43 protein-coding genes are annotated in these 52055 nt (G+C 39.8%); 22 read left to right on the top strand and 21 right to left on the bottom strand.

The features are described from left to right. The 6 genes from Q8S11_RS06120 to Q8S11_RS06095 all read right to left on the bottom strand — a co-directional run. Nucleotides 1-887: SusD/RagB family nutrient-binding outer membrane lipoprotein (locus Q8S11_RS06120; RefSeq protein WP_305661197.1), on the bottom strand; the 887-nt coding region annotated here is incomplete at its 3' end. A gap of 24 nt (nucleotides 888-911) precedes the next feature. After that, entirely contained in the window at nucleotides 912-4397 is a 3486-nt protein-coding gene (locus tag Q8S11_RS06115) for a SusC/RagA family TonB-linked outer membrane protein (protein WP_305661196.1), read from the bottom strand. A 197-nt stretch (nucleotides 4398-4594) separates the two neighbouring features. Beyond that, nucleotides 4595-5611, bottom strand: coding sequence for a FecR family protein (locus Q8S11_RS06110; protein WP_305661195.1), 1017 nt, complete (start codon nucleotides 5609-5611; stop codon nucleotides 4595-4597). Nucleotides 5612-5709: 98 nt separating this feature from the next. Further along, complete coding sequence (locus Q8S11_RS06105) at nucleotides 5710-6291, bottom strand: RNA polymerase sigma-70 factor (RefSeq protein WP_305661194.1); 582 nt, start codon at nucleotides 6289-6291, stop codon at nucleotides 5710-5712. A 138-nt stretch (nucleotides 6292-6429) separates the two neighbouring features. Beyond that, entirely contained in the window at nucleotides 6430-6897 is a 468-nt protein-coding gene (locus Q8S11_RS06100) for a RidA family protein (RefSeq protein ID WP_305661193.1), read from the bottom strand. Nucleotides 6898-6938: 41 nt separating this feature from the next. Continuing rightward, a complete protein-coding gene (locus Q8S11_RS06095) occupies nucleotides 6939-8600 on the bottom strand; it encodes an aminotransferase class V-fold PLP-dependent enzyme (RefSeq protein ID WP_305661192.1) in 1662 nt (553 codons plus the stop codon). A gap of 807 nt (nucleotides 8601-9407) precedes the next feature. Between Q8S11_RS06095 and Q8S11_RS06090 the strand changes: the two genes are divergently transcribed. After that, entirely contained in the window at nucleotides 9408-11273 is a 1866-nt protein-coding gene (locus tag Q8S11_RS06090) for a DEAD/DEAH box helicase (protein WP_305661191.1), read from the top strand. A gap of 281 nt (nucleotides 11274-11554) precedes the next feature. On the opposite strand, the gene Q8S11_RS06085 is transcribed toward Q8S11_RS06090, so the two are convergent. From Q8S11_RS06085 to Q8S11_RS06075, 3 genes are all read right to left on the bottom strand, one after another. After that, nucleotides 11555-12553, bottom strand: a complete 999-nt coding sequence (locus Q8S11_RS06085) for an NAD(P)H-dependent glycerol-3-phosphate dehydrogenase (RefSeq protein WP_305661190.1) — start codon at nucleotides 12551-12553, stop codon at nucleotides 11555-11557. 78 nt (nucleotides 12554-12631) lie between these two features. Further along, entirely contained in the window at nucleotides 12632-13999 is a 1368-nt protein-coding gene (locus Q8S11_RS06080; protein WP_305661189.1) for an efflux RND transporter periplasmic adaptor subunit, read from the bottom strand. A gap of 28 nt (nucleotides 14000-14027) precedes the next feature. After that, entirely contained in the window at nucleotides 14028-15377 is a 1350-nt protein-coding gene (locus Q8S11_RS06075; protein ID WP_305661188.1) for a TolC family protein, read from the bottom strand. A gap of 138 nt (nucleotides 15378-15515) precedes the next feature. On the opposite strand from Q8S11_RS06075, the gene Q8S11_RS06070 reads away from it, so the two are divergent. From Q8S11_RS06070 to queD, 6 genes are all read left to right on the top strand, one after another. Then, nucleotides 15516-16097, top strand: a complete 582-nt coding sequence (locus Q8S11_RS06070; RefSeq protein ID WP_371135129.1) for a polysaccharide deacetylase family protein — start codon at nucleotides 15516-15518, stop codon at nucleotides 16095-16097. A 342-nt stretch (nucleotides 16098-16439) separates the two neighbouring features. Beyond that, complete coding sequence (locus Q8S11_RS06065; RefSeq protein ID WP_305661186.1) at nucleotides 16440-16808, top strand: hypothetical protein; 369 nt, start codon at nucleotides 16440-16442, stop codon at nucleotides 16806-16808. A gap of 176 nt (nucleotides 16809-16984) precedes the next feature. Continuing rightward, on the top strand, nucleotides 16985-17806 hold the full coding sequence (locus tag Q8S11_RS06060) for a FixH family protein (protein WP_305661185.1): 822 nt from the start codon (nucleotides 16985-16987) through the stop codon (nucleotides 17804-17806). Nucleotides 17807-17810: 4 nt separating this feature from the next. Then, on the top strand, nucleotides 17811-19835 hold the full coding sequence (locus Q8S11_RS06055) for a TonB-dependent receptor (RefSeq protein ID WP_305661184.1): 2025 nt from the start codon (nucleotides 17811-17813) through the stop codon (nucleotides 19833-19835). Between the two features lie 205 nt (nucleotides 19836-20040). Continuing rightward, on the top strand, nucleotides 20041-21210 hold the full coding sequence (locus tag Q8S11_RS06050) for a beta-ketoacyl synthase N-terminal-like domain-containing protein (RefSeq protein WP_305661183.1): 1170 nt from the start codon (nucleotides 20041-20043) through the stop codon (nucleotides 21208-21210). Between the two features lie 43 nt (nucleotides 21211-21253). Continuing rightward, nucleotides 21254-21610 carry a 6-carboxytetrahydropterin synthase QueD gene (gene queD / locus Q8S11_RS06045; protein WP_305661182.1) on the top strand — a complete coding sequence of 119 codons (357 nt, stop codon included), beginning with the start codon at nucleotides 21254-21256 and terminating at the stop codon, nucleotides 21608-21610. On the opposite strand, the gene Q8S11_RS06040 is transcribed toward queD, so the two are convergent. Further along, nucleotides 21584-21979: a putative zinc-binding protein gene (locus Q8S11_RS06040; RefSeq protein ID WP_305661181.1), complete on the bottom strand. Its 396-nt coding sequence runs from the start codon at nucleotides 21977-21979 to the stop codon at nucleotides 21584-21586. The two genes, queD and Q8S11_RS06040, sit on opposite strands and share 27 nt — an antisense overlap. A gap of 208 nt (nucleotides 21980-22187) precedes the next feature. Here Q8S11_RS06040 and Q8S11_RS06035 point away from each other — a divergent pair, with 208 nt between their 5' ends. The 6 genes from Q8S11_RS06035 (at nucleotide 22188) to rlmH (ending at nucleotide 30340) form a co-directional block, all read left to right on the top strand. Beyond that, on the top strand, nucleotides 22188-22574 hold the full coding sequence (locus tag Q8S11_RS06035; protein ID WP_305661180.1) for a DUF302 domain-containing protein: 387 nt from the start codon (nucleotides 22188-22190) through the stop codon (nucleotides 22572-22574). 12 nt (nucleotides 22575-22586) lie between these two features. Beyond that, nucleotides 22587-23048, top strand: coding sequence for an OsmC family protein (locus Q8S11_RS06030; protein WP_305661179.1), 462 nt, complete (start codon nucleotides 22587-22589; stop codon nucleotides 23046-23048). A 735-nt stretch (nucleotides 23049-23783) separates the two neighbouring features. Then, a complete protein-coding gene (locus Q8S11_RS06025) occupies nucleotides 23784-26051 on the top strand; it encodes an aconitate hydratase (RefSeq protein WP_305661178.1) in 2268 nt (755 codons plus the stop codon). A gap of 90 nt (nucleotides 26052-26141) precedes the next feature. Further along, the gene (locus tag Q8S11_RS06020; RefSeq protein ID WP_305661177.1) at nucleotides 26142-27008 is read left to right on the top strand and encodes an SDR family oxidoreductase; all 867 of its coding nucleotides are present in this window, start codon (nucleotides 26142-26144) and stop codon (nucleotides 27006-27008) included. A gap of 75 nt (nucleotides 27009-27083) precedes the next feature. Continuing rightward, complete coding sequence (locus Q8S11_RS06015) at nucleotides 27084-29828, top strand: gliding motility-associated C-terminal domain-containing protein (RefSeq protein WP_305661176.1); 2745 nt, start codon at nucleotides 27084-27086, stop codon at nucleotides 29826-29828. A gap of 38 nt (nucleotides 29829-29866) precedes the next feature. Then, nucleotides 29867-30340: a 23S rRNA (pseudouridine(1915)-N(3))-methyltransferase RlmH gene (gene rlmH / locus Q8S11_RS06010; RefSeq protein ID WP_305661175.1), complete on the top strand. Its 474-nt coding sequence runs from the start codon at nucleotides 29867-29869 to the stop codon at nucleotides 30338-30340. Between the two features lie 299 nt (nucleotides 30341-30639). Here the strand turns inward: rlmH and Q8S11_RS06005 are convergent, their stop codons facing one another. Then, nucleotides 30640-31170: a DUF5606 domain-containing protein gene (locus tag Q8S11_RS06005; protein WP_305661174.1), complete on the bottom strand. Its 531-nt coding sequence runs from the start codon at nucleotides 31168-31170 to the stop codon at nucleotides 30640-30642. A 92-nt stretch (nucleotides 31171-31262) separates the two neighbouring features. After that, the gene (locus tag Q8S11_RS06000) at nucleotides 31263-31700 is read right to left on the bottom strand and encodes a peptidylprolyl isomerase (RefSeq protein WP_305661173.1); all 438 of its coding nucleotides are present in this window, start codon (nucleotides 31698-31700) and stop codon (nucleotides 31263-31265) included. Between the two features lie 114 nt (nucleotides 31701-31814). Here Q8S11_RS06000 and Q8S11_RS05995 point away from each other — a divergent pair, with 114 nt between their 5' ends. After that, on the top strand, nucleotides 31815-33077 hold the full coding sequence (locus Q8S11_RS05995; protein ID WP_305661172.1) for an asparagine synthetase B: 1263 nt from the start codon (nucleotides 31815-31817) through the stop codon (nucleotides 33075-33077). 166 nt (nucleotides 33078-33243) lie between these two features. On the opposite strand, the gene Q8S11_RS05990 is transcribed toward Q8S11_RS05995, so the two are convergent. From Q8S11_RS05990 to lpxK, 3 genes are read right to left on the bottom strand one after another with little or no spacing between them, the layout of a single operon-like run. Next, a complete protein-coding gene (locus tag Q8S11_RS05990; RefSeq protein ID WP_305661171.1) occupies nucleotides 33244-35250 on the bottom strand; it encodes a putative porin in 2007 nt (668 codons plus the stop codon). Then, nucleotides 35250-36065: a purine-nucleoside phosphorylase gene (locus tag Q8S11_RS05985; RefSeq protein ID WP_305661170.1), complete on the bottom strand. Its 816-nt coding sequence runs from the start codon at nucleotides 36063-36065 to the stop codon at nucleotides 35250-35252. Before Q8S11_RS05985 ends, Q8S11_RS05990 begins: the two co-directional genes overlap by 1 nt. After that, nucleotides 36037-37092, bottom strand: a complete 1056-nt coding sequence (lpxK, locus tag Q8S11_RS05980; RefSeq protein ID WP_305661169.1) for a tetraacyldisaccharide 4'-kinase — start codon at nucleotides 37090-37092, stop codon at nucleotides 36037-36039. The genes Q8S11_RS05985 and lpxK overlap by 29 nt, the downstream gene beginning before the upstream one ends. Before the next feature lie 389 nt (nucleotides 37093-37481). Here lpxK and Q8S11_RS05975 point away from each other — a divergent pair, with 389 nt between their 5' ends. The 3 genes from Q8S11_RS05975 to Q8S11_RS05965 all read left to right on the top strand — a co-directional run bounded on the left by Q8S11_RS05975 (nucleotide 37482) and on the right by Q8S11_RS05965 (nucleotide 39359). Beyond that, complete coding sequence (locus Q8S11_RS05975) at nucleotides 37482-37724, top strand: ribbon-helix-helix protein, CopG family (protein ID WP_305661168.1); 243 nt, start codon at nucleotides 37482-37484, stop codon at nucleotides 37722-37724. After that, nucleotides 37711-38043, top strand: coding sequence for a type II toxin-antitoxin system PemK/MazF family toxin (locus tag Q8S11_RS05970; RefSeq protein WP_305661167.1), 333 nt, complete (start codon nucleotides 37711-37713; stop codon nucleotides 38041-38043). Before Q8S11_RS05975 ends, Q8S11_RS05970 begins: the two co-directional genes overlap by 14 nt. A 146-nt stretch (nucleotides 38044-38189) precedes the next feature. After that, nucleotides 38190-39359 (top strand): ATP-binding protein, encoded by a 1170-nt coding sequence (locus tag Q8S11_RS05965; protein ID WP_305661166.1) that lies wholly within the window; start codon nucleotides 38190-38192, stop codon nucleotides 39357-39359. A 128-nt stretch (nucleotides 39360-39487) separates the two neighbouring features. On the opposite strand, the gene Q8S11_RS05960 is transcribed toward Q8S11_RS05965, so the two are convergent. Then, nucleotides 39488-40573: a zinc-dependent alcohol dehydrogenase family protein gene (locus Q8S11_RS05960; protein ID WP_305661165.1), complete on the bottom strand. Its 1086-nt coding sequence runs from the start codon at nucleotides 40571-40573 to the stop codon at nucleotides 39488-39490. A 140-nt stretch (nucleotides 40574-40713) separates the two neighbouring features. Between Q8S11_RS05960 and pruA the strand changes: the two genes are divergently transcribed. After that, complete coding sequence (gene pruA, locus Q8S11_RS05955; protein WP_305661164.1) at nucleotides 40714-42348, top strand: L-glutamate gamma-semialdehyde dehydrogenase; 1635 nt, start codon at nucleotides 40714-40716, stop codon at nucleotides 42346-42348. A 597-nt stretch (nucleotides 42349-42945) separates the two neighbouring features. Here pruA and Q8S11_RS05950 read toward each other — a convergent pair. The 5 genes from Q8S11_RS05950 to Q8S11_RS05930 all read right to left on the bottom strand — a co-directional run bounded on the left by Q8S11_RS05950 (nucleotide 42946) and on the right by Q8S11_RS05930 (nucleotide 47877). Then, nucleotides 42946-43608, bottom strand: coding sequence for a carbonic anhydrase (locus Q8S11_RS05950; RefSeq protein WP_371135130.1), 663 nt, complete (start codon nucleotides 43606-43608; stop codon nucleotides 42946-42948). A 40-nt stretch (nucleotides 43609-43648) separates the two neighbouring features. Next, nucleotides 43649-45247 carry a SulP family inorganic anion transporter gene (locus Q8S11_RS05945; protein WP_305661162.1) on the bottom strand — a complete coding sequence of 533 codons (1599 nt, stop codon included), beginning with the start codon at nucleotides 45245-45247 and terminating at the stop codon, nucleotides 43649-43651. 113 nt (nucleotides 45248-45360) lie between these two features. After that, nucleotides 45361-46035 carry a carbonic anhydrase gene (locus Q8S11_RS05940; RefSeq protein WP_305661161.1) on the bottom strand — a complete coding sequence of 225 codons (675 nt, stop codon included), beginning with the start codon at nucleotides 46033-46035 and terminating at the stop codon, nucleotides 45361-45363. 197 nt (nucleotides 46036-46232) lie between these two features. Further along, on the bottom strand, nucleotides 46233-46568 hold the full coding sequence (locus Q8S11_RS05935; RefSeq protein WP_305661160.1) for a hypothetical protein: 336 nt from the start codon (nucleotides 46566-46568) through the stop codon (nucleotides 46233-46235). A 112-nt stretch (nucleotides 46569-46680) separates the two neighbouring features. Continuing rightward, nucleotides 46681-47877 carry a porin gene (locus Q8S11_RS05930; RefSeq protein WP_305661159.1) on the bottom strand — a complete coding sequence of 399 codons (1197 nt, stop codon included), beginning with the start codon at nucleotides 47875-47877 and terminating at the stop codon, nucleotides 46681-46683. Between the two features lie 196 nt (nucleotides 47878-48073). Here Q8S11_RS05930 and Q8S11_RS05925 point away from each other — a divergent pair, with 196 nt between their 5' ends. Genes Q8S11_RS05925 through Q8S11_RS05910 form a run of 4 tightly spaced genes read left to right on the top strand, consistent with a single transcriptional unit; the run spans nucleotide 48074 to nucleotide 51669 of the window. Then, the gene (locus Q8S11_RS05925) at nucleotides 48074-49615 is read left to right on the top strand and encodes an acyl-CoA carboxylase subunit beta (RefSeq protein WP_305661158.1); all 1542 of its coding nucleotides are present in this window, start codon (nucleotides 48074-48076) and stop codon (nucleotides 49613-49615) included. A 12-nt stretch (nucleotides 49616-49627) separates the two neighbouring features. Continuing rightward, nucleotides 49628-50038 carry a GNAT family N-acetyltransferase gene (locus tag Q8S11_RS05920; RefSeq protein WP_305661157.1) on the top strand — a complete coding sequence of 137 codons (411 nt, stop codon included), beginning with the start codon at nucleotides 49628-49630 and terminating at the stop codon, nucleotides 50036-50038. Between the two features lie 12 nt (nucleotides 50039-50050). After that, nucleotides 50051-50563, top strand: a complete 513-nt coding sequence (locus Q8S11_RS05915) for an ORF6N domain-containing protein (protein ID WP_305661156.1) — start codon at nucleotides 50051-50053, stop codon at nucleotides 50561-50563. After that, nucleotides 50563-51669: a M42 family metallopeptidase gene (locus tag Q8S11_RS05910; protein ID WP_305661155.1), complete on the top strand. Its 1107-nt coding sequence runs from the start codon at nucleotides 50563-50565 to the stop codon at nucleotides 51667-51669. The genes Q8S11_RS05915 and Q8S11_RS05910 overlap by 1 nt, the downstream gene beginning before the upstream one ends. Nucleotides 51670-52055 lie beyond the last annotated feature (386 nt).

Here is a 52055-nt window from a genome sequence, read left to right as displayed (position 1 = left end):
GCAGGTATGGCATACTTTACAGCCATTACCCTTAATCTTGGATCCTGAGTTGTTTTCAGATAATCCACGAATGGTTTTTCCAGATAAAAATTGGCCCGCTCAGAACCATGGAAGGTATTCGTATTAGAGTTGGTAATTACTGCATTATAGGCTACAAGAGCGTTATCTGCATTACTTTGCATTACACCGCCACGTCCAGGATCTACTGCCAATATTGCAAACTGTCTCGCTTTATTAGCATCAACTCTCGTATATCGCATAGCAATTCTTAACAAAAGTGAGTTACCGAAACGCTTCCATTTTACAATATCTCCTTTATATAAGATATCATTTGTTACCAAAGGCTTTGAAGCATCCAAAGCAACTGTAGCTTCAGAAACCTCTTTTAGCAAATCATTATAAATATCTGCGGCACTATCATATTTTGGCAGATAAGTTTGAGTTAAAAATGCCTGACCTGCTTCTGTATAAGGTACATCACCATACGAATCTACAAGGCGCTGGAAGATAAATGCCTTCATGATTCGGGCCATATTGTACAGATTACTCTTCTCAGGAGAGCCTTTTGAATTTTCTATCGCATCGACTATATGCTTAACCGATCTGGGATAAAGCATATCAAAAGGAGCAGAAGTATTATTTGCTTCGAACCATACATTATGATTTCCTCCTTGCAATACACCAGTAAATGGGGTAATAATTTGCTGTGGAATTTGACTTTCATAACGAATAATATAATAATCTGAACCTACCTGTGCATCTGCAAAAAGATAGGCTGCATCTAATTTAGATGGCAATACTGGGTTTATATTAATCTGCTCGAAATCTTTATCGCAACTAGTCATAAAGACCGAGATCAGAACAATGTATGTTGATAATCTTTTCATAATTCTCTTATTTTAGTATTGAATTTAAAATTTGAAGTTCAGGTTCAATCCGATATTTCTGGTTGTTGGCAAGGAGTGTGTATCTATACCCTGAAAATTATCAGAAACTGCGATTTGAGACTCAGGATCCAGATTATCCAAGTACTTTTTGATCATGAATGGATTATTCACAAAAAGGGAAACTGTAGAGCTCTTTAGAAAATCCTTTTTGATTATTTTACCTAAATCGTATCCCAGTGAAATGGTACGCATCCGAATGAAACTGGCATCATAAACAAAGGGTTCGCCCAAATTTCGCAAGGTTGCATAAAACTCTTCCGCTTCCACTCTGGTTGTATTTGCAGATCCATCTGCATTAAATCCGGCGAATAATACGCCTCCTTCCCTTCCCTCAAGAGATTTTTTGGACAAACCGTGTCTCAAGAAGTTGAAGTTAGAATTAGATAACACGACCGCCCCAAACTTAAAATCTGCCTGAGTGAATAGGCGTATTCCTTTATAAGTGAAAGTATTTATAAATCCGCCTGTCCATGTTGGAATAGCACTGCCGAAAGTCTTCATATTGCCAAGCAATGGCTTACCTGCAGCAGTAAGTATACGTCCTTGTGCATCCCTTCTGTAATCAAAACTTCTGACAGAAGCAAGTGGCATGCCTACCTCATGTGAAATTGTTCCAAAATACTGTCCAAGACCTACATCAAACCTAGCCTGCCCATCTGCCAGTTCAAGTACTGTACTCTTGTTGTAAGCCCCATTGATTGCTGATTCCCATCGAAACACACTACCTTCAATTGGTACAAGGCTAAGTAACATTTCAACACCTTCATTTTTAAGACGACCTACATTCACTCTGGTCTGTCCAAAACCCGATGCGTCAGAGATATTGACATTTAAGATTTCATCGATCGTATTCTTTCTGTATAAGGAAAAATCAAAATTAACTCTTCCACCCAATGTCCTGATCTCCATACCAACTTCAGCTTCTTTAACCTTTAAAGGTCTCAAGAATGCATTCGGACTTGTTCCTCCTGATATTGTTCCCAGAGCCACTCCGTTAAAGGTGTTAGCATTCAAATTATAATAAAGACTATTTGCATAAGGATTTGTATCTCCACCAACTTCAGCATAAGCAGCACGGATTTTACCATAATTTAACCAGGAAGGTTTACTTGACATGGCTTCGGTAAACACAAAGCTTGAACTCACTGAAGGGTATAGATAATTGTTTGAGTTTGGATTCAATGTTGAAAACCAGTCATTTCTGGCAGTAATATTCAGGAATAGCAAATCATTATATGAAAATTCGGCAGAACCATAGAATGAATTAACCTTCTTCTGGGAATAAAACTGATCAGGGGTTTTAATCTGTCCGTTGCCTATTGTGTAAAGATCCCGAACAAAGAAATTATTAACAAAAGTACTCATGCCATTGTTGATCTGGTTCATTTGGTTACCACCAACAATTACATCCACGCCAAATTTTCCGAATGTCCGATTTGCATTAATTAAAAAATCATAATTCAATTCTCTGAAAGTATTAGAGCTTTGATAGTAGTTACCATTAAATCCGGTTACGGCAGCAGGCAAGTTTCTTGAACCAGTAGGACGATTAAATTCAACCGGCCGACTAAAATAATCCTGGCCAACACGTACCATTGCATTTAGCCAATCATTAAACTTATAATTTACAGAAGCATTCCCAAAAAGTCGGTCTCTCTTGATATATTCAAACTTCTTATTCACCAGCCAATAAGGATTATTTCTTCCGGTGAAACGAGCAAGTGGCATTTCATTACCATCGGCATCCATATAATTCTTTAACCAATCAACATTTATGGAATTGGCCATGGTAAAAAGTGCAGTATTGGGCGAAAAACTTTCTATTCCAATTTGTGGAGGATTCTCATTATTCTCATTGGAATAATTCGTGTTCACCTGAACACTTAGTTTTTTAGTCAGATTATAATTCAAACCCACATTTAAGGTTCTTTTAACAAAACGTGAATTCGGAACTATTCCACCTGCATCAGTATCTGAATAGGATAACCTGAAATTTCCCCTATCATCTCCTCCGGAAAAAGCAATAGAGTTGGTAAGATTTAGTGCATTTTCATAAAAATCTTTAACCCGGTCACGATTTGGAGAATAGGGCTGCATAGAACCGTCAAATTGTGGTGTCAGTACTCCGTCAAATTTCACCCCAAAACTCCATACCCCTGAACTTCGAGCATCTGCAACTGTGGCAGGTCTTACCCCAAATTCACCTTGTCCATATTCATATTGAAAATCAGTATAATCCAGGGCACTAACCATTTGGGTATTGGAATTGAACTCAACCGAAACGCCTCTTTGTTTACTTCCGCTTTTTGTTGTAATAATAACTGCACCATCCTTGGCTCTGAAACCGTAAAGAGCCGATGCAGCTGCACCTTTCAGAATATTTATGGACTCAATATCGTCCGGATTGATACTTTGCAAACCATCACCACCATCAGAAGAACCTCCTGGATTTCCACTAAGATAACCCGCACCATTCGCAGCGTTATTAATTGGCACCCCATTTACAATAATTAATGGTGAATTATCGCCACCAAATGATGACTGCCCCCTGATCCGAATCTTGGATGAACCACCAGGTCCACTAGATGGCGCCGAAACATTTACTCCAGAGACCTTACCCTGAAGACTATTACCGACGTTCACCGTACTATTTGTGGTAATTTGTTCAGCATCTACCGTTCCAGTTGCATAACCAAGACTTTTTGCCTGCCTCTTTACACCAAGGGCAGTGACAACTACCTCTGTTAAGGCGGTATTCGCCTCAGTCAATTGTACATTCACAACCGTTTGGTTTGTAACAACTACCTCTTTGGCATCAAATCCGATATAGCTAAAAACGAGTGTAGCACCAGCATCAGGCACGTTGATTGTAAACCTACCTTCAAGATCTGTAGAGGCTCCAGTAGTAGTTCCCTTAAGAAGAACGCTGACACCTGGTAATGAAACCCCTTTAGAATCAGTCACCTGCCCTCTCACTACTATGTCTGCATTATTAGATAATTCTTCGGATAGATTTAGCTTTACTGACTTTTTCAAATCATTATTCTGAAGAATTAAAACATTATTATCTACTTGTCTGAATGAAAATTCTGTGTTTACAAACAGGAGATTTAGGGCTTCCTCAACAGTATAATTTGAAGCAGTGATTGTCCGAGAGGGGATTGCAGTTAACTCTCCTTTACGATATACAAAACGAAAAGGAGTTTGTTCTTCAATTTTCTTTAATGCATTTAGTAAAGACTCATTTTTCAACTCTAAATTGATTCTTACTGACCCAATCTTTTGACTTTTAACAGGCAGAGCTGATAAAACTTGCATAGTAATTAATAACAAGGCCGTATATATAAATCCGATCCGCATAATTTTTACTATAAGTTGTTTTAGATTAGAATGCTCTGCAATAGAAACCTCTTGGGTGATCCCAAGTGCAGATTTTGTAAAATATTTCATATATTTACACAGTTTAAATTAATAAATATCCTATCCAGGGATTTGTTAATAAACAGAAGTAAAGATGTTAATCCTTACTTTATAGCCGGTAAATGCTTCATTGCCGTGAAGTGTTTACCGGTTTTTTCATGGTGGTAATGCCTTTTTCATAATCTTAAGATTTTAAATTCCCAAATATTCCAAGACCCCTAGGTCTGTTATCTACAGCCAGATCCATCCAGTACAACAATTTTGTTATTTTCCTTAATTTGATACTTAATTTGATTGAACTCTCCGATTACTTTTAAAATTTGAGCTAAACTTTGATCTTTCATAAAAGTGGCGCTAAAACGACAGGATTTAATCTGTTCATTCGAGAAAATTATTGAAACCTTAAATCGTTCCTGTAATTGCTTAGCTACATCTTTAATACTCACATCATCAAAATAAATATCCTGATTTGTCCATTCAATAACTGATCCTGCTTTAACCACTTTTTTAGTATGTTTTGTTAAAAATTCATCAATAACTACCTGTTCATCAGGAACTATTACATTAAACGTTTTTTGACTATCTCCAACTTTTACTTTTCCTCTGGTAACTGTGACTGTTACAGTTTTAGCCAGGGAACTCTCCTTAATATTGAACGCCGTTCCAAGGACTGTAGTTTTTACCTTCCCGGCATAAACGATGAATGGTTTATTAGGATCATGAGTAACATCAAAATATGCTTCACCATACAGATGTACTTCACGCAAACCATTTTTACTAAAATTCTTACTCAATTCAACCCGACTATTCTCATTTAATATTACAGAACTGCCGTCTGGTAGATTAATGAAGCGTCTGGTTGGGAAATTCACACTTTTGGGTTCAGTTTTTTCCATTTGAACCATTTTGAGCTCAGCCCGCTTTGATTGATTCCAATAAAAAAGAGATGAAAGTCCAATTATCAAAATGGCTGCAATTGATTTATACCATAAACTACGATTACTAAACAGGCTTAAAACCCTGGATCGCTTAGATGTCATAATCTTTTGGAAAATCTGATCAGCCCTATTATCGTCTATAACAGAATCAGTTGATACCTCATTCCAAAATTCACTAAGAAGCTGCCTGACTTCATCATCATAATCCTCCTTACTCATCATTGCAAGAAACTCCTGAATCTCCTCATCTGAGCCTGTCTTATTTATGAATTGTTTAAAAAGATATCTAAACCTATGAAATGACATATCAAATAAATTAAAAGCTACTATTTAGCAGACCAAATTAATCTAAAGACTATTGAGAAGATAAAAAGGGTGAGTTAATTTTTAAAATTTTTTAAAAATTATTCAAAAGGGAAAGAGTGCCAAAAAAGAATTACCAAATAATTGGACATAACAAGCCGAATCGTATATAAAGCCTTCTTTAAATGAGATTTTACAGTGTTTTTAGATAAGCTTAACTGGTCTGCAATTTCATCATATTTCAGACCTTCGTCCCTGCTCATTCCATACACTATCCTTTGTTGCGGGGGTAATTGATTTATTGCATTATTCAGAATCTGCTGATATTCATTTGATATTATTGTTTCTTCGGTACTATCATGATATTCAGTACGGCTTTTACTTAGATTCTTAATAATAAAAGCTTCATGTGCTCTTCTTTTAAGTTCGCTAAAGGCCTGATTTTTAACCAGGGTAAATAAATATGCATCCAGGCTATGAATATCACAAAGTTTATGACGATTACACCAGACCTTTACGAATGCATCCATGACAATTTCTTCAGCTAAATCATCATCGTCTGTAATCTTTATTGTGTAGTTATATAGCTTTTTATTAAAATGATCGAACACTTCACGAAAGGCAGTTTCATCCCCTTGGGAAATCAACTGTATTAGTACCGATTCATTATATAAACCCTTCATTTTATATGAAATACGTAAAAAAGGAATTCTAATTTAACTTATTTCACTTTAAATCAAAAATATTAAACAACAATTTCTTGAAGGTTAATAAAAAACAGTCCTTATTTATTATTAATATTAAACAAAAAGAGCACTCATTTAAACATACCCTATACAATCAATTTCAATAATCGAATTACCGGGGATTCCACCTTTAGCAACAGCAACGGTTGAACGAACAGGTGCTTTTTCACCAAACCTTCCTCTGTAAACTTCATTCATCCCTTCAAAATCTGCCATATCACTCAAAAAGACAGTGACTTTCAAGACCTTCTCCATCGAAGAACCTGCTGCAAGTAATCTCTTCTCCATCTTTTTCAGTACAAAGTCAGTATCGGCCTTGATTTCAAAAACGGATTCCGCATCCGCACCGGTTCCCGAGACAAAAACCAGATTCCCATATCGTATCGAGCCGGGGTACAAAGTAACATCAGGGGATGCCCCTGTACTTAAAAACAGGGCATCACTGTTTTGTGGAGTCTGTGCGCGGGCAACCAGATTGAATCCGGCAAGTCCGGCAATGGTAGAAAAAAGGCTGGTTATAACTGATCTTCGTGTTGATTTCATGCCATATCAATTTATAAAAACTATAATGTTCTGCATTCTTATCAGGTGGCCAATGGCGGACCTGCGGGAATATTCACTTTTCTTCGGGGTGCTTTCTGCACATTCCGTTTAGCAGTAAATTTGGCAGTACGGTATTCCCCGAGATGAATCTCCCCCGACATTGTATCTCCATTCACAATCCCTGAAAATTGATAGGTAAGATGATCACCCACAATTCTCATAGCACTTTGCATCCTGATTTGATTCCCCTCAATTGTACCGCTCATATTTCCTGATTGAAAGTCAGTCTGATGACTTCCACTCAACCAATTGCCATCCTGCACAATTGTTAATGAATGCTGACTGATACTACTGAAAAACTGTACACTTAAGTCCCATCGACCGCTTAGGTTCCCAACCGGAGTAATCATATGTTCAGGTTTAGGATTACGTTTCTTCGAAAAAATTGCAAATACCCTCTCTGCAACAATCTTCTCTTCTCCTTCCTGCATTTGTCCCGTAGTGATATTGAAAAAGCTCTCCCCACTACTATCATCCTCTGCCCAAACAGCAATTCTTGGCTTATTTCTTCCTAATTCCTCAGCCATTTCAAATCCGCTGATATGCAGCTTTTGGGGATCCCAGCTAACTTTTAAGACCGGTGTTTTATTATCAAGCAAAGTGCGCTCTATTACTTCTAATTTCAACCCGGGAATCGTTTTTAGTTTTTTTGAAATTGTATCCAGCCAGCCCAACCATTTCTTCCAGTCGGCGGCATGATCACGTTTCACCCAATCCTCTACTGCCGCCATCATCCCAATCATCTCTTCCCTGCCAACTTTATTATCCCGGCCCGGGCCATGATGCGGGGAACTCGCCTGCCAGGCAGACATTAAAATAGATTTATCACCCAGCATTAATCCGGCACATTGAGGTCCGCAAATTGCCTTTCCTCCACTGTATGCAACAATAGTTGCACCTCGCTTCAGGTGAACCGGTGGCAAGGTCAGATTCTCAGCAGCAGCATCAACCAATACCGGCACCTGATGCGGTTTGGCTATCCGGGAAATCACTTCAAGTGAAAATGGCTGACCTGTAAAAGTAGCCGTGTCGGTTGAGCGGATATAAATCATCGCAGTTCGCGGGTTGATCGCATTCTCAAGTTCCTCAGGTGTTTTCACACTGACAATTTTAACTCCAATATTCCGGATCGCATGATCATAGGCATTCCTCGAAAATGAAGGTATGATTACTTCATTCTTATCAAAACCACTCAGATCAGGAATTCGGATCAGTTTTTCAGGATTGCCTCCAGTAACGCAGGCAGCAGTTATATGTTTAAGTCCGGCGGCACATCCTGCCGAAACCATTCCCCATTCTGCACCCGTAAGATCAGCCAGCCTCTGACCAATCCCATCGGCCAATTCATCGTATTGTACGAAATTATGCGCAGCGGCCTCCATCGCCTCCCGAACGGCCGGACGCTCCAGTGAACCCCCGATGATTGTAAAAGTCCCCATACAATTGATGACAGGTTCAACGCCAATGGAACGAAATATATTTGTTTCGGCCATAAAAGCAGATGCAGCTGAATCGGAGGATAATGTTTCAATGATAGCAGTACTACCTGCATCCTGAGTGTTTGCCTGCACGTTTTGATTTCTAAGCACAGTCCCTGCGAACGGAAGCAGTGCTAATCCCTTAATTGCGTTTCTTCGTTTCATTTTAATTAAAAATTGAGATATTTTCCTTGTGATCAAAACATTGATCTTACTAAATAAGAATTATCGTTTAAGTAATTTATTATTCTTTAGATTCAATTAAATAAATGCATTTCCCACTTAAGAGAATTACATTAATCCAACAAAAACTGAAAATACAAAATATACTTTGATGCAGATGAAATTTTGGAGTGATTAATTTAAATAGGAAACAGTTTAAGATTTCCTGATTTTTCTACCCTTATCTCATTTAGGACGCCCCATCATTAGCTTTATAAGAAAACACTGTTGTTCGGTTAAAATAAAATTTCAGATAAAATAGCCATTTACATCGTAAGAAGTATGTTTTTAAGAGTCCGACACAAAGTAAGCCCCCCTTTAAGTTTAGAATCATTTTTTATAGTTTCACTGCCTTGAAATCTGCAAAATTTTACCTAAAACAACAGGACTGTTCATAAGCTTTGGCCTAAGCACAAAATCTCCGTTAACGTTTTTTCCGCCTCAGCTGGTGCGGCAGGCACAATCCAAGCCAAAGCATTAACTTTTATAGCATTCCCGAACCTTCGGGACAGCGGCGGCATTTATTCGTTTTTCTCTATTATTTTTAAGGTACTCATGGTCTCGTCGTACCTCCTCGGCATGCTACTTTTCTGCTGCAGGAAAAGTAGAGAGAATAATGATGAGTTAAGAATTTGATCTTTTATCTTACAATTTCAATTTACCCGGACACTACTATATAAGAAAATACCAAATTAAAACCTTACCTTTGCGGCGCTTTCAGCAATATAGCTGATAGCTATAAAAATTATCATGAACCCATTTAGTACCTTGGGTATCCGTCATGATATTGTTAATGCCATTACTGAACTGGGATTCGAAAATCCCACACCAATCCAGGAGCAATCTATCCCGGTATTACTTTCAGGCAGCAACGATTTTGTCGGATTAGCTCAAACAGGAACCGGTAAAACGGCAGCCTTCGGCCTCCCCCTATTAGAATTATTGGATTTTGAAGAAAATTATCCACAAGCGCTAATTTTATGTCCTACACGTGAACTCTGTTTACAGATCACCAATGACATGAAAAACTACGCCAAAAACATGAAGAACGTTCAAGTCGTTGCTGTTTATGGCGGAGCAAACATTTCAGATCAGTTACGCCAGATCAAACGCGGCGTTCAGATCGTAGTGGCCACTCCGGGCCGTATGCTTGATATCATCAATCGTAAAGCAATTGATTTTACTCAGGTACAATTCGTAGTACTCGACGAAGCAGATGAGATGCTTAACATGGGTTTTCAGGAAGATATTGACAGTATTTTGTCAACTACCCCTGATGACAAAAAAACCTGGTTATTTTCTGCAACCATGCCAAACGAGGTTCGTCGAATTGCAAAAAAATACATGACCGATCCCTTTGAACTGACCATGGGTACCAAAAATACCGGAAACGTCAATATCGAACATGAGTATTATATTGTAAAGGCTCGCGATAAATATGCAGCATTTAAGCGTATCGTTGATTTCAATCCTGAGATCTTCGGAATCGTATTCTGCCGTACCAAAATTGAAACTCAGGAAATTGCTGAGTCCTTAATGAAAGACGGCTATAATGCAGATGCATTACATGGTGACCTGTCGCAACAGCAGCGTGATAAAGTAATGAAACGCTATCGTGACCGCAGCCTTCAATTACTGATAGCAACTGACGTTGCTGCCAGAGGAATTGATGTGAATGATGTTACTCACGTTATCAATTATTCACTGCCTGATGAAATAGAAAATTATACCCACCGTAGCGGCCGTACCGGTCGTGCAGGTAAAACAGGTATTTCTATTGCGATCATCAACTCTAAAGAACTTGGTAAAATCCGCCATATCGAAAGAACCATAGGAAAACAGTTTACAAAAGCCGATATCCCTACCGGATTTGACGTTTGCGAAAAACAACTATTTGCCATGATTCATAAAGTCCATAATGTAGAAGTTAACCAGGATCAGATTGAACAATACATCCCACGAATTATGGATGAATTTAAAGATCTGGATAAAGAAGAGATCATTAAACGATTCGCTTCCCTTGAATTTAACCGATTCCTGGAATATTATGCTAAAGCTCCTGATCTGAATATTTCTTCAGATGACAGAGGATTTGAGCGTTCTGAAAGAGGTGAACGTTCTGAGCGTCCAATGAGATCAGGTACCAACGCAGGATATACCCGATTGTTTATGAATTTAGGTTCAGTAGATGATTTCACCCGCGGCGATATGCTGGGATTCATTTGCAACAATACCAAAATCAGCGGAAAAAGTGTTGGCAAGATTGACCTTAAAGGTGTGTTCACATTCTTTGAAGTAGAAGATGCAGCTGTTAATCAGGTTGTTGAAGGTTTTAAATCTGTTGATTTCCAGGGAAGAAGTGTCCGCATTGAGTTAGCAGGCGACCGTGAAGGCGGAAGCAGCGAGCGTGGCGGTTCCGGTTCATACCGTGGAGCTGGTGGCGGTGGACGCAGAGAAGGTGGCAGTGGTGGCGGATACCGTGGCGGTGCCGGCAGACGCGAAGGTGGAAGCGGTGGTGGTTTCCGTGATTTTTCAGGCAAACGCCGTGAAGATCGTAGCGGAAGCAATGCCGAGGGTGGACGCCGTGAAGGCGGCGACAGACGCAGACGCATTTAAGAGAATAATGAGCAAAGTATAAGGAGCAAAGACAAAGGGTAAAACCTAAGTTTTTGCTCCTTTTTTTGTTTTAGAATCAGAAATCAAGACATAATAGCTGACATCAGTTTTGAACCAGGAGCCAAGAACCAGGAATCAAGACTGATAAGAATAGGAATAGAATTTAAATCAATACCAGAAATCGCAATCCTACCTGGATTTGTCTTGATTCTTGGCTCTTGATACTCAATACTCAATACTCAATACTCAATACTCAATACTCAATACTCAATACTCCCTACTCACGTCAGCTGCTCCGACAATAATTTCATCTCAATCTGAGGTGAATGTCTTTCATAAAGAATGGCATAAACCGCCCTGCAGATCGGCATATTTACTTTAAATGCCTTATTGATCTGGTGAAGGCAATTAACCGCATAATAACCTTCTGCAATCATATTCATCTCCAGTTGTGCGGATGTTACCGTATAACCCTTCCCAACCATAAAACCAAAGGTACGGTTACGGCTAAATTGTGAATAGGCCGTTACCAAAAGGTCGCCCAAATAAGCCGATTCTTTAATATCCCTTTGTATCGGATGTATAGCCTCAACAAAACGGGAAGTCTCCCGAATTGCATTCGATATAAGAACCGCCTGGAAATTGTCCCCATATCCTATACCGCGACAAATACCGCTGGCAATAGCATAAATATTCTTCAGAACTGCAGAATACTCAGTACCATAAATATCATCGGAAACATTTGTTTTAATATAACGGGTATTTAACATTGCGGCAAAATCTGCGGCCAGGTCCGGATCCTGTGAAGCAATGGTCAGATAGGATAATTTTTCAAGTGCCACCTCTTCAGCATGGCAGGGTCCACTGATTACAATAATATCACTGAATGGAATCTGATAATGTTTATTCAGGAATTCTCCAATAATCATATTTTCGTCAGGAACTATACCTTTAATAGCAGAAATTATCTTTTTGCCTTTCAGATCCTCCGGACTAATCCCGGCCAATGCAGCCTTTAAAAAAGCTGCAGGAACATTCAGTACAATTAATTCACATGGGGCTATTAATTCCTTCAGATTGGTGCTGAGGTTTTCATCAGGGATTTTTATTTCTACTGAACTCAGATAATGTGGGTTGTGGTTATAATGCCGGATATGTTCTATTGACTCAGGATTTCGCATCCACCAATAGATCTCCTTACCGATCAGATTATCAGATAAGATCTTGATAATCGCGGTCGCCCAGCTACCTCCACCTACTACAGCTATTTTCTTATGCATTTGGTACTAATAATAATTCCGCTTAATGTACTTTAAATATCAGTACAATAAGCGGAACATTTAGGTATTTTGGGTAAATTAGTCTTTACCTTCAGCTTTAAATAGCTTTTCTTTATCAACCTTCTCAACGATCGAGCCGTCTTTGAGTGTTTTTGAAATGGCAGTAAAAGGAAGTGAAACTACTTCTTCGGAACCCTTCAATCCCGTTTTTACGTGAATATAAGTATCATCCTGTATTCCGGTTGTAACTTGTACCTGCTTTACCTTTCCTGCACTATAAACAAACACATACTCTTTAGCAGGTTCTGCATTCTTTTTATTCTTGCCATTTGCGGGGGGGGCTGTTGATGGCTTTGAATCTTTTTCACCTTCCTTCGCATCTTTCTTATCATCCCGGATGGTTACCGACTGAATCGGAACAGCAATTCCGTTAAACTGCTCTGTTTGAATGTCAACAGTAGCTGAAAGTCCCGGACGGAATGGAGACGGATTTGCACTATCCGGACGAAGAAGATTCGCATAAGATTCAGGCAAAATCTTAACTTTTACAGTGAAATTAGTAACCTGATCAGTTGAAGTACCCACTACATTTGATGAACTGGCAATTTCAGTAACCTCACCTTTAAATTTCTGGCTTTGGAAAGCATCTACTTCAATATCAGCAAGATCACCTATAGAAACACGGTTAATATCACTTTCATTTACATCCACACTAACTTCCATTGAACTCAGGTTGGATATCCTCATGATCTCTGTACCGGCCATTTGCGAAGTGCCAAGAATACGATCTCCAAGTTCAACAGATAACTTTGAAATTACCCCGTCTACCGGAGCATAAATTGTTGTTTTAGCAAGATTCGCTCCTGCTTCTTTAACTACAGCATTCGACTGATCGACCCCGAAACGAGCTCCGACCACATTCTGGCGAACTGATTCAAGGCTTGCTATTGCACTTCTATACTCAGCTTTTACAGCATCAAACTCTGCAGCAGAGATTACCTTTTTGGAAAAAAGTTCCTCATTTCGTTTGTATTTTGCCTCGGTATTGGCAAAATTCGCTTCAGCCTGCTTGAGTTGCTGCTGTGTACTGGCTAATGAGGCCCTCTGACTATTCAGGGATGCCACTGCACGGTCATAACCAGACTGAAGTACATCAGGACGAACTTTACATAATAACTGCCCCTTTTTAACCACATCACCTTCCTTAACATGTAATTCTACAACTTCTCCGGACACTTCAGCACTTAACTTTACCTCTACCTCAGGCTGCACCTTACCACTGGCCGATACTGTTTCGATTATATTGCGTTTCTCAGCCTTTTCAACTGACACTTTAATCACATCACTCTTGCCAAACCAGCCGAGTTTATTACCCGCAACTGCCACCAGTACCAGGACTCCTGCTCCAATGAGCACATATTTTAACGTATTATTTTTCTTTGCCATTTTTCTGATATAAAGGGAATTTTTTTGATTAAAAGGTAATTGGATTACCCAGATAATAATCAATTACTTTACTTCTGAAAATAAAATCATATTGTGCCTGGATCTGATCAAACTGTGCTCTATTTAAATTTGTTTGTGCCTGATTAAAATCAAGGGAATTAACCAAACCAACCGCATAGCGTTGTTCAATTACATTAAATGCTTCTTTTGATGATTCATAAGCAGTCAGTGTCGAATAATAACGTTTCTCAGCAGCTCTAAGGTCATAAACCGCCTGATTAATAACTTTATTCAGGTTGTTTTTTGCAAGCTTTTCAGAAAGCATCGCGTTTTGGAAATTAATATTTGCCCTCCGTACGGCGGACTTCGCTGCCAGTCCATTGAAAATTGGAATGCTCAATCCAAAACCGATGAACTGGTTGAAATTATCTTTCACCTGTTCACCAAAAGAAGTATTGCCAAAAGATCCGTTCGAATACCGGGTACCAAAACCGCTCTGAAGATTAAGTGATGGAAAATAACCGGCTTTTGCAATATCAATTTCTTTCTCAAATACTAGCTTTCTAAACTCAGCAAGTTTAATATCAGGAAAATTCAATGAAGCAGTATTAAAAACATCTACAGCAGAATAGGCTGCATTAACATTACTAATATTGTCAATTTGAGGCTTTTCAACTTCAAAAGCTACTGAGGGATCTCGTTCTAACAACTGCGCAAGATCCAAAAAAGACAAATCAACCTGGTTTCTGGCATTGGTGACATTTAGCTCGGCAGTAGCAACCTGTGATTTCGCCTGGGAAAGATCTGCCAGTGTTCTGTTGCCTACATCAAAGAACTTTTGCTCTATATCCAACTGCTGATTGGCTATTTCAAGTTGCTGTTGTGAGGCTGTTAAAAGATCCTGGGCATTTAATACAGATAAATAGTTGGTTACTACAGCCAAAACCAGATCATTCTTAACTTTTTGAGTATTGCTTTTATCTGCTTCAAGCTGAAGTTTGTTTTGCGATATTTCATTCATCCTTCTGAATCCCTGAAACAAGGCTGTATTAGAAGTAACACTCCCGGTGTTCGATGTAATTGCCTGATTCACGAACTGGTTTGTCAATGGATCAATACTCCGCCCATAGTTAAAATTAAGACCTGTATTTGCATTCAGACTCGGATAAACAGCAAGCTTAGACTGACTCAGGTTCTCTCCCGATATAGCCTCTGAAAATTGAGCCTGCTTGATCTGAAGGTTATTCTCAATGACCAATTCAGTTGCTCTTTTTAGAGTGATGCGCTCCTGCGCAACAATCGGATTTATCATTAAGCTGGCTAGAAATAAGGTAAAAACACTACATCTGTAAAAGAACCGGGAGTTTGGATGTTTCATAAATTATTCAACAAGATTGGTTAGGATGTAAATCCGCTCTAAAAATACTATCATTTAATTAATAACATATTTATCTTCGTGATAAATTATTAAAAGGCAATTTTGTATTTATCCTATTCCCCCTTTTGGCTTAAATGGTTGTACCCTACCTTAACCTGGCATAGAAGCCGCAAAGAAAAATATGTATACATCACTTTTGACGATGGACCCATACCAGTTGTTACACCTTTTGTATTAAATACTCTAAAAAAATTCAATTGCAAAGCCACATTCTTTTGCATTGGTGAAAATATAGTTAAGCACCCATCGATTATAACTGAGCTAATCGCACAGGGACATACTGTGGGAAACCACACGTATAATCACCTCAGGGGCTGGAATTTAGCTGACAGCGATTATTTAGACAATATAAAAAAAGGTGCTACTCTAACAGGCGCCCGTCTGTTCAGACCTCCTTATGGCAGGATAAAAAAATCACAGATAAAAAGGATCAGAAAATATTTACCTGAGACCGAAATCGTGATGTGGGATGTTCTTAGCGGCGATTTTGATGATACCATTTCAAAGGAACAATGTGTCAGTAATGTTTTAAGGCATTGCAAAAATGGTTCAATTATAGTCTTTCACGACAGCCTGAAAGCGTTTAAACGTCTGGAATATGCCCTGCCGCTTATACTTGAAAATTTATCGGAAAAGGGTTTCCAATTTAAAATGCTTTAATAAACAAATGTTTAACCCACTAGTTTCCGGTAAAAGTTTTTGTTCATCGACCCTGAAAGGGTCGTATGTTTATTGAATAACTCCTTAAATCATGACATTGCTGCTTCGGGATCAAGCTTGTCGGTCATTGAAGATGGGGCTTTATTTAGCCTCGGTAATTTCATTGCATATCCATAAAACTATCTGTATTTTTGCAGCATTATTATTTGTGTATAATAAATTGAAACAACTTATTTCAAAACGCGCTAAAAAGGTGACTAATCTCATGTTTTCACCTAACACCTGTCATTCCGGAGCATATACATACTTTATATTTTTATCACAGGAAACAAGATATTTAGCATGAAGTATAAGCTCATAAGTCTGATGTTAATAATGGCCCTGAGCTTTCAATGCCTTATTAAAATAGGTCTTATAAGTTATTACTCCCTCAACATAGAATATATCATTAAAGAACTCTGCGAAAACAAGGACAAACCGGAGCTGAACTGTAAGGGAAAATGTTATCTGAAAAAGAAAATGGGCGAAGCTGACAAGGCTGAAAAACAATCTGCTGAAATTTTTAAACAGATCGAGTTTCCAGTGTTTATCCCTCATTCCAACCTATCACTCAACGCTGAGTATATCCTGATTGAAAATTCATCACCAGAACTGAAAAACCTTTATTCACATACCCCAAACTTTAATATTTTTCATCCCCCACTGACCTGAATCCTCTTTTTTCCGGCTGAGCTGATGCTCTATTAATTCCCTAGGACCACAAACATTTTAATCCTAAAAAGTCGGGCAAAACATGCCTTGTACTGAAATTACCTGATAGATTCTTATGCCGGGCATAAAGCTGCGTGCATAAGGAAAAGTCTATACATACCCTTATATATAAAATCATGAAAAAAATATTTTTCATCACCATAGCACTTGCCCTTTCAATTCTTAGTTCATGTAAAAAAGATAGCAGTATTGAAATTGAGGATCCCAAAAAAAACCTGATTAAAATTGCTGATGCCTTTGCTATAGGTTCGGCTGCCAAAGTAGAACTATGGTCAGGAGCTGAACTAGGTACCGGCTATCAGAAACTTTATATTGCTTTATCTGATTCGGCTTCAGGCAAAACACTAAACCGATCTTCTGTCCAGATTCTTCCAATGATGGACATGGATATGAACGGCACGAAAACAAGTCATTCGGCCCCGCTTGAAAACCCGGAGAGCATGGAGGCTGATAATACACTTTATCCTTGCGCAGCAGTATTTACTATGCCAAGCAGCGGCGAAAGCGGTAAATGGAGAATGATAGTAATGGTAAAAAAAGAAGGCCAGACCAAATATGGAAAAGCTGAAATGGCCATTCAGGTAAAGCAATCTCCACTTGAACGGGTAAAAAACTTAACTGCAGCCGATGGATCAAAGATTATTGTCGCTTATGTCTCTCCTTCAAGCCCTAAAGTAGGTGTGAATGATTTTGAGATAGCTGTTTTTAAAAAACTTGACATGATGACTTTCCCTGCTGAAGATAATTACAGCATAACTATGACCCCTGAAATGCCAAGCATGGGACATGGTTCACCAAACAATGTCAATCCTGTATTAACTAAAAATGGCCACTATAAAGGGAAGGTAAACTTTACAATGACCGGGGATTGGAGAATAAACCTGGTTTTGAATAAAGAAGGGAAATCAACCTCAACTTTCTTTGATCTTTTATTCTAAGAGCATGAAATCTTTCTTAATTATTGTTTTCTTTCTCAGTAGCCTGATCATTTCAGGCTACTCTGAAGCAGCACAACCTGTTCAGGACACCATTTACAAGCGCCTTGAACTGAAAGAGGTTCATATAAAAGGACATAGCCAGAGTAAACATCCGGGTTCGGCATTTTACCAGTCATCAAGCCTTTCGAGCACCGAAGATATCCTCTCTAAAATTGAGGGAGTGAGTCTGATCAGAAGAGGACCGATTGGAATGGAACCTGTACTCCGGGCATTTAGCGCCGGGCAGGTCAATGTAGTGATCGATGGAATGAAGTTTTTTGGAGCCTGCACAGACAAAATGGATCCGGTAACCATTTATACTGAACCTGTAAACCTTAAAAGTATTGATATAAAATATGCAGGAGATGGAATGGCTATGGGAGCATCCATTGGTGGAAGCCTAAATCTGAAACTTGCAGAGGCTATGCTAAACCCTGAGAAAAAGCTTTCTGGCACCCTGGCATCAGGTTATTATTCTGCTGCCGCTGCAGTTCAGAATATTCTGGCCTTCGATTACGGAACATCCAAATGGGCTATGCGGGTAAGCGGGGTCTACCGAAAGGCCGGTAATTACCGGGATGGACTAAACAGAAGAGTAGATTTTTCGCAGTATGAGAAGGCTAATGCAAGTATTTCCGGAAAATATCAACTGAATGAAAACAGTATCCTTAAAGCTGATGTACTCATCGACGACGGCTGGAACATAGGCTATCCTGCATTGCCAATGGATGTGGGCAATGCCCGTGCAAGGGTTGCTGCAGTTACCTTCAGAAATAATCCAAAAGGGGGCCTGATCAGCGATCTGGAAGCAAAATTATATGCAAACAGCATCCGCCACGCTATGGATGATACCAAACGTCCTTCCGTACCAATCCATATGGATATGCCGGGCTGGAGCAATACCCAGGGAGCTTACCTGGAAACCCAATTCAGGAATCAAGGCAAACATACTATCAGTATGAAACTGGATGCTTACCATAACCGGGTAAAAGCAGATATGACTATGTATCCCGCCAATAGTGCCCCAATGTATATGCTTACCTGGCCTGTCAATCATCAAACTGTGACAGGTATTTACTTTCAGGATCTGATTTCAATTGACGAAAAAAACAGAATTGACTTTAAACTAAGGATGGATGCCGCATTCTCAAAACTAACTGACAAAATGGGGCAAGACCAGTTTGCAGTGCTGGGATATGATGTATCGAAAACGGTAAACGGGCTGCTGAAAAATTTTAGTGCAGGGTTTACCCGATATCTGAATTCCGAATTTACACTCTATGCAAATGCAGGCTACAGCGAGCGATTGCCTACAACTTCAGAGCGTTATGGGTTTTACCTCTTTAACCGAATGGATAACCACGATTATATTGGAAATCCAGATTTAAAAAACGAACAGGCATTAAACGCCGGATTAAATATTATTTATTCAATAAATAATTTTTCCTTAAAGCTAAGTGGCTTTACAAGTTATTTGCAGCATTATATATTAGGACAAACTCAATCAGGTTTAAGTGTTATGACGATTGGTGCAGAGGGTGTACGCGGATATACCAATATTCCCTCAGCAAGAATCAGCGGAGCAGAAAGCAGCCTGAATTATCAATTTGCCAACGGGCATTTCACCTTGAACAATACAATCAAATGGGTTCATGGCCGCGATAATACAGGGAATCCCCTCCCTTTGATCGCGCCTTTAAAATCGATCACTGGCCTCAGGTTTAGTCATGAGAAATTATTCATTCAGGCAGAAAGTGAATTAAGTTCAGGGCAGAACAGGGTAAACACGGTTTTTGGTGAAAAAACCAGTCCGGGATTTTCAATTATAAACCTGCGGAGCAGCTATACTTTTAGTTTAAAAAATTACAATCTTGAATTATCTGCAGGAGTTGAAAATATCCTGGACGAAGCCTATTATGAGCACCTCGATTGGGGTAAAATGCTTCGTCCCGGAAGAAATATTTATTCAATGTTATCTCTGAAATTTTAGAAAATTGAATTCAGGTAAATCCTGCTGAAAAAATAACAATCATCGAAATACAGAGAAATCTTAAATATTACAACCAATGAGAACAACATAGAGTTTCGGATTGTTTTCATTGGTTTTTTCTTAGACAAAAAATCCTGTTATTTTTCAAATCAGCAATATCTGCCTTACATTCGGGGCAGTATAAAAAATGCAGTATTAAAATTCCATGAAAAACCTAAAAATATCGATCAGTGGTTACGGAAGTATTTCGGCTTTGGGTATAAACAGTGAATCTGTCTGGAAGAATTATTTAAATAATCGGCATTGCTTTCATAGGGAACAGATCAACAACAAACAAGAATGGGTAGCCCGGCTTTCATTAGAAGCGAAAGAACTAATTTCAACTCTGATTAAAGACAAGAAATACCAACAGCTTGATCCCAGTGTACTATATGCAATTGCAGCTTCAAGAATAGCTGTAAAGCAAGCGGCTTGGAATACAAATGCGGGATTTGGCATTAACATGGGTTCATCCAGAGGTGCAACTGAAAGCTTTGAAAAATATCACAGTGAATTTATTGAGAATGGCCGGCAAAAAGTAAATCCTCTGACATCTCCAGGCACCACACTCGGAAATATCGCCAGTTGGGTAGCCAGCGACCAGAATATAAATGGGCCTTCAATTTCACATTCTGCGACATGTTCAACGGCTTTACAATCAATAGCAAATGCTGCTGCATGGCTTAAAGCAGGTTTCTGCACACGCTTTCTGGCAGGAGGCAGCGAAGCCCCCTTAACACCCTTTACAATTGCCCAAATGAAGGCTCTCAAAATATATTCTGCAATTGATCAGGATTATCCCTGCAGGAGTATGGATCTGAAGAAAGATCACAATACCTTGATTTTGGGCGAAGGTGCAGCTTGCTTTTGCCTGGAACTCGATTCTGAAAACGCGATAGGATTTATCACGGGCATAGGTTTTGGGACAGAGATTATCAGTCATGGAGCCTCTTTATCTTCAGATGCAGCTTGCCTTCAAAAATCTATGAATATGGCTCTGGAAGGGCATGACCCAGCTAGTGTAGACGTAGTGATTTTGCATTCACCGGGAACTATATTAGGCGACAGTTCGGAAATGATAGCCATTGAATCCGTCTTTGGTAAAAGGAAGCCCATGTTAACCGGAAATAAATGGAAAATCGGACATACTTTCGGTGCTTCCGGTGCCTTAAGCCTTGAAATGGCCCTTTTAATGCTGAAACATGATCAATTTATTCAGGTTCCGTTCATTCCTCAACAAAAGCAATATAAACCGCTTCAAAAAATCCTAATCAATGCTGCAGGTTTCGGCGGAACAGCTTTCAGCATTCTGGTTGAAAATAATCCTCAAAACTGATCAGGATCATTTTTATCTTTAGTTTAGAATCTAATTTTGCCGCATGTTAATTTACAAGCAATTTACTTTCGATTCAGCACATTTTCTTCCCAATGTTCCCGAGGGACATAAATGTGCAAATATGCATGGACATACTTATGCCCTCAGTGTTTTTGTGGAAGGGCATCCCGATGAAAAAACCGGATGGATCATTGACTATGGCGATCTTAAAAAGCATATCAAACCCGTTATTGATATTCTGGACCATCATTTATTGAACGAAATACCTGGACTCGAAAACCCAACCAGCGAAATCCTGACAATCTGGTTATGGAACAAATTAAAACCCATGATTCCTGAATTAAAAAGGATCGAACTAAAAGAAACCCCAACTTCAGGGGTGATTTATGAGGGAAGCTAAATTCAGATTTTCTGCAGCATTAATCTTTAACAAAAGGTGATCAATGATTTCATCTGCCTCTGCCTGATTAAAATCTTCATGTTCTTTCCTGGAAACACCCAGAGCGCTTAGATCTATGTGCAAATCAGGTACAATCTTATAATGACTCAGACAAGCTCTGGAGCAGGAAAGCGGACAGCCATCAAGAACTATGATTTTTCTTCCGGAAAGTGCTGTTCTGACAAGTTTCTTAACTCCTCCCCCAACTCCTGCAATACACGACATATCTGCAATACCCAGACGATCTAATCTCACAGCAATATAATTAGCCATTTGAGCAGCACTCGAACAACCTGAGCAGGAGTAAATCAAAGGTTTGAATGTATCCATTTTGAACAAATTTACTTTATTATAAATAAAAGACAAATTTATCTTTTATTAAAATCTTAGCCTATATTTGTGCAGGTTATATTAAAAATCAGATAAAAGAATGATTCTGCATTCAATAAAATTCAAAGAGTAATGTAACAGATGTAACAGTTAAAGAGATGAATTATCCGGATATTTGAATATCATATAAACCTTAAAATACAAGATCATGAGCTATTATTTTTCAAAAACATTAAACACAGATTTTGATACAGCAATTGCAAAAGTCACTGATGAACTTAAAAAAGAAGGATTCGGTGTACTTACTGAAATTGATGTCAAAGAAACCTTTAAAAAGAAACTTGATGTGGATTTCCGCAAATACCGCATCCTGGGTGCATGCAATCCAACTTTCGCATTTGAGGCGATTAAGTCTGAAGACAAGGTAGGTACTATGCTGCCCTGCAATGTAATAGTTCAGGAACACGAAGATGGCAAGATTGAGGTTTCGGCAGTAGATCCGATCGCATCAATGATGGCAATAAAAAATGATTCACTTGGAGAAGTCGCCTCATCTGTAAGCGATAAATTACGCAGGGTAATTGAAAATCTCTAGTAATCAGCAATTATGGCACATGAAATTGAGACCCAATGGATGGGTAAAATGCAGTTCAATGCATTAGTAAACGGACATACAGTGTTGATGGATGCTCCTGAAAAAGCGGGTGGTGAAGATAATGGCCCTGTTCCAAAACCATTTGTGCTGACAGCCCTTTCAGGTTGTACAGGTATGGATGTGGTATCACTTTTAAGAAAATTTGAGCAGCCGGTAGATGACCTGAATATAAAAGCTGTTGGAGAACTAAGCAAAAAAAATCCAATTGAATATACTTCAATTCATCTAATTTATAACTTCAAAGGCCCTGAAACTGCAAAAGATGCCGCCATGAGAGCCGTTACCGATTCACAGGAAAAATACTGCGGGGTTAGCAGCATGCTAAAAAAGGCAATCCCTGTTACCTGGGATGTAAATTATAATGACATACAAATTTTCACGAATAAAAATGAGGAACTAAGCGAAAGCTTGTAATTCCTCATTTTTTCTGTTCTAACCTGAGTTCGAAATAAAATCTTGCCGGGCTGTTTTAGATTGAATGATTTTCTCTTATTTTAGAAAGCAGGGTCTGTTTCTTTTTGGTTATTCTAGCTCACGCGCACCCAATGTCATTATTTAAGGGGCAGGAGGTTCTGGCCTTCGCCAGAATGACAATGTATTTTTTTAAAAAATGGAGGAGATCCCGACCTTCGTCAGGATCGTAATCCTTAAAAAATGACATTGCGCGCGCAGCCACAGCGCCGGGATGCCCGTCCCAATGAAATACAGCTCCGGGTAAAATAAACCTTGCCGGAGGAGGTATCTTCCGGCTATTTCCCTGTGGTTGGTGTTATCACCGACCAATGATATGATCGGGCTTGGTACGGTGAGAACACCGACCAGAGGGGAACGCGATTTCTTGCCGGAAATACTCTGTAGGAAAGGGCTGAACTGACCTCTAACACACAGGTTTTGCTTTCAAAAAACAAATTATTGTTGCTCCAGAGCTTAATCTGATATATTATAACCGTACTATTTTACCCTTCCTTAAATCGAACTCAAGTTATTCTAAGCTTCTCTCCACCTTCATTTTTGGGAAATTGTGTATTATTTTTCAGATAATACATAATTTTTGCGTTTTCAATACCCATATCTATTCATTTTTAAGGTCGTTTTATGTAACTTCGCTCGCAATTAGAATTGGAAATAAATTAAAATCAAGCAAATAAGATGGCATTTGATTTAGACATGATCAAAAAGGTTTATGACAACTACGGTCCGCGTATTGCGGCAGCGCGTAAAGTTGTTGGTAAGCCCCTTACATTAACAGAGAAAATTTTATACGCCCATTTATGGGATGGTAACGCAAGCGAAGCACATGAGCGCGGAGTGACTTATGTTGACTTTGCTCCTGATCGTGTTGCGATGCAGGATGCGACCGCCCAAATGGCATTATTGCAGTTTATGCAAGCAGGCAGACCAACGGTAGCTGTACCTTCAACTGTACACTGCGATCACCTGATTCAGGCGAAAATTGGTGCTGTTGAGGATTTGGCAACTGCCAATACTCAGAATAAAGAAGTTTTTGATTTTCTGGCTTCCGTATCAAACAAATATGGTATTGGATTTTGGAAACCGGGGGCGGGTATTATCCACCAGGTAGTTTTAGAAAACTATGCATTTCCGGGTGGTATGATGATCGGAACCGACTCTCATACTCCAAATGCAGGTGGTTTAGGAATGATTGCCATTGGTGTTGGTGGTGCTGATGCCTGTGATGTGATGGCAGGTCTGGCATGGGAGTTAAAGTTTCCAAAGCTGATCGGTGTAAAACTAACAGGTAAACTTTCAGGCTGGGCTTCTGCAAAAGATGTAATTCTTAAAGTTGCCGGTATCCTGACTGTAAAAGGCGGTACAGGTTATATTGTTGAGTACTTCGGGGAAGGAGCAAGATCTCTTTCAGCAACCGGAAAAGGAACAATCTGTAATATGGGTGCTGAAATTGGTGCAACCACTTCAGTATTTGGATACGATGATAAAATTGCAACTTATTTAAAAGGTACTGAAAGAGAAGAAATTGCAAAACTTGCTGATCAGGTTAAAGAACACTTAACAGGAGATGATGAAGTTTATGCTAATCCTCAGAATTACTTCGATCAGGTGATTGAAATTGATCTTTCAACTCTTGAACCTCATATAAACGGTCCTTTCACGCCGGATGCGGCATGGCCAATATCAAAATTTGCTGAAGCAGTACGTGAAAATGGATGGCCACAAACTTTAGAAGTTGGTTTGATCGGTTCATGTACCAATTCTTCCTACGAAGATATTTCAAGAGCAGCATCTCTGGCTCAACAGGCTGTTGATAAGAAACTGGTAGCTAAGGCTGAATTTACAATTACACCTGGTTCAGAGCTTGTACGATATACTGTAGAGCGCGATGGCTATTTGGATACTTTCGAGAAAATGGGCGGTGTGGTTCTTGCAAATGCATGCGGACCATGTATCGGACAATGGGCGCGTCACAGCGATGATCCTACCCGTAAAAATTCGATTATTACTTCATTCAACAGAAACTTTAAGTCGCGCAACGACGGAAATCCAAATACACATGCTTTCGTAGCTTCTCCTGAGATTGTTACGGCAATGACTATTGCCGGCGATTTAGCATTCAATCCATTGACCGACACGCTGACTAACTCAGAAGGTGTACAAGTAAAACTTGATGAGCCACAGGGTCTTGAAATGCCTACCAAAGGATTTGCAGTAGAGGATGCAGGATATCAGGCTCCGGCAGAAGACGGAAGCACTGTAAATGTACTCGTTGATCCAAATTCTGCACGTCTGCAATTGCTTGATCCTTTCAAAGCATGGGAAGGAACAGATATTACAGGATTAAAACTTCTGATCAAAGCAAAAGGAAAATGTACCACTGATCATATTTCTATGGCAGGTCCATGGTTAAAGTTCCGTGGTCACCTTGATAATATCTCTAATAATATGCTCATCGGAGCAACGAATTTCTTCAACGAAAAAGCAGATAACGTAAAAAACCAGCTTAATGGTGCATACGGCTCAGTACCTGCAACAGCCCGTGCATACAAGGCAGCTGGTGTAGGCAGTATTGTTGTTGGAGATGAAAATTACGGAGAAGGATCTTCGCGTGAACATGCTGCAATGGAGCCGAGACACCTTGGTGTACGTGCCATTCTGGTAAAATCGTTTGCACGTATTCACGAAACCAACCTGAAGAAACAAGGAATGCTTGCATTGACATTTGAAGATGTGAATGATTATGACCGTATTCTTGAAGATGATACCATTGATATCTGTGGATTAAATGATTTCACTCCAGGCAAACCTTTGAGCATTGTGCTTCATCATGCGGATGGAAATACTGAGTCATTCAGTGTAAACCATACCTATAATGAGCAGCAAATTGAGTGGTTCAAAGCTGGTGGTGCATTAAATATCATCAGAATGAATCAAAAGGGTTAATTAAAAACCTGATATAATTTAAAAGCCAAAAGTTCAATACTTTTGGCTTTTTTTGCTTTTAATCCAATTCTGTTTTCTAATAATTACATCATGTCAAAAGTAATTCTCATTACCGGGGCTTCAACCGGCATCGGACTCGAAACTGCGGTTCAGCTTGCTGAACAGGGCCATCAGGTTTACGCAACAATGCGCAACCTAAATAAAAGGGCTTTGCTGGATCAGGAAACTGAGAGAAGAAAGGTTAAACTCAAGATTTTACAACTGGATGTTCAGGATGAAAAAAGCATAGCGAAATGCCTTGAAGAAATCATCTCCTTCGAAAAAAAGATTGATGTCCTGATCAATAATGCCGGTGCCGGATTTATCAAACCGATGGAGCAGGCAAGCATGGAAGAAATTCAGCAGGTGATGGATGTGAACTTCTATGGTCCGATTCGTTGCAGCAAAGCCGTAATGCCGTTTATGCGCAAACAAAAAAGCGGACATATCATCAATGTTTCTTCGGTAGGCGGAATTGTGGGTTCTCCTGTGAATGAAATTTATTGTGCCGCAAAATTTGCACTTGAAGGCTTAACAGAAAGCCTTGCCACATACCTGGAACCCTATTTCGGGATCAATGTATCCCTGATTGAGCCCGGTGGCACGATCACGGAATTCGGCAATAGCCTGACCGAATATTTCGAGTCGACCGGTGGTATTCTGAACGATGACTACAAGCCTTTGATGGAAGACTACATGGCATACCGGGCTACATTTACGGAAGAGTTTAAAGAAAAGGCATTTCAGAAACCTGCAGATATTGCATCGGTAATCATCAGATGTATGAATGATCCGAATCCCAAAGTCAGATACCTTACTTCCGAAGGCACATTGGCATTCACGAAATTAAAAACCAGTTTGGATCCTGATGGTGAGATCATGAAGGCTCAGCTTAGAAAGGCGATATTGAATAAGTAATTTTCGAAATGACCTATAAATTGCCAGGTCAGTACATACAGTTGGAATTTCTTCTACTGAACCTGAAGGGTTCAAATGTTTATAGCATACCATATACACGGAAATCCCGACCCCGGTGGTCGCATGTATAATTCTCACATACGACCACCTTCGGGTTCGAAAAACCAGATTTTTTATACGAATACTAATTACAGTAAAAGAAAACAATATAGTAAAAAGCCTTTCCCTGAACATATTTGGGCTGTTTTTCGTACTTTTATAGCAGCCTATATCATAAAATTGAGATACATTTCACTTTTTTTTCTTCTTTTTATATCAGTATTTACTGCATTTGCACAACCTGCAAATGATGAGTGTGCAAATGCTATTGAAATTAATGATGCACGTGAATATTGTTCAGGCAACGGACAATACAGCAATATAAATGCAAGCCCTTCTTTCATTGGCACTGGAAATGATGTATGGTTTAGGTTTACTGCAAGGAATTTTGAGGTTAAGGTGACTGTTAGTGGTTCTCCAGGTACTGGCACCTTACAATCACCTGAAATTCGTTTATACAATACATGCGGTGGCACGCTAAGAACTATAGAGACAATAAAAGATGGCAATACAACTATTATAACAGGTGCAGGATTAGTTCCGGGTATTACTTATTTCATTGGAATCAGCGGGGCTAATAACAATACTGGCACTTTCAAACTTTGTATTGAGAATTATCAGTCTGAAATTAAAGCCGGACAGGATTTCTCAGGAGCATCGTTAATCTGTTCAATTGAGAGCATAATAAGGGAGGTTAACATATCAGGTGCAGGTTTAAATCCCAATGAAGCAATAGGGACTTGCCTGGATGTCCAACCCGGTATTGCTTTTTCAGAAACAAATTCTGCATGGTATAAATGGACTGCTGCCAACGATGGAACACTCGTCTTTACGATTACACCAAGCAAAAGGGACGATATTGACTGGGTATTATATGAATTAGGGCCTGAAGGTAATACACAGAATCCTTTAGCCTCTAATGCGATCAGATGTGCCGCCGGGGAAGGCATCAATCAACGTTGTGCGAATGAGGCAACATATGTACAAACGGGATTAGACTTTAATGCAACTGATTTAAGGGAGTCAAGTGGCTGTGGGACAGGACAAGATGGTGTAGTTCAGTTCGTCACTATGAAAAATGGTTATGTTTATGCTCTCCTTGTAAACAATGCCTCAGCGGGTAATAATGGATTTGAAATTGCCTTTACCGACAAAGCAGGCAAAGCCGGAACCGGTTTATTTAAAGGCCCTACCGCAAAAATCAAGAAAGTGGATAATAATCTGTGTACTTCCAGCCCTTCCTATACATTTAGCAGCGAAGCTTCTGATTTCACCATTTTACAATGGTATTTTGGAGAAGGGGCAAGTATTGCCGGAAGTAATGACCAAAATCCTGGCATCGTAACCTACAACACATCCGGATTGAAAACAGTTGTTTTAGAGGTAAAGAACAAAGATGGGTGCTCGGTTGTGCAAACAGAAACTTTCATGCACGTCATTAAACCCGATGTACCAAAAATAAGTGGCCTCCAAACAAGATACTGTGTTGGTGAAACGATAAATTTGAAGATTGATTTGGTGGATGGAGCGACATATTCCTGGACCGGTCCGGGGGGATTTAGCGCAAGCACTGCTGAAATCAAGGTCCCTGTTGATGGTGTTGGCAAGGCTGGCACATACGCTGTCACTGTTAGCCTGAATGGTTGTACAAGCGAGGCAGCAGCAGTTAGCATAGCTTCTATCGGACAAACACCAAGCGCCTCATTTGTGATGACGAGTACCAGTCCCTGCACCCCGCAGCAAACCTTTACCTTTACCAATCGTTCTATAGAATACCAGAAACTGAAATGGGATTTTGGGGAGGGTTCAAATATCCCTCCGGGAGGCAGTAATCCGGTAAATACAGTTACTTATTCTGGCTCAGGAACCAAGACCATTCGTCTCGAAGCAGAAGGAAGTTCAGGATGTATCAGCGTTTTCACACAAGAGATCATCGTGGCATTAAGTCCGGCAAAACCTGTAATCATTGTCAATAAGCCCGATTTCTGCCTGACAGATGTGATCAGGCTCAGTACCGCAGCACAAAGCAATGTAATTTACAACTGGACAGGCCCGAATAATTTCAGTTCCAATCTGCAATCACCAGAAATACCGGTTACAAGTGAAGCAGTAGCAGGGACCTATACCCTCACCTTGAGCAGGGGAAATTGCATTACCGAAACGGCGACAATAGAAGTCCCACCAATTTATAAAAATCCGGTGGCGGCATTCCGTTCAGAGCCAAAGCCCCCTTCAAAACTATCATTCCCTATCCTTGTGCGATTTTTCAATGAATCAAAAGATGCAGATGCATTTTTATGGGAATTTGGGGATGGGAATAACTCTACAGACAAGGATCCCGAACATACCTACCTCAGTGAAGGTGATTTCGAGGTGAGGCTGACTGTGTTTAAAAGTTCGGTGTGTAGTGCATCCACCGCCCAGGGCCAGTTCATGATTAGCGCAAATAATATCCTGTTCATTCCTAATACCTTTACTCCAAATAATGACACTTTAAATGATGAGTTTGTAATCAGCATGACCAATATCAAAACCTACAAAATACAGATTTTCAACCGGTTCGGCGTATCGATGTTTGTTTCGGATGATCTGTTTAATCATTGGAAAGGAACTTATAAAAATGAACCCCTGCCGGTTGGAACTTATTATTATCTGATTGATGCGAGCGATTTTAATGGAAATATCATCAAAAAATCAGGGCCGGTTACTATATTACGTTAAAATCTTATGCCGGCAAAGAAAATAAAACGATGCTATAAATGAAAATCACCCTTTTAACCATCGGCAAAACAGAAGACAAATATCTTTTAGAAGGCATTGACATCTATCTCAAACGCCTGAAACATTATATCCCCTTCCGGATACTCGAGATCCCGGAATTAAAGAATACAAAGAGCCTGTCGCAGGAACAACAAAAAAGCAAAGAAGCAGAATTAATTTTTAAAAATATTCAAAGCACTGACCATGTCATTCTGCTCGATGAAAACGGTAAAGAGTTCACATCAAGAGGCTTTTCCGTATATTTAAATAAAAAAATGGCAGGAGGGCTGCAGCACCTGGTATTTATCATTGGAGGCCCCTATGGATTTAGCAATGAAGTTTACCAACGAAGCAATGAAAAAATATCCTTTTCAAAAATGACACTTTCACATCAGATGATCCGCCTTTTTTTTACGGAACAGCTCTATCGTGCCTGCACCATTTTGAAAGGAGAACCTTATCACCATGATTAAAGCACTGAATTATGACAGAATATAAAAGAAAATACAGATTCCGGTCAGGTAATCAATCAAAAGAAAACAGACTGCTTTGGATCATGATCCTGATTGGTCTGGCTATTGTATATGCGATTATACGCTTCTTTTGAGGAGATAGAGTCCAGATAACCTTAATGGCTTATCTCTAGTCCACTCCTACTTCAAACCTCCTACTTCAAACCTCAGACTTCAGACCTCCTACTTCAAACCTCAGACTTCAGACCTCAGACTTCAGACCTCAGACTTCAGACCTCAGACCTCAGACCTCCTGCCCCCTACTTCGATTTCTGCGACAATCGTGTTGCACTCTTTCCTGCAGCTTTGGTAGCTTTAGGCTTCTCCTTAACTGGCTCAGGCTTTTTAACAGGCGGAGCATCAGTAGCAGCAGGTACCACAGAGCCATCTGCAATTGGCTCCGGAGCCTCTTCACTGAATAAAGGCAGATCCTTAATAATAGTGAACCAATTGATAATCTTCTTCATATCAGATGCATAAACACGTTCCTGATCGTGATCAGGAGCTACTTCTGTAAAGAAAGTACGCAAAGCATTGCCATCAGCGGTTTTTGCATCAGGCAGACTTTTGCTGTCCTTCATTTTCAGGAAAATATCGCTCAGTTTCAAATCAGCCGTATCACCAAAAACGGTAATATCTTCTAAAGAGGCCATCTTTGCAGTACTGATGTTCACTACGATCTTATTCTTCTGCTCATCCAATGTTTCCAGGATAAAGCCAGATTTATTCTGTCCAATCAGCTTAAACAATCCCGGCTTACCGGATACGGATACTAATCCTCTTAAATTCATATTTTTTTTAGATATGAGATATGAGATGTGAGATATGAGATCTTAACGGACGCTTTAAAAGCTTCTCAAATCTCAGATCTCATATCTCAAATCTATTCTTCAATAATCTCTATTCCTAATATCTTATCACCCTGACGGATATCATCAACAACATCTACATTCTCAATAACCTTACCAAAACAGGTATGATTACGATCAAGATGAGAAGTATTTGTACGGCTATGGCAAATGAAAAACTGTGAACCGCCTGTATTGCGGCCGGCATGGGCCATGGAAAGAACCCCTCTGTCGTGGAATTGATTTTCCCCTTCAAGCTCACAATCAATGCTGTAACCCGGACCACCAGCACCAGTTCCTGTCGGATCTCCACCCTGTATCACAAAGTCATTAATAACTCTGTGAAAAGTTACACCATCATAATAACCTTCTTTGGCCAATTTCAAGAAATTTGCAACTGTATTTGGTGCATCTTTATCATAAAATTGAACGGTCATATCACCTTTCTCGGTTTTAATAATTGCTTTGCTCATATTTGTTTCCTTATAATTGGAAGACAAAGGTAATTATTTCAGTCAATTGATGAAATACTTCAAATATCTTCTTCTTTTTATACCTTTAAATACTGTATAACGTTATAATACCTGATGTTAAAAGCCAGATTAACTCTTCTTTTCCTCCTTTTAACTGCATTTTGCAAGGCCGCCTCCATTCTTATTCCGATGGATGAAGATCAGAAAAATCATTTGAAAGCCTATGGTATCACTTATTGGGCCTTAAAAAATGGCCTCGAAACCGACTGGCTGTTGAATTACAGAGGGGGCAGTTTTCTGATGAAATATACACAGTCAATGGAATCAGAATGTAAGATCAGAGGGGTGTCTTATGAAGTGCTTGCAGATGGAAAAGTGAATGCGATTTTGAACGAGGTGACCGATCCATCAGTAAATATGGAGATGGTCAAACTGGAGAAAGCTCCTAAAATTGCCGTTTATTCTCCAAAAAACAAGTTACCATGGGACGATGCCGTGACCATGGTTCTTAGCTATGCAGAAATTCCATATGATATTCTTTATGACGATGAAGTATTGAAAGGTGAATTGCCGAAATACGACTGGCTGCATCTTCACCACGAAGATTTTACCGGGCAATACAACCGTTTCTGGAGTGCGTTCAGAAATGCCTCATGGTTTATCGAAGATGTAAAATTGCAGGAAGCAACTGCAAAGAGAAATGGTTTCAGTAAAGTTTCTGAAATGAAACTGGAAGTTGCCAGAACTATCCGAAACTTTTGCTCGGGGGGTGGCTTTATGTTTGCCATGTGCTCAGGCCCGGAAACTATTGATATAGCACTTGCAGCTAATGGTACAGACATCGTGGAGCGTGTATTCGATGGTGACTCCTCAGACCCGAATGCTCAGTCGAAACTCGATTTTAATCAAACCTTTGCCTTCCAGAACTTCAAGCTGGATGTGAACCCTGCAAACAATGAATTTTCGAATATAGACGCTACTCCTTTCCGATCTCAAGCTGTAAACCGGACAAACGACTTTTTTACCCTGTTTGATTTCTCAGCAAAATGGGATATCGTTCCGGCAATGCTTACTCAAAACCATGATAAAGTAGTGAAAGGGTTTATGGGGCAGACAACCGCATTCAGGAAGAATGTAATTAAGCCGAATGTGCTTGTGATGGGTGAAACCAAAACCAGCGATGAAGCGCGTTACATCCACGGAGAGTTCGGAAAAGGCCAGTGGACCTTCTATGGCGGGCATGATCCGGAAGATTATCAGCATATGGTTGGAGACCCTCCTACCGACCTCAATCTGCACCCTAACTCACCGGGATACAGATTAATTCTGAATAATGTCTTATTCCCTGCTGCGAAGAAGAAGAAACAGAAAACTTGATTAGGGGAGAGTGGAGAATGGAGAATGGAGAATGGAGGAAAATTCTTCAGGAAATCACAAATCCGCCAAATCTGGAAAAACTATCCTTTGGAATGTTAGTATTAAATCAGAAATCCAACCTAATTCTCCACTCTCAATTCTCCACCCGATAGCTATCGGGTCTCAATTAATTATAGAATTTCCAGCTTACCCCAAACTTTAATACTTTATCCTGCATCGGATAAGATCTGACGGTGTAATATCCTCTGGAAAGCAATCCCTGGTTCACATAATCGTATTTCAGAAACAGATTAGCCCGCTTTAAAGTTGCTCTTACCCAAACATCCAGTACCGGATAAGTAGAATATGTAAGGGAGGCATTATCATTATAAAACTGGCTAACATTAATGGCGTAGGCCGGAGCTTTGAACGGAGTATTAAAGCGTAAGTCGAAGCCAACATTGGTGTACAACACTTTAAAAAGTCTGCTTGCATAATAAAAACTATTATAGGTATATATTTCCGGAGTTCTGATAATATCCTGAAAGTCAGTTTTTTGATAAACAATATGGTTTTCAAGGTTAAATTTTCCAAACCTAAAATCCTTTGACAGGCTAATTTTCAGCAGATTTATATTAGTCCCGAACTGATCTGGTGTAATCTGTTTCGCACTTGCGGTTTCCCTGTAATAGAGATAATTACCGACCAGGAAATACTCTGCTTTAGCTGACAGCTTATATTTCAAATTCTGATACATAAAGGACAAATTACTGATCTTTGATTTTTCAAAGTTTCTGTTCCAGCTATGATACTGATAATCGACACGCTCGTACATCTGCTCAGGAGATTTATTTTGAACATATGCCCCGAGTACAAACCTGCCAATTGATTTACTCAATAAAAAGCTGGTATTGGCTTCATAAAAAAAATCACCCGCATTCTTACCCTGTACAATTTGATTCAGATCAGCTTCAATATTTACCTTATCACTAAAGCGGTAACCCAGACCTGCTTTGAGCATTGTATTCGAAAAATTGGTTTTATAATCCAATTGCTCATAATGGTATATATCATTTTGAATACCCAGGTCGAGTTTAAGTTCATTCTTAATAAAACTCAGGGCTTGAGCCCTCAGGTAGAAACTATAGGTAAATTCATTCCGTAGATTGGATACTTTGGTAGAATCATTGGTTAGGGTGAATGATCGGGAAGGAAGCGTAGGAAAAGCTCCATATACATCCTCTTCATTCCTGAAAAACTTATACTGATCACGGGTATAGGTTAAGGTGTGTGATACACGCTGTGTAGGTAAAATCCTATCAGAAGAATCAGGCCCCTGGAGGCTATCCATTCTGCCAAGATAATATAACTGTTTGAGAAAGAATTGGGTCTGTCGCCAGGTCTGCATCGGACGGTCGGCACCTATGGCTTTCAAATATACAGGCTCTGCTCTTTTATCAAGGGAACTTTCCTTAAAAATAGTATCATTTCTTGTGGATCCGTTTTCACCTGCCTTTAAAGTATTGAAAATGATATCACCGACGATATTATAGCGATTATTTGGCGATTCATACCAGGCAAAGAGTGCTGCATTCAGGTGATCTGCTTTCTGATTGACATAAAAACCATCCCCGGTCAGACGGTTATAGATTGCCCCTACATTAAAATTCGGCTTAACATTCTGTGAATGCGTTACTTTAAACATCTGCTCATGGATTCTACCATTCACGTAATACAGTTCGGTATAAGGTGATTTGGCGCGGTAGAATTTAATGGAATCCTGTGTCAGCCGGTAGAGGTCAAGACTATGAAAGCCTGCATCGAAACCGATAGTTTTAGTTGGATTGAATAACATTTCACGATAAGCGATTCCTGCACTTCCAAGTCCGATAGTAGGCCTCTTAGGCTGATATAATGGGCTGAAATTCTGAAAATTATGTACAGTTGTATCAATTCCCCTGGTCTGGGTACCCTCTTTCAGTAAACTGAGATTGGTGTATCGGATATCTTTGGCATAGAAATAAACAGAATCGGCATCACTCGTCTTATTAAGGGAAGTATCCCGCTCCCCGGTCTGACCCATACGGCCTGATGAACCCACACTCCCTTCTGCCCTGATTGTTCTTTGGGCAAATACCTCTGAAACAAACAGATACAGCAGTATGAATAATCCTAAGGCTAAGCGCTTGATCATTAAATTTCCAGAATGAGATCTTTCAATATTTTAGTCATTTTTGGTTCAGCCTCTTCCGCAGTTTTAATAATCTCTTCTAATGATACTACTTTCAGCGTATCCGGAAAGCCCTCATCGGTCAGTACAGAAATAGCAAAAACAGGAAGAGCCATATGATTGGCAACAATAACTTCGGGCACTGTACTCATGCCCACCGCATCAGCTCCAATCAAACGTAAAAATCGGTATTCAGCTCTAGTTTCAAGATTCGGGCCATTCACCGAAACATAAACACCAGAATGGCAACGAATATTATTTTTAAGGGCAATTCCCATCCCCTTTTCGATCATTTTTTTGTCGTAAGGTTCGCTCATATCGGGGAAACGGGGGCCAAGGCTTTCCGTATTTCTCCCGCGAAGCGGGTTATCACTTTGCATATTGATATGATCATTAATGATCATCAGATCGCCTTTCCGATATTCCGGATTCAATGCACCACTTGCATTTGAAACAAACAAATTGCTTATACCAAGCATTTTCATTACCCGAACAGGAAAAGTGATTTGCTTCATATCATAGCCTTCATAATAATGAAGCCGCCCCTGCATGGCGACTACCCTTTTGCCGCTGAGCATCCCAAAAATCAGCTTACCCGAGTGAAATTCCAAAGTTGAAATCGGAAAGTCCGGAATATTGGAGTACATTAAGCTAAAGTGGATTTCAATATCCTCTACCAATCCACCTAGACCGGTACCTAATATAATTCCGATCTCCGGCTCAAAATCACCTATCTTATTCTTGATATAATCAGTTGTTGCCCGCAGGTTTTGATGCATATTCTTCTATTAAATTATTAAATCCCGACCTTTCCGGTTCCATAAACTCTGCTTCAACCGGCAGGTAATAAACGGGTAAGTCTTTTAATTGTTCTCTGATGCCTGCAATTCTTAAACGCTGGACATCCTTTTCAGTAGTGATGATCAATTTATCATTCCCACTAAGTCTTTTAAATACGTTTACAAGTTTAGCGATATTTTTGTCGCTGAACTGATAATGATCCGGATATTGATGGTGTATCAATTCAGGGCCATAAGTGGCCAGCTCTTCAAGCAATGGTTCTGGATTGGCAATTCCTGTCAATAAAATGACTTTGCAATTCTCATTTATCGACTTTAGAGTCCGTTCACTTGTATTTTCATGGATTGATATCAGATTTCCGTACTTCAGAAAAGAAAAAAACACCTTTTCAGTTCGAAATCTGCTCAGTATCGTATTTTTTTGTGCAGTATTTAATATTTCAGGGCACTTCGAGATCACAATGATATCGGCACGCTTAATTGCCCAAAGAGGCTCCCTGAGGTCGCCGGAAGGCAGAAGCCATTGCTGTTTAAACAAAGTCTTGTATTCAAAAAGAAGAATGCTGAAACCCGGCTTTACGGCACGGTGCTGAAAGGCGTCGTCCAGAATGATCAGTTCATGATCCGGCTCAAGACGAAGAATGCCTTCTGTTCTATTTTCACAAACAGCTACCGTGATATCCCTGAATTTACGTTTAAACTGAAGCGGTTCATCACCAGAGTCTGAGCTTATAGAATTTGCATCTACATATAGGAAGCCCGATGTTTTGCGTCCATAGCCTCTGCTTAAGGTTGCGATTTTATACTTATCCTTTAATAATCGAATAAGGTATTCTGTCATCGGACTTTTACCGGAACCACCAACCGACAAATTCCCAACAGAGATTACAGGCAGCTGAAATTTCTGTGACTTAAATACCCCGAAATCGTAGGCAAGATTTCGGAGTATCACTCCGATGCCATAGAGGATTGAAAGGGGGAATAATAACAGTCGGATTAATTTCATTCTTAAACTTAGGGCAAAAATACATAATTGATCTTAAGCTTGAATTTAATGACGTTTGATTCATCAAATAAATAGAATATAGTTTTTGTAAAACTGCGGTATTTATAAGCTGATAAAATGAGAATACCCCTTTCCGGAGAGTTTCCAGCGATTACGAAAATTGATTTTTCAGTACAACAGTATTTCGCTGTAGTACAGTTTCAGCGCAGCGCCTCCTATGGATCGGCAAATGAAGAGGAGTCTCCACACACCTCAAATCCCCCATCTCCTAAGTAATAATATCAATTAAAGCGCATCCGTACTATTTTCGAATCCTGAATAAGCTTCAAAATCATCGTATTATAAATTTTGTAAATATATTTTATATTTGTATTATATAAATATACAGTATGGCAACTTTTACCAGCTCCCTTCCTGACGGGCTCCTTCAACTGCTTGAAGAAAAAGCAAAAGAACTCTCAATGCCCAAAAATAAACTGATCGAACAGGCGCTCCGGCTTTACCTTGATCACCTGAACCGGGCAGCCTATATCCGCTCCTATAAGCAAATGGCTGAAGATACCGATTTACTGGCAATAGCTGAAGAAGGCATGGCAGACTATTTTGAGCAACTGGAAAATGAAGCAGGCTGAGCTCTGGTACGCCGATCTGAACCCTGTTAAAGGAAGCGAACAATCTGGTACCCGTCCGGTAGTAATTGTGAGCGGAAATCTCGCAAACACGTATTTAAATACTGTAATCTGCTGCCCGCTCACAACAAAGATCAAACAATACAAGGGTAATGTAGTACTTCAACCCAATGCAACAAATAAGCTGAGAGAACCGTCCGAAATTCTTACTTTCCATATTCGTTCTGTTTCAAAAGAACGTCTGGTTCGTAAAATAGGAACAATATCTGCGGATGAGCTAAAACAAATCAAGAATGGCTTCGAAGATATCTGGAGGTATTAATCCAATACACTAGCCAGGATTTTAATCATTTCAGGCAAATTCAAGTACCTTTAAATATTCAATATACAAATTAAGCAATTATTTTTACCGAGTAAATTCAAAGTTATACTTTGAATTTACTCGGTATTTATTTTTATCTTTGTAACATGATACGCAGAGATTCTCTACAAAAAATCGAAGTGCTTCTCCGGGAGTTTCCGGCAGTGGCGATACTTGGCCCCCGGCAGGTAGGTAAAACTACCCTGGCCAAAAGTATAGCACGCAAACTGAAAAATGATGTGGTTTATATTGACCTGGAGCGTGTCTCTGATCAGCGTAAACTGGTGGATCCTGAAATTTTCTTTGAAGCCAACCGGGACAGACTGGTGCTACTGGATGAAGTACAGATGATGCCCCAGCTCTTTGCTGCCCTTCGTCCTGAAATTGATGAATTACGTCGGCCCGGTCGTTTCCTGCTGACAGGTTCAGCCAGCCCTGAACTGGTAAAGGGTGTAAGCGAAAGCCTGGCAGGTCGAATAGCCTATGTAGAACTCAGTCCGATTAATCTTAGTGAAGCTAAAAGCAGCCGCTACGGAATGCAGCGGCACTGGTTCAGGGGTGGCTATCCTCCGGCATTGACAGCAAAAGACGATCCGGCTTTTCACCGATGGGCCGATAGTTTTATCCGCAGCTATGTAGAACGCGACCTTACCCTGATGTTTGGTGTTAAGCTATCCGCAGTAATTATCAGAAATTTCTGGGAAATGCTGGCCAATGGTACTGGCACCATACTGAATATCGAAAATTATGCACGGGCATTAGGCATCAGCGGCCCCAGTGTGAAGCGCTACCTTGATTATATGGAAGGAGCCTTCCTGATACGCAGGCTGCAGCCCTGGTTCGCAAATGTAAACAAGCGCATTATTAAATCACCAAAGGTATATGTTCGAGACAGTGGTATTGTGCACGCGCTATGCGGCATTCCTTCTGTGCGGGAACTTCAGGGAAATATAGTGATTGGCGGTAGTTGGGAAGGTTATGTCATAGAAGAAATCATACGCCATTTACCAGCCAATGTCAGGCCATTTTATTATCGCACCCAGCATGGTGCTGAGGCTGACCTTATTCTGGTAAAAGGAATGAAACCTGTGGCCTGTATAGAAATAAAATACAGTAAAGCGCCCGTGCTAAAGGCAGGATTTTATCAATGCATTAAAGATCTCCAAACTACTCAGAACTGGGTTATTTACTCAGGAGAAGATAACTATACAGGCAGGGAAGGAATCCTTTACACTTCCCTTTTATATACTTTAACTCAGCTTATCGGAAAAATATAAGCGAGTAAATTCAATATTCAGTTTACTGGTTAATATTTTCAATTAAATTCTAAATTCAGATATTTACCAGATACAGAGCTATGCCTCAAGTACGATTAAGGCAGCCCTTCTTTCTGTCAGAGTTTAGATTAATCACCGATAATTACCTTTATCGCTTTTTCCCTTGCAGCATTTCCAAATACTTCGTAAGCATCCAATATCTTGTCGAAAGTAAAACGGTGTGTGATCAGCTTTTCCGGCTGTATCCTGTTGCTTTGAACTGTTTTTAACAGCATGGGCGTAGTATTTGTATTTACCAGTCCGGTAGTAATGGTAATATTCTGTATCCACAATTTCTGCAATTGCAGATCTACACTCTTTCCATGGACACCAACATTGGCGATATGGCCTCCAGGCCGTATGATGTTCTGGCACATATCAAAGGTCTCGGGTATTCCTACTGCTTCAATGGCTACATCCACACCGTCTTTGGTTTGTTCTGCGATTAATTTAGCCACATCGCCTTTAAGAGGATTAATTGTATGAGTAGCTCCAAAGGTCTTAGCCACTTCAAGACGATTTTCGTCCATGTCAATCATGATGATTTTTGAAGGTGAGTAAAACTGGGCTGTGAGCAATACAGACATGCCAATGGGACCAGCACCCACAATAGCGATTGTATCACCGGGCTTCACAGCACCATACAATACACCTATCTCATGCCCAGTTGGCAAAATATCACTTAGCATGACCAGAGCTTCTTCATTCGCTCCCTCAGGAATAAGGTACAAACTATTGTCGGCATGCGGAATTCTCACATAACCGGCCTGTGTGCCATCAATTAAGTGCCCCAGTATCCAACCCCCATCTTCACAATGAGAATACATCTGCTGTTTACAGTATTCACATTTACCACAGGAAGTAATACAGGATATGAGCACATGATCCCCCTTCTTAAAATTATTCACAGCCGTACCTGTTTCTTCAATAATACCAACACCTTCGTGCCCAAGTATCCTTCCCTTGGTTACAGCAGGCACATCACCTTTTAAAATATGTAAATCCGTACCACATATCGTAGTTTTTAATACTTTAACCACGGCATCAGTGGGAGCAATAATTCCGGGTTTTGGAACATCCATCCATTTCTTTTCGCCAGGACCCTCATAGACAAGTCCCTTCATTGTCTTTATACTTTCAGGTGCATTTGTGGCACCCATTAAATCATTGTTCATATTTTAATGTTTTTATGGTAAATCAAAAGTATCTGATAAAGTTCGTCAAACACTGGCAGGGAAATAATGAGAGAGATCATGCATTTGTCTGACTTTAATCAGTTATGCCTTATCTTTGCCCCCAACCAATTAGACCAATTATGTTAAAAGGATTTTTCAAGGTACCTCAGCCGGTAAATGAACCTATATTGAATTATGCACCGGGAAGCAAGGAACGTAAATTATTAAAAGAAGCACTCAATGAAGCCCGGTCAGTGCTTATTGAAATACCCATGTATATTGGTGGCAAAGAGATCAGAACTGATAAAAAAGTAAAGATCAATCCGCCACACGATCATCAGCATTTGCTGGGCACTTATAATCAGGGTACTAAACAACATGTTACAGATGCAATCAATGCAGCGCTTGCAGCGAAATCTGACTGGGAAAATCTGCCTTGGGAACAGCGTGCAGCTATATTTTTAAAAGCAGCCGACCTGATTGCTGGACCTTACCGTTACAAACTGAATGCAGCCACCATGCTCGGGCAATCAAAAAATGCATTTCAGGCAGAGATTGATGCCGCATGCGAACTCATCGATTTTTTACGCTTCAATGTTAAATACATGAGCGAAATTTATGAGCAACAGCCACCGGTGTCGCCCTCCGGAAGCTGGAATCGCCTCGAGCAAAGACCTCTCGAAGGTTTTGTTTTTGCATTAACTCCTTTCAATTTTACTGCCATAGCCGGTAACCTGCCTACTTCTGCAGCCATGATGGGAAATGTGGTAGTTTGGAAGCCGTCCAACACCCAGATCTACTCTGCCAATGTTTTGATGCAGATTTTCCGCGAAGCCGGATTACCTGATGGAGTAATCAATCTGGTTTATGTTTCAGGGCCGGATGCCGGGGAAGTGATCTTTAATCATCCAAATTTTGCAGGAATTCATTTCACCGGATCTACGGCGGTATTTCAGGATATCTGGAAAACTATTGGCAATAATATCCATAAATACAAAACCTATCCGCGAATCGTAGGTGAGACAGGTGGTAAAGACTTCATTCTGGTGCATGGTTCTGCAGATATGGAAGCTTCAAGTACAGCGATCCTACGGGGCGCCTTTGAGTATCAGGGTCAAAAATGTTCCGCAGCTTCAAGGGTATACATTGCAGCCTCTGTTTGGCCAAAAATAAAAGAATTATTAACGCGAGATCTGGCAAGCCTAAAAATAGGCCCTACTGAAGATTTCGGCAATTTCATTAATGCTGTGATCGATGAAAAATCATTTGATAAACTAGGCGGATATATTGACAGGGCAAAGAATGACAAAGACCTCGAGATCATTGCAGGGGGAAATTATGATAAATCCAAAGGCTATTTCATTGAGCCGACCGTTTTATTAACCAAAGACCCTTATTATGTGACCATGTGTGAAGAATTATTCGGACCGGTTCTAACGATTTATGTTTTTGAAGACAAGGACTTTGAAAAAACACTTGAAATAATTGATAATACTTCCATTTATGCACTAACAGGCGCTGTTTTAGCACAAGACCGCTATGCATTGGCTAAAGCTACCCATGTATTGAGAAATGCCGCCGGCAATTTTTATATAAATGATAAGTGTACCGGGGCTGTAGTTGGACAGCAACCATTTGGCGGTGCCAGAGGATCAGGAACAAATGATAAAGCAGGTTCAATGATCAATCTCTTAAGATGGGTATCCCCAAGAGCAATAAAAGAGACATTTGACCCTCCAAAGGATTATCGTTACCCATTTCTGGATAAGGAATAAAAAAGGCAGGGATCGCGATTATATGAATTTCGCTACTTTATTAATTTAATCTAAGGTCGATATAAAATCTTGTTGTGGTAAGTATAGATTGAAGATTTTCTTTGTTTTGGAAAGCAGGGTCTGTACCTCTTCGGCCCTGCCAATCCCGTGTTCTGCCCTAGTTTTTTGCAGCAGATTTAATAGATATCATGAAATTCAGTAGTGCAAAAAAGCTAGAGCTGCCACCCGGGTTTATTTCAAAGGGCAAATGGTCCTATTGCCGGGCTGTCCTTCCCAATGAAATACAGCACCAGGTTAAATAAACCTTGCCGGAGGAGGTAGATTCCGGCTATTCGTAATTTGAAATTTCCCTGTGGTTGGTGTTATCACCGACCACTTGATTTTATCGTGCTTGGTACGGTGAGAACACCGACCAGAGGGGAACGCGATTTCTTGCCGGAACTAACCGGAGGAAAGGGCTGAACCAGCCTATAACATGCAGGTATTGCTTTCCAAAATCAAATATTTCGGCTCAAGAGCCTTATCTGACCAATTATAGCCTGGTTTTAACCTTTCTTATGTCGAAATCAAAATAATATAAATGAAATATTACTTCACTTATGACTCATCCAGCTTAAATACATTTCCAAGATTTTCACTTGATTTCGAGCTAACCTGAAGATCCTTGACCAGCCCTGAACTTAGGTCAATTACCCAGCCATGAATCTCCAGATCTTCGCGTTCACGCCAGGCATTCTGAACGATTGTCGTTGTACATAGATTATTAACCTGCTCTATGACATTTAATTCAACCAAACGGTTCAGCTTGACATCTTCATCTGTAATCTTGTCCAGTTCATTACTATGTAAACGATAAACATCCTTAATATGTCTGAGCCAGTTATCGATAAGGCCGAATTGCTTATTACTTAATGCAGCAGCAATACCCCCGCATCCGTAATGACCTGAAACGATCACATGTTTCACTTTCAATACGTTGACAGCATAATCAAGGACACTTAACATATTCATGTCTGAATGCACACAAACATTGGCAATATTTCTGTGTACAAAGACCTGCCCGGGTCTTGTATTTGTAACTTCATTCGCTGGTACACGACTATCAGAACAACCAATCCATAATACATCCGGCTCCTGACCTGCAGCCAGCTTTTTGAAATAATCGGGATCTTTTCCAATTTCTTTCTGAACCCAATCCCGATTACCCTGAAGTAATTCTTCATAACCTCGCCTTTGCCTTTCGTTCAGGATCTTTGACATCTCTTCTGATTGTTCTTTTGATTCCCTGATATTAGGCATTTTAATTGATTTTTTCCGGGTTGATTGTAAATTCCTTTACATTCGGACTATCATAGTGCTCACGAATATTTAGAATCTCAACTATGGTACCTTTAGAAAAGGCACTATGCCTGAAATTATGTATAATCTCGAGTACATCTTTATCGATAAACATTGAATCAGATCCGTCAATGATCACATGCGATCCTTTAGGTAATTTTTGCAGGGTTTGTTGTATTGCAGCCTTATTTAAAAAAGAGACCTCCTGAGCCAGTTTAATCCTGATCACATTCTTCTCTCCGTTCTTTTCTATCTTGTAGAAATAAGAATTCCTGAGATTGGTTCTTAAAATATAAAAAATCCCAATTACCATTCCTATAGCTACACCTTTAAGCAGATCTGTAAATACAACAGCGAGTACCGTAACCACAAAAGGAATAAACTGGTCTTTCCCATTCTTCCACATTTTCTGAAACAGACTAAGTTTAGCAAGTTTATAGCCTGTTATCAATAGAATAGCTGCCAGACTGGCTAATGGAATTTTGTTGAGCAAAAACGGAATAAGGAGAAATGAAAGTAATAACCACAAACCATGTAAAATAGCCGACATTTTTGTTTTACCTCCGGAATTCACATTTACGGAGGAACGGACAATTACTGAAGTCATGGGCAATCCACCCAACATGCCACTTGTCATATTGCCGACACCCTGTGCTACCAATTCCCTGTTTGTTGGAGAGACCCTTTTGTATGGATCTACCTTATCAACGGCTTCTATACATAAGAGTGTTTCTATACTGGCAACAATTGCAATGGTGAAGGCTACTGTCCACACCTCCTGGTTTCCGATTTGTGTAAAATCAGGAAATACGAACAAAGCCATAAACCCATTAAAAGAATCAACTGCCGGAATGGTAACCAATTGTTGAGGACTTAAGGCAAGACCGGTATTCTGGAACAACATACTGAGTACAATTCCAAGAATTACTACCAATATAGCCGCAGGAATCGCGCTCAATTTCTTGATACCCGGCCAATAGATCATAATAAGCAGGGATAAAACACTGATAATTACTGCTCCGTAACTGATCATATCGAGTGCAGAGAGCAGTGACGAAAATGTATTTTCATTATTGGGCTGAATAAAGCTTTGATCACCTTCAAAATCTGAGTCAAATCCGACAGCATGTGGAATCTGCTTCAAAATCAATATGATACCAATTGCTGCCAGCATACCTTCTATCACCGAGGATGGAAAGTAGTTGGCAATTATTCCTGCCTTTAATATTCCAAGAAAAATCTGAAGTATACCAGCAAGTACTACCGCAAGCAAAAACGTTTCATAACTTCCCAGGGAAGCTATTGCACCAAAGACAATCACTGTTAATCCTGCCGCAGGCCCACTCACACTGAGTTGAGACCCACTGATAGAAGACACTACGATACCACCAATTATACCAGTTAATATTCCGGCAAATAAAGGCGCACCTGAAGCAAGCGCAATTCCGAGACACAAAGGCAATGCGACCAGGAATACAACAATACTGGCGGGCAGATCCTTTTTAAAATTACTTGCTGCGAAGTACGGACTTATATTAAATATTGAATTTTTCTTTTCCATTAAAGCTTATTTAGAGGTATTATATTTTATTATCTTTTTCTATTGGTTTACACGGTAGCACCGGATAATTTACTTTTTATTTAACATAAAATTTTATATTTGACTACATCGACCTAAATAGTTTCTTGGCCGGCAGAAACATTATATTGTTCTAAATCAAATAGCTCATCGAAGAATTCCACCCCACCAGTACTAATATCGTACATGCCTCCAATTATTCCGATTTGCTGATTTTGAATAAGCTCGCGAATGATCTCACTTCCATTGATTATGCTTTCAATTTGTACATGAACATTATTATGTAATACATTATTCAAAAACACTTTATTTGAACCATTACGATCGTTTAGTGTTTCCTTTTCAGCCTCAATGGCCGGATTAATATGCTTGAGCAATGCGTCAAGGTTACCCATTTGAACACTGTTACAGGCTGCAGAAACAGCTCCGCAATTGGTGTGTCCAAGGACAACTATCAATTTGCTTCCTAAAACCTTGCAGGTGTATTCAAGACTTGCAATAGCTTCAGGGCTTGCTACGTTACCTGCCAATCGAATACTGAAAATATCACCAAGTCCCTGATCAAAAATAAGTTCGGTCGCTACTCTTGAATCACTGCAATTCAACACTGCAGCGAAGGGCCATTGCCCTGCAGCAGTTTCCATTATAATTTGTTGATTATCACGATTATAGCTTATATTTTTACAAAACCGGCTATTCCCATCCCTTAAAAACTCCAGTGCTAAACGCGGGGTAAGTAATTCTCTTGATTGTTCTTTATGATGTCTCATTGTTAAATTGCTATATGAATATTTGAAATATTAGTCTGCATGGAAATTGCAGAACTACAGAAGTTTAACGCGATAAGACTTGAATTAAATAATAAAAAAAATCATATTTTAATTGAATTGAAAAATACCGAAATCAAAATTTGATCAAACGGGCAATATGAACTCAAAAAAAATGGGAATAAAGCGCTAAATAAGATTTAACAATTTGGAGGCGGGGTAGGAACAGAGGGGTAAAAAGATTCTATCAAAAATTGACTGTTTGTACTGTATTTCTTTAATGCAAGGGAATTTTGAGGGCTGGACAAGTTGAATTTAAATATACCATTTAACCATTCCCCTTTATTTGGTGACTCTTTAGCCTGATCAACACCCTTTGATGCATTTGTTTCAATCTCCAACTGCATAATTACAGCATTGACTATTCTATTATCAATTTGGTTGGCAATTAAAGGTGCAATGGAAATGACCATCTTAACGAAAAAGATGAATAAAAAGACGAAACTGAATATTTTTTTTGCGAATTTTTTTTTCATCAGCTAAATGAGAGAACAGCAAGCTTCCCATATTATTTTGCAAAGTTAACATAAAGTGTCACCAATATACTGAAAATCAGAAAATTTATGAAATCGTTACATAAAAATAATGTCAGATTCCAAGTTCAAACTGGGTTAAAACGCCCCATTTATTTCCGGGGTGCCGGAGAGCATAATTACCATCAGTAGCCATATAGTTAAGGTTTAGCTGTAATTTAACCCTGTGTTTATTCAAATATTTTGTTGCACCTAATTCCAGAATGTTTTTCTTGTTTTCATGAGCCAGAATTTTTACCGAAGGAGTCAATCTTGAATATCTGAAAGCAAATTCAATATTGGAAGGAAAGATATAAGAAGCCTGGTGATTTATTCCGTTTCCTGTAAAAGCATACCTCAGGCTTCCGCCTGGATTAAATGTTAGCGGATTATCAACATGCCTTTTAATATACTCTACTGAATAGGCCCAACCCCTGTATTTCCCAATTGCATCAATCATCCAGGTTGCCATATCCACCGGACTGTACAGCTCCTTTCCCAGTTGTCCTCCTGTCCTGTTTGTTTTCTTATTCTTGCTGTAAGCTGCTGCAATAGAAATTTTGGGTTTAGGTTCCCGCTCAAGATCGCCCTCCGAATAATCACCGTCACCTGTAAAAGAACCTAGTGGTAAAAACTCTATGCGGCCGGTATACGCAAGACCATCATCGGTTGAATTCACACTTCTTCCTTCACCCGTTGTGATTGCACCTTTAATATGATAATCCATCTCTCCAATCTTATTATGAAAATAGGCTTTAAGACCGAAATCACGATCAATAGTCATCGCACCATTCACTATCGAGCGATCTGCGAATTGCAATTGTCCGGATGAATTAACCCTTTGTCTGTTTCCGGGCAGTTTATTCTGCCCAAATCCTATGTATAGCTTTGGGGTAAAATGATAAAAGATGACAGCATCCCTTACAATATTGGCAATCCCCGTATTGTCAACGTCCTGATCACCGCGGGTAAATGCTAACTGAACGCTATAAGACAGTTTTGGATTCATAATATAGCCATCCACCCTCATTCTTAATCTTCGAACGCGGGCTTCATATTCATTAAAACTGAGATCAGAACCCGAAGTAGTATAAGCTCCGATTCTGTTTTGCATCCGAAAACGGAAATTAATGTAGAAAGATGAATCAGGAGATTTATACTGTAATCCTTTAAAGTCATGGATCATCGCACGTTCATCCCTTTCCCTTTGCGCAAAAACATTTGTTAAAGTCAGCGATAAAACAATTAATAGTACTATTCTGGATACGATCACTGGTATTTTTTTTGCGAAATTAATAATTATTTAACACTAATTTAATTTGAAGGAATATCTCAAATATTTGTCCTGCAAATTAAAAAATGAAAACTGATTTTAATTCGAACGTATATAAAACAAGCATTAATTTAATTGCTTTATCCATTTTTTAGTATTTTCACGGTTCCGAAAAACCAATAATAATCCGGCATTTGTGGATAAAAGAACTCAGATATTAAGAAAAAAGCAAGAAGCAGCCCTGCTGGGTGGTGGAAAGGCGAGAATTGAAAGTCAGCATAAAAAAGGCAAACTAACTGCAAGGGAACGTTTACATTTTTTGCTGGATGAAGGTTCTTTTGAAGAGATTGGGATGCTGGTGATGCATCGTTCAACTGACTTTGGCATGGAGAAGGAACATTATCCGGGGGATGGGGTAGTTACCGGGTATGGTACCATCAATGGCAGGCTTGTCTATGTCTTTTCTCAGGATTTTACTGTTTTTGGCGGCTCACTTTCAGAAACACATGCCGAGAAGATCTGCAAGATCATGGATCTTGCAATAAAAAATGGCGCACCGCTAATCGGGCTAAATGATTCAGGAGGTGCCCGGATTCAGGAAGGAGTTGTTTCTTTGGGAGGATATGCAGATATTTTCTACAGGAATACGATGGCATCCGGAGTTGTTCCACAGATCTCAGCAATCATGGGACCCTGTGCCGGAGGTGCGGTCTACTCCCCTGCCATCACTGATTTTGTCCTCATGGTCGAAAATACTTCCTATATGTTCGTCACTGGCCCTAACGTGGTGAAAACCGTCACTCATGAAATTGTGAGTTCTGAAGAGCTGGGTGGTGCCTCAGCTCACGCCACAAAATCAGGTGTTACACATTTTGCCTGTAGCAATGAGCTTGATGCAATCAACCATGTTAAAAAGCTGCTTTCATTCATGCCACAGAACTGTGAGGAGACCGCTCCATCAATGTCATATGAAAGTACAGATGAAGTGAGACCAAAACTGGATGATATCATCCCTGAAAATAATTCCCAACCCTATGATATCCGCGAAGTAATTTCGGAAGTAAGTGATGAGGGTACTTTTCTTGAAGTACATAAAGACTTTGCCGAAAATATTGTGGTCGGCTTCGCACGCCTGGCGGGTAGAAGTATTGGGATTGTAGCAAATCAGCCCGCTTTTTTAGCAGGGGTTCTTGACATCAAATCCTCAGTAAAGGGCGCACGTTTTGTTCGTTTCTGCGACAGTTTTAACATCCCCCTGCTGGTTCTCGAGGATGTTCCGGGCTTCCTGCCGGGAACTGACCAGGAATGGAACGCAATCATTACAAACGGCGCGAAATTATTGTATGCATTCTGTGAAGCCACTGTTCCAAGAATTACGGTAATTACCCGGAAAGCTTATGGCGGTGCGTATGATGTGATGAATTCGAAACACATTGGTGCAGACATGAACTATGCCTGGCCGGGAGCTGAAATTGCAGTGATGGGCGCTAAAGGGGCTGCCGAAATCATTTTCAAAAAAGAGATCAGTTCTGCTGAAGATCCGAATGCCCGCTGGATAGAGAAGGAAAAAGAATACTCAGACATTTTTGCAAACCCCTACAGAGCGGCTGAACGGGGTTTTATAGACGAGGTTATTGAGCCATCTCAAACACGAAAAAAGCTGATCAAAGCTTTCAAAATGCTGGAGAACAAGGTTGTTAATAACCCAAGGAAGAAGCATGGGAATATGCCTTTGTAAAAATCCTTACAAATGTCACACATTGAACAAATTCCTCCGGAACTTACCTGGCATATTCGCAGGCAGGTTTTGTATCCGGATCAGGAATTCGGGAAGGCTATCCTTGATAATGATGACGATGGTATGCACCTGGGCTTATTTTATGAAAATAAGCTGATCAGTGTAGTTTCGTTATTCAGGAAAGAGAATGAGATGCAATTACGCAAATTTGCAACTGTTGAAGAATACCAGGGCAAAGGTTTTGGAACTCAACTATTAAAGTACCTGATCGAAATAGCAAAAACAGAAAATTGCAAGCGAATCTGGTGCAATGCACGCAAAAATGCTTCAGGTTTTTATATTAAATTTGGGTTTACTGAAACAGAGAAAACTTATTATAAGGATGGACATGATTTCGTGATCATGGAGAAAATCTTGTTTTAAGAATCAGAAACAATGAATGACATTCTTCAAACCCGCCAATTTGAGAACTTAATTTTTGAATTAAGAGGTTTTAAGGTAATGATTGATACTGATCTGGCCTCTCTTTATGAGACTGAAACAAAACGATTGAAAGAACAGGTCAAAAGAAATATAGTTCGTTTCCCTGATGACTTTATGTTCGAATTGACATTGGAAGAAAAGGAACAACTGGTCGCAAATTGCGACCGGTTAAATAGCCTCAAACATTCCAGTATTAACCCGATGGCCTTTACTGAACAAGGGGTAGCAATGTTATCCTCAGTATTAAGATCACCCAAAGCGGTCAAAATTAATATCGAAATCATGCGTGCTTTTGTATATTACAGGCAGATACTCCTGCAAAATCAGGATCTATATAAAAAAGTTAATGAACTGGATGATAAGATAAACCACGTTTACAGCTTTTTATTAAATAAAATTGAAATCCATAAAAGCAGCATAGAGCCGGTCGGCTATAAATTAAAATCCAAGAAAGAACAGAAATAATGGCAAAGAAAAAAGAGCAGAAACATATTCCGGTAGTTACTAAGAAATCACTGGAGTTTTTTGAAAAATACATCAATAATCCATCACCTACCGGCTTTGAGTGGGAAGGTCAAAGAATGTGGCTGGATTATATCAAACCTTATACTGATGAGTATATGGTCGATAATTATGGTACAGCAGTTGCGGTAATTAACCCAAAAGCTGAATTCAAGGTCGTCATAGAGGCTCATGCTGATGAGATTTCCTGGTTCGTAAATTATATCACCAAAGATGGATTAATCTACGTGATTAAAAACGGTGGATCTGACCATCAGATTGCACCATCAAAGCGGGTTAATATCCATACCGATAAAGGAATTGTCAAAGCATTATTCGGCTGGCCTGCTATTCATACCCGCAATGGTGAAAAAGAAGAAGCACCGACCCTGAAAAACATCTTCCTCGATTGCGGCTGCACCACAAAAGAGGAGGTCGAAGAATTAGGTATTCACGTAGGCTGCGTGGTTACCTACGAAGACGAGTTCATGGTATTGAATGATCGTTATTATGTAGGCAGGGCACTTGATAACCGTGCCGGTGGATTTATGATTGCCGAAGTTGCCCGATTGCTCAAAGAGAATAAAAAGAAACTACCTTTCGGACTGTATATCGTCAACTCAGTACAGGAAGAAATTGGATTACGCGGAGCAGAAATGATTGCTCACCGGATCAAACCGAATATCGCGATCATCACCGATGTGACACATGATACCCAAACCCCAATGATCAATAAGATCACCCAGGGTGATCTTGCCTGCGGAAAAGGACCTGTGGTTTCCTATGCACCTGCCGTTCAAACCAATCTGAATAAATTACTGATCAAAGCAGCCGAAGCAAATAATATTCCCTTCCAGCGCCAGGCATCTTCACGTTCTACAGGCACTGATACCGATGCCTTTGCTTATTCAAATGATGGGGTAGTTTCTGCATTAATCTCACTTCCATTACGTTACATGCACACCACTGTTGAAATGATCCATAAAGAAGATGTGGACAATGTCATCCGACTGATTTATGAGTCTTTACTGAGTATTGAGGTTGGACATGATTTTAGATCGATAAAGTAGTTGATAATTGACAGTTGAGAGTGGAGAGTGGAGAGTGGAGAGTTGCCAATTGAGAACCAGGAATCAAGAACCAAGAAACAAGACAATGTTTTGGTTCAGATGAAAATGGTGGTTTTGAAAGAATACTAGTGTCCGGGGAAAGTTTTTATTAAGGTTTAGCCCGGCAGCAGAATTGAAACTCTTGCCATATTTAGGAAAGAGGGTATTTTATTAATGATTGAGTTATTTTAATCTCGGGTATAGGCGTATCGCTCAATAGGGCCCGCCTTTAGGCGGGTTGTAATCGGCGTGATTAATTCGGGCTTCAGCCCCACATATAGCAGGTTAGAAAATAACGTAAACCGGTGCTTCAGCGCCGACAACATTTAATCGGGCTGAAGCCCGAT

Source organism: Daejeonella sp. (genome assembly GCF_030695525.1).
Taxonomy (GTDB): Bacteria; Bacteroidota; Bacteroidia; order Sphingobacteriales; family Sphingobacteriaceae; genus Daejeonella.
The sequence above is the reverse complement of the archived record's forward strand: the minus strand, read 5'-3'. Positions and strand labels throughout refer to the sequence as shown.

What these genes read in the sequence shown, in the direction of transcription:
- Q8S11_RS06115 (WP_305661196.1), bottom strand. Translation starts at nt 4,397, where the DNA reads ATGAAATATTTTACAAAATCTGCACTTGGGATCACCCAAGAGGTTTCT.
- Q8S11_RS06110 (WP_305661195.1), bottom strand. Translation starts at nt 5,611, where the DNA reads ATGTCATTTCATAGGTTTAGATATCTTTTTAAACAATTCATAAATAAG.
- Q8S11_RS06105 (WP_305661194.1), bottom strand. Translation starts at nt 6,291, where the DNA reads ATGAAGGGTTTATATAATGAATCGGTACTAATACAGTTGATTTCCCAA.
- Q8S11_RS06100 (WP_305661193.1), bottom strand. Translation starts at nt 6,897, where the DNA reads ATGAAATCAACACGAAGATCAGTTATAACCAGCCTTTTTTCTACCATT.
- Q8S11_RS06095 (WP_305661192.1), bottom strand. Translation starts at nt 8,600, where the DNA reads ATGAAACGAAGAAACGCAATTAAGGGATTAGCACTGCTTCCGTTCGCA.
- Q8S11_RS06090 (WP_305661191.1), top strand. Translation starts at nt 9,408, where the DNA reads ATGAACCCATTTAGTACCTTGGGTATCCGTCATGATATTGTTAATGCC.
- Q8S11_RS06085 (WP_305661190.1), bottom strand. Translation starts at nt 12,553, where the DNA reads ATGCATAAGAAAATAGCTGTAGTAGGTGGAGGTAGCTGGGCGACCGCG.
- Q8S11_RS06080 (WP_305661189.1), bottom strand. Translation starts at nt 13,999, where the DNA reads ATGGCAAAGAAAAATAATACGTTAAAATATGTGCTCATTGGAGCAGGA.
- Q8S11_RS06075 (WP_305661188.1), bottom strand. Translation starts at nt 15,377, where the DNA reads ATGAAACATCCAAACTCCCGGTTCTTTTACAGATGTAGTGTTTTTACC.
- Q8S11_RS06065 (WP_305661186.1), top strand. Translation starts at nt 16,440, where the DNA reads ATGAAGTATAAGCTCATAAGTCTGATGTTAATAATGGCCCTGAGCTTT.
- Q8S11_RS06060 (WP_305661185.1), top strand. Translation starts at nt 16,985, where the DNA reads ATGAAAAAAATATTTTTCATCACCATAGCACTTGCCCTTTCAATTCTT.
- Q8S11_RS06055 (WP_305661184.1), top strand. Translation starts at nt 17,811, where the DNA reads ATGAAATCTTTCTTAATTATTGTTTTCTTTCTCAGTAGCCTGATCATT.
- Q8S11_RS06050 (WP_305661183.1), top strand. Translation starts at nt 20,041, where the DNA reads ATGAAAAACCTAAAAATATCGATCAGTGGTTACGGAAGTATTTCGGCT.
- queD (WP_305661182.1), top strand. Translation starts at nt 21,254, where the DNA reads ATGTTAATTTACAAGCAATTTACTTTCGATTCAGCACATTTTCTTCCC.
- Q8S11_RS06040 (WP_305661181.1), bottom strand. Translation starts at nt 21,979, where the DNA reads ATGGATACATTCAAACCTTTGATTTACTCCTGCTCAGGTTGTTCGAGT.
- Q8S11_RS06035 (WP_305661180.1), top strand. Translation starts at nt 22,188, where the DNA reads ATGAGCTATTATTTTTCAAAAACATTAAACACAGATTTTGATACAGCA.
- Q8S11_RS06030 (WP_305661179.1), top strand. Translation starts at nt 22,587, where the DNA reads ATGGCACATGAAATTGAGACCCAATGGATGGGTAAAATGCAGTTCAAT.
- Q8S11_RS06025 (WP_305661178.1), top strand. Translation starts at nt 23,784, where the DNA reads ATGGCATTTGATTTAGACATGATCAAAAAGGTTTATGACAACTACGGT.
- Q8S11_RS06020 (WP_305661177.1), top strand. Translation starts at nt 26,142, where the DNA reads ATGTCAAAAGTAATTCTCATTACCGGGGCTTCAACCGGCATCGGACTC.
- Q8S11_RS06015 (WP_305661176.1), top strand. Translation starts at nt 27,084, where the DNA reads ATGTTTATAGCATACCATATACACGGAAATCCCGACCCCGGTGGTCGC.
- rlmH (WP_305661175.1), top strand. Translation starts at nt 29,867, where the DNA reads ATGAAAATCACCCTTTTAACCATCGGCAAAACAGAAGACAAATATCTT.
- Q8S11_RS06005 (WP_305661174.1), bottom strand. Translation starts at nt 31,170, where the DNA reads ATGAATTTAAGAGGATTAGTATCCGTATCCGGTAAGCCGGGATTGTTT.
- Q8S11_RS06000 (WP_305661173.1), bottom strand. Translation starts at nt 31,700, where the DNA reads ATGAGCAAAGCAATTATTAAAACCGAGAAAGGTGATATGACCGTTCAA.
- Q8S11_RS05995 (WP_305661172.1), top strand. Translation starts at nt 31,815, where the DNA reads ATGTTAAAAGCCAGATTAACTCTTCTTTTCCTCCTTTTAACTGCATTT.
- Q8S11_RS05990 (WP_305661171.1), bottom strand. Translation starts at nt 35,250, where the DNA reads ATGATCAAGCGCTTAGCCTTAGGATTATTCATACTGCTGTATCTGTTT.
- Q8S11_RS05985 (WP_305661170.1), bottom strand. Translation starts at nt 36,065, where the DNA reads ATGCATCAAAACCTGCGGGCAACAACTGATTATATCAAGAATAAGATA.
- lpxK (WP_305661169.1), bottom strand. Translation starts at nt 37,092, where the DNA reads ATGAAATTAATCCGACTGTTATTATTCCCCCTTTCAATCCTCTATGGC.
- Q8S11_RS05975 (WP_305661168.1), top strand. Translation starts at nt 37,482, where the DNA reads ATGGCAACTTTTACCAGCTCCCTTCCTGACGGGCTCCTTCAACTGCTT.
- Q8S11_RS05970 (WP_305661167.1), top strand. Translation starts at nt 37,711, where the DNA reads ATGAAGCAGGCTGAGCTCTGGTACGCCGATCTGAACCCTGTTAAAGGA.
- Q8S11_RS05965 (WP_305661166.1), top strand. Translation starts at nt 38,190, where the DNA reads ATGATACGCAGAGATTCTCTACAAAAAATCGAAGTGCTTCTCCGGGAG.
- Q8S11_RS05960 (WP_305661165.1), bottom strand. Translation starts at nt 40,573, where the DNA reads ATGAACAATGATTTAATGGGTGCCACAAATGCACCTGAAAGTATAAAG.
- pruA (WP_305661164.1), top strand. Translation starts at nt 40,714, where the DNA reads ATGTTAAAAGGATTTTTCAAGGTACCTCAGCCGGTAAATGAACCTATA.
- Q8S11_RS05950 (WP_371135130.1), bottom strand. Translation starts at nt 43,608, where the DNA reads ATGTCAAAGATCCTGAACGAAAGGCAAAGGCGAGGTTATGAAGAATTA.
- Q8S11_RS05945 (WP_305661162.1), bottom strand. Translation starts at nt 45,247, where the DNA reads ATGGAAAAGAAAAATTCAATATTTAATATAAGTCCGTACTTCGCAGCA.
- Q8S11_RS05940 (WP_305661161.1), bottom strand. Translation starts at nt 46,035, where the DNA reads ATGAGACATCATAAAGAACAATCAAGAGAATTACTTACCCCGCGTTTA.
- Q8S11_RS05935 (WP_305661160.1), bottom strand. Translation starts at nt 46,568, where the DNA reads ATGAAAAAAAAATTCGCAAAAAAAATATTCAGTTTCGTCTTTTTATTC.
- Q8S11_RS05920 (WP_305661157.1), top strand. Translation starts at nt 49,628, where the DNA reads ATGTCACACATTGAACAAATTCCTCCGGAACTTACCTGGCATATTCGC.
- Q8S11_RS05915 (WP_305661156.1), top strand. Translation starts at nt 50,051, where the DNA reads ATGAATGACATTCTTCAAACCCGCCAATTTGAGAACTTAATTTTTGAA.
- Q8S11_RS05910 (WP_305661155.1), top strand. Translation starts at nt 50,563, where the DNA reads ATGGCAAAGAAAAAAGAGCAGAAACATATTCCGGTAGTTACTAAGAAA.